General features: G+C 71.3%; 56 protein-coding genes and 1 pseudogene (1 of these 57 running past the window's edge). 34 read left to right on the top strand and 23 right to left on the bottom strand.

The window, feature by feature from the left end; translation table 11 throughout:
- A protein-coding gene (gene mscL / locus AC0KXF_RS13670; RefSeq protein WP_473109701.1) for a large conductance mechanosensitive channel protein MscL crosses the window boundary here: on the top strand, positions 1 to 394 show its 3' portion. 53 nt of this gene lie to the left of the window's left edge; only the last 394 of its 447 coding nucleotides appear in the window; its start codon lies beyond the left edge, outside the window; the stop codon is at positions 392 to 394.
- A 27-nt stretch (positions 395 to 421) separates the two neighbouring features.
- Here the strand turns inward: mscL and AC0KXF_RS13665 are convergent, their stop codons facing one another.
- The 3 genes from AC0KXF_RS13665 to AC0KXF_RS13655 all read right to left on the bottom strand — a co-directional run bounded on the left by AC0KXF_RS13665 (position 422) and on the right by AC0KXF_RS13655 (position 3,763).
- Entirely contained in the window at positions 422 to 1,879 is a 1,458-nt protein-coding gene (locus AC0KXF_RS13665; protein ID WP_473109700.1) for a M20/M25/M40 family metallo-hydrolase, read from the bottom strand.
- A 186-nt stretch (positions 1,880 to 2,065) separates the two neighbouring features.
- Entirely contained in the window at positions 2,066 to 2,719 is a 654-nt protein-coding gene (locus tag AC0KXF_RS13660) for an SOS response-associated peptidase family protein (RefSeq protein ID WP_473109699.1), read from the bottom strand.
- Positions 2,720 to 2,770: 51 nt separating this feature from the next.
- Complete coding sequence (locus AC0KXF_RS13655) at positions 2,771 to 3,763, bottom strand: NADP-dependent oxidoreductase (protein ID WP_473109698.1); 993 nt, start codon at positions 3,761 to 3,763, stop codon at positions 2,771 to 2,773.
- Between the two features lie 238 nt (positions 3,764 to 4,001).
- Here AC0KXF_RS13655 and AC0KXF_RS13650 point away from each other — a divergent pair, with 238 nt between their 5' ends.
- Positions 4,002 to 4,472 carry a YdeI/OmpD-associated family protein gene (locus AC0KXF_RS13650; protein WP_473109697.1) on the top strand — a complete coding sequence of 157 codons (471 nt, stop codon included), beginning with the start codon at positions 4,002 to 4,004 and terminating at the stop codon, positions 4,470 to 4,472.
- Between the two features lie 100 nt (positions 4,473 to 4,572).
- On the opposite strand, the gene AC0KXF_RS13645 is transcribed toward AC0KXF_RS13650, so the two are convergent.
- The 3 genes from AC0KXF_RS13645 to AC0KXF_RS13635 form a co-directional block, all read right to left on the bottom strand.
- Positions 4,573 to 5,649, bottom strand: coding sequence for a YihY/virulence factor BrkB family protein (locus AC0KXF_RS13645; RefSeq protein ID WP_473109696.1), 1,077 nt, complete (start codon positions 5,647 to 5,649; stop codon positions 4,573 to 4,575).
- A 93-nt stretch (positions 5,650 to 5,742) separates the two neighbouring features.
- On the bottom strand, positions 5,743 to 5,961 hold the full coding sequence (locus AC0KXF_RS13640) for a hypothetical protein (protein ID WP_473109695.1): 219 nt from the start codon (positions 5,959 to 5,961) through the stop codon (positions 5,743 to 5,745).
- Positions 5,962 to 6,039: 78 nt separating this feature from the next.
- Positions 6,040 to 6,570: a lipocalin family protein gene (locus AC0KXF_RS13635; RefSeq protein WP_473109694.1), complete on the bottom strand. Its 531-nt coding sequence runs from the start codon at positions 6,568 to 6,570 to the stop codon at positions 6,040 to 6,042.
- 123 nt (positions 6,571 to 6,693) lie between these two features.
- Between AC0KXF_RS13635 and AC0KXF_RS13630 the strand changes: the two genes are divergently transcribed.
- Positions 6,694 to 8,991 (top strand): excinuclease ABC subunit UvrA, encoded by a 2,298-nt coding sequence (locus AC0KXF_RS13630; protein ID WP_473109693.1) that lies wholly within the window; start codon positions 6,694 to 6,696, stop codon positions 8,989 to 8,991.
- Between the two features lie 149 nt (positions 8,992 to 9,140).
- Here AC0KXF_RS13630 and AC0KXF_RS13625 read toward each other — a convergent pair whose 3' ends face one another.
- On the bottom strand, positions 9,141 to 9,605 hold the full coding sequence (locus tag AC0KXF_RS13625; RefSeq protein ID WP_473109692.1) for a MarR family winged helix-turn-helix transcriptional regulator: 465 nt from the start codon (positions 9,603 to 9,605) through the stop codon (positions 9,141 to 9,143).
- Positions 9,606 to 9,656: 51 nt separating this feature from the next.
- Here AC0KXF_RS13625 and AC0KXF_RS13620 point away from each other — a divergent pair, with 51 nt between their 5' ends.
- Positions 9,657 to 9,932: a hypothetical protein gene (locus tag AC0KXF_RS13620; protein WP_473109691.1), complete on the top strand. Its 276-nt coding sequence runs from the start codon at positions 9,657 to 9,659 to the stop codon at positions 9,930 to 9,932.
- A gap of 110 nt (positions 9,933 to 10,042) precedes the next feature.
- Positions 10,043 to 10,204, top strand: coding sequence for a hypothetical protein (locus AC0KXF_RS13615; protein WP_473109690.1), 162 nt, complete (start codon positions 10,043 to 10,045; stop codon positions 10,202 to 10,204).
- Between the two features lie 41 nt (positions 10,205 to 10,245).
- Here the strand turns inward: AC0KXF_RS13615 and AC0KXF_RS13610 are convergent, their stop codons facing one another.
- From AC0KXF_RS13610 to AC0KXF_RS13600, 3 genes are all read right to left on the bottom strand, one after another.
- Positions 10,246 to 10,803: a DUF6328 family protein gene (locus AC0KXF_RS13610; RefSeq protein WP_473109689.1), complete on the bottom strand. Its 558-nt coding sequence runs from the start codon at positions 10,801 to 10,803 to the stop codon at positions 10,246 to 10,248.
- A 3-nt stretch (positions 10,804 to 10,806) separates the two neighbouring features.
- Positions 10,807 to 11,046 carry a hypothetical protein gene (locus tag AC0KXF_RS13605; protein ID WP_473110104.1) on the bottom strand — a complete coding sequence of 80 codons (240 nt, stop codon included), beginning with the start codon at positions 11,044 to 11,046 and terminating at the stop codon, positions 10,807 to 10,809.
- A gap of 167 nt (positions 11,047 to 11,213) precedes the next feature.
- A complete protein-coding gene (locus AC0KXF_RS13600; protein WP_473109687.1) occupies positions 11,214 to 12,011 on the bottom strand; it encodes a glycerophosphodiester phosphodiesterase family protein in 798 nt (265 codons plus the stop codon).
- Positions 12,012 to 12,189: 178 nt separating this feature from the next.
- On the opposite strand from AC0KXF_RS13600, the gene AC0KXF_RS13595 reads away from it, so the two are divergent.
- The gene (locus AC0KXF_RS13595) at positions 12,190 to 12,756 is read left to right on the top strand and encodes a hypothetical protein (RefSeq protein ID WP_473109686.1); all 567 of its coding nucleotides are present in this window, start codon (positions 12,190 to 12,192) and stop codon (positions 12,754 to 12,756) included.
- A 39-nt stretch (positions 12,757 to 12,795) separates the two neighbouring features.
- Here the strand turns inward: AC0KXF_RS13595 and AC0KXF_RS13590 are convergent, their stop codons facing one another.
- A complete protein-coding gene (locus tag AC0KXF_RS13590; protein WP_473109685.1) occupies positions 12,796 to 13,062 on the bottom strand; it encodes a DUF7218 family protein in 267 nt (88 codons plus the stop codon).
- A 257-nt stretch (positions 13,063 to 13,319) separates the two neighbouring features.
- Here AC0KXF_RS13590 and AC0KXF_RS13585 point away from each other — a divergent pair, with 257 nt between their 5' ends.
- On the top strand, positions 13,320 to 13,991 hold the full coding sequence (locus AC0KXF_RS13585; RefSeq protein ID WP_473109684.1) for a DUF6766 family protein: 672 nt from the start codon (positions 13,320 to 13,322) through the stop codon (positions 13,989 to 13,991).
- 46 nt (positions 13,992 to 14,037) lie between these two features.
- On the opposite strand, the gene AC0KXF_RS13580 is transcribed toward AC0KXF_RS13585, so the two are convergent.
- The 3 genes from AC0KXF_RS13580 to AC0KXF_RS13570 all read right to left on the bottom strand — a co-directional run bounded on the left by AC0KXF_RS13580 (position 14,038) and on the right by AC0KXF_RS13570 (position 16,874).
- Complete coding sequence (locus AC0KXF_RS13580; RefSeq protein ID WP_473109683.1) at positions 14,038 to 15,558, bottom strand: FAD-dependent oxidoreductase; 1,521 nt, start codon at positions 15,556 to 15,558, stop codon at positions 14,038 to 14,040.
- Between the two features lie 123 nt (positions 15,559 to 15,681).
- Positions 15,682 to 16,695, bottom strand: a complete 1,014-nt coding sequence (locus tag AC0KXF_RS13575; RefSeq protein ID WP_473109682.1) for a cation efflux transmembrane domain-containing protein — start codon at positions 16,693 to 16,695, stop codon at positions 15,682 to 15,684.
- Positions 16,692 to 16,874 carry a hypothetical protein gene (locus AC0KXF_RS13570; RefSeq protein ID WP_473109681.1) on the bottom strand — a complete coding sequence of 61 codons (183 nt, stop codon included), beginning with the start codon at positions 16,872 to 16,874 and terminating at the stop codon, positions 16,692 to 16,694. The genes AC0KXF_RS13575 and AC0KXF_RS13570 overlap by 4 nt, the downstream gene beginning before the upstream one ends.
- 247 nt (positions 16,875 to 17,121) lie before the next feature.
- Between AC0KXF_RS13570 and AC0KXF_RS13565 the strand changes: the two genes are divergently transcribed.
- The gene (locus tag AC0KXF_RS13565; protein WP_473109680.1) at positions 17,122 to 17,268 is read left to right on the top strand and encodes a hypothetical protein; all 147 of its coding nucleotides are present in this window, start codon (positions 17,122 to 17,124) and stop codon (positions 17,266 to 17,268) included.
- Between the two features lie 3 nt (positions 17,269 to 17,271).
- Positions 17,272 to 18,213, top strand: a complete 942-nt coding sequence (locus tag AC0KXF_RS13560; protein WP_473109679.1) for a sigma-70 family RNA polymerase sigma factor — start codon at positions 17,272 to 17,274, stop codon at positions 18,211 to 18,213.
- Here AC0KXF_RS13560 and AC0KXF_RS13555 read toward each other — a convergent pair.
- Positions 18,172 to 19,143, bottom strand: a complete 972-nt coding sequence (locus AC0KXF_RS13555; protein ID WP_473109678.1) for a glycosyltransferase family 9 protein — start codon at positions 19,141 to 19,143, stop codon at positions 18,172 to 18,174. The two genes, AC0KXF_RS13560 and AC0KXF_RS13555, sit on opposite strands and share 42 nt — an antisense overlap.
- A gap of 86 nt (positions 19,144 to 19,229) precedes the next feature.
- Between AC0KXF_RS13555 and AC0KXF_RS13550 the strand changes: the two genes are divergently transcribed.
- The 7 genes from AC0KXF_RS13550 to AC0KXF_RS13520 are packed head-to-tail and all read left to right on the top strand — an operon-like array spanning position 19,230 to position 25,847.
- A complete protein-coding gene (locus AC0KXF_RS13550; protein ID WP_473109677.1) occupies positions 19,230 to 19,778 on the top strand; it encodes a D-glycero-alpha-D-manno-heptose-1,7-bisphosphate 7-phosphatase in 549 nt (182 codons plus the stop codon).
- Complete coding sequence (locus AC0KXF_RS13545) at positions 19,775 to 20,833, top strand: glycosyltransferase family 9 protein (protein WP_473109676.1); 1,059 nt, start codon at positions 19,775 to 19,777, stop codon at positions 20,831 to 20,833. Before AC0KXF_RS13550 ends, AC0KXF_RS13545 begins: the two co-directional genes overlap by 4 nt.
- The gene (locus AC0KXF_RS13540) at positions 20,830 to 21,870 is read left to right on the top strand and encodes a glycosyltransferase (protein ID WP_473109675.1); all 1,041 of its coding nucleotides are present in this window, start codon (positions 20,830 to 20,832) and stop codon (positions 21,868 to 21,870) included. Before AC0KXF_RS13545 ends, AC0KXF_RS13540 begins: the two co-directional genes overlap by 4 nt.
- Positions 21,867 to 23,114 (top strand): glycosyltransferase, encoded by a 1,248-nt coding sequence (locus AC0KXF_RS13535; RefSeq protein WP_473109674.1) that lies wholly within the window; start codon positions 21,867 to 21,869, stop codon positions 23,112 to 23,114. The genes AC0KXF_RS13540 and AC0KXF_RS13535 overlap by 4 nt, the downstream gene beginning before the upstream one ends.
- A complete protein-coding gene (locus AC0KXF_RS13530) occupies positions 23,111 to 23,746 on the top strand; it encodes a D-sedoheptulose-7-phosphate isomerase (RefSeq protein ID WP_473109673.1) in 636 nt (211 codons plus the stop codon). The genes AC0KXF_RS13535 and AC0KXF_RS13530 overlap by 4 nt, the downstream gene beginning before the upstream one ends.
- Positions 23,743 to 25,098, top strand: coding sequence for a PfkB family carbohydrate kinase (locus AC0KXF_RS13525; RefSeq protein WP_473109672.1), 1,356 nt, complete (start codon positions 23,743 to 23,745; stop codon positions 25,096 to 25,098). The genes AC0KXF_RS13530 and AC0KXF_RS13525 overlap by 4 nt, the downstream gene beginning before the upstream one ends.
- Before the next feature lie 38 nt (positions 25,099 to 25,136).
- Positions 25,137 to 25,847: an SDR family oxidoreductase gene (locus AC0KXF_RS13520; protein ID WP_473109671.1), complete on the top strand. Its 711-nt coding sequence runs from the start codon at positions 25,137 to 25,139 to the stop codon at positions 25,845 to 25,847.
- A gap of 11 nt (positions 25,848 to 25,858) precedes the next feature.
- Here the strand turns inward: AC0KXF_RS13520 and AC0KXF_RS13515 are convergent, their stop codons facing one another.
- Positions 25,859 to 27,076, bottom strand: a complete 1,218-nt coding sequence (locus tag AC0KXF_RS13515; protein WP_473109670.1) for a glycosyltransferase family 9 protein — start codon at positions 27,074 to 27,076, stop codon at positions 25,859 to 25,861.
- A gap of 119 nt (positions 27,077 to 27,195) precedes the next feature.
- Between AC0KXF_RS13515 and AC0KXF_RS13510 the strand changes: the two genes are divergently transcribed.
- Together AC0KXF_RS13510 and AC0KXF_RS13505 are read left to right on the top strand one after the other, a co-directional pair.
- The gene (locus AC0KXF_RS13510) at positions 27,196 to 28,197 is read left to right on the top strand and encodes a bifunctional heptose 7-phosphate kinase/heptose 1-phosphate adenyltransferase (RefSeq protein WP_473109669.1); all 1,002 of its coding nucleotides are present in this window, start codon (positions 27,196 to 27,198) and stop codon (positions 28,195 to 28,197) included.
- Positions 28,194 to 29,099: a glycosyltransferase family 2 protein gene (locus tag AC0KXF_RS13505; RefSeq protein ID WP_473109668.1), complete on the top strand. Its 906-nt coding sequence runs from the start codon at positions 28,194 to 28,196 to the stop codon at positions 29,097 to 29,099. The genes AC0KXF_RS13510 and AC0KXF_RS13505 overlap by 4 nt, the downstream gene beginning before the upstream one ends.
- Here the strand turns inward: AC0KXF_RS13505 and AC0KXF_RS13500 are convergent.
- Both AC0KXF_RS13500 and AC0KXF_RS13495 read right to left on the bottom strand, forming a co-directional pair.
- Complete coding sequence (locus AC0KXF_RS13500) at positions 29,083 to 30,132, bottom strand: DNA topoisomerase IB (RefSeq protein ID WP_473109667.1); 1,050 nt, start codon at positions 30,130 to 30,132, stop codon at positions 29,083 to 29,085. The genes AC0KXF_RS13505 and AC0KXF_RS13500 overlap by 17 nt on opposite strands.
- A 68-nt stretch (positions 30,133 to 30,200) precedes the next feature.
- The gene (locus tag AC0KXF_RS13495) at positions 30,201 to 30,686 is read right to left on the bottom strand and encodes a YciE/YciF ferroxidase family protein (RefSeq protein WP_473109666.1); all 486 of its coding nucleotides are present in this window, start codon (positions 30,684 to 30,686) and stop codon (positions 30,201 to 30,203) included.
- Positions 30,687 to 30,901: 215 nt separating this feature from the next.
- Here AC0KXF_RS13495 and AC0KXF_RS13490 point away from each other — a divergent pair, with 215 nt between their 5' ends.
- From AC0KXF_RS13490 to AC0KXF_RS13475, 4 genes and pseudogenes are all read left to right on the top strand, one after another.
- A complete protein-coding gene (locus tag AC0KXF_RS13490; protein ID WP_473109665.1) occupies positions 30,902 to 32,023 on the top strand; it encodes a type III polyketide synthase in 1,122 nt (373 codons plus the stop codon).
- Complete coding sequence (locus tag AC0KXF_RS13485) at positions 32,020 to 32,730, top strand: methyltransferase domain-containing protein (RefSeq protein WP_473109664.1); 711 nt, start codon at positions 32,020 to 32,022, stop codon at positions 32,728 to 32,730. Before AC0KXF_RS13490 ends, AC0KXF_RS13485 begins: the two co-directional genes overlap by 4 nt.
- Positions 32,727 to 34,010 (top strand): FAD-dependent oxidoreductase, encoded by a 1,284-nt coding sequence (locus AC0KXF_RS13480; protein ID WP_473109663.1) that lies wholly within the window; start codon positions 32,727 to 32,729, stop codon positions 34,008 to 34,010. Before AC0KXF_RS13485 ends, AC0KXF_RS13480 begins: the two co-directional genes overlap by 4 nt.
- A gap of 87 nt (positions 34,011 to 34,097) precedes the next feature.
- A pseudogene (locus AC0KXF_RS13475) lies at positions 34,098 to 34,622 on the top strand (VanZ family protein); the annotation flags it as partial.
- 291 nt (positions 34,623 to 34,913) lie between these two features.
- Here AC0KXF_RS13475 and AC0KXF_RS13470 read toward each other — a convergent pair.
- The gene (locus AC0KXF_RS13470; RefSeq protein ID WP_473109662.1) at positions 34,914 to 36,005 is read right to left on the bottom strand and encodes a sensor histidine kinase; all 1,092 of its coding nucleotides are present in this window, start codon (positions 36,003 to 36,005) and stop codon (positions 34,914 to 34,916) included.
- On the bottom strand, positions 35,992 to 36,657 hold the full coding sequence (locus AC0KXF_RS13465) for a response regulator transcription factor (protein WP_473109661.1): 666 nt from the start codon (positions 36,655 to 36,657) through the stop codon (positions 35,992 to 35,994). The genes AC0KXF_RS13470 and AC0KXF_RS13465 overlap by 14 nt, the downstream gene beginning before the upstream one ends.
- Positions 36,658 to 36,745: 88 nt before the next feature.
- Between AC0KXF_RS13465 and AC0KXF_RS13460 the strand changes: the two genes are divergently transcribed.
- Complete coding sequence (locus AC0KXF_RS13460) at positions 36,746 to 37,459, top strand: M15 family metallopeptidase (protein ID WP_473109660.1); 714 nt, start codon at positions 36,746 to 36,748, stop codon at positions 37,457 to 37,459.
- A 21-nt stretch (positions 37,460 to 37,480) separates the two neighbouring features.
- Here AC0KXF_RS13460 and AC0KXF_RS13455 read toward each other — a convergent pair whose 3' ends face one another.
- Positions 37,481 to 37,810 (bottom strand): DUF7882 family protein, encoded by a 330-nt coding sequence (locus AC0KXF_RS13455; protein WP_473109659.1) that lies wholly within the window; start codon positions 37,808 to 37,810, stop codon positions 37,481 to 37,483.
- Positions 37,811 to 37,972: 162 nt separating this feature from the next.
- Between AC0KXF_RS13455 and AC0KXF_RS13450 the strand changes: the two genes are divergently transcribed.
- The 11 genes from AC0KXF_RS13450 to AC0KXF_RS13400 all read left to right on the top strand — a co-directional run bounded on the left by AC0KXF_RS13450 (position 37,973) and on the right by AC0KXF_RS13400 (position 48,409).
- Positions 37,973 to 38,953 carry an AraC family transcriptional regulator gene (locus AC0KXF_RS13450; protein ID WP_473109658.1) on the top strand — a complete coding sequence of 327 codons (981 nt, stop codon included), beginning with the start codon at positions 37,973 to 37,975 and terminating at the stop codon, positions 38,951 to 38,953.
- 114 nt (positions 38,954 to 39,067) lie between these two features.
- Positions 39,068 to 40,246, top strand: a complete 1,179-nt coding sequence (locus tag AC0KXF_RS13445) for a zinc-dependent alcohol dehydrogenase (protein WP_473109657.1) — start codon at positions 39,068 to 39,070, stop codon at positions 40,244 to 40,246.
- A 75-nt stretch (positions 40,247 to 40,321) separates the two neighbouring features.
- Complete coding sequence (locus tag AC0KXF_RS13440) at positions 40,322 to 41,230, top strand: SDR family oxidoreductase (RefSeq protein WP_473109656.1); 909 nt, start codon at positions 40,322 to 40,324, stop codon at positions 41,228 to 41,230.
- A 37-nt stretch (positions 41,231 to 41,267) separates the two neighbouring features.
- Complete coding sequence (locus AC0KXF_RS13435; RefSeq protein WP_473109655.1) at positions 41,268 to 43,265, top strand: NAD-dependent epimerase/dehydratase family protein; 1,998 nt, start codon at positions 41,268 to 41,270, stop codon at positions 43,263 to 43,265.
- 132 nt (positions 43,266 to 43,397) lie between these two features.
- Positions 43,398 to 44,498: an iron-containing redox enzyme family protein gene (locus AC0KXF_RS13430; RefSeq protein ID WP_473109654.1), complete on the top strand. Its 1,101-nt coding sequence runs from the start codon at positions 43,398 to 43,400 to the stop codon at positions 44,496 to 44,498.
- Complete coding sequence (locus AC0KXF_RS13425; protein WP_473109653.1) at positions 44,495 to 44,698, top strand: CDGSH iron-sulfur domain-containing protein; 204 nt, start codon at positions 44,495 to 44,497, stop codon at positions 44,696 to 44,698. The genes AC0KXF_RS13430 and AC0KXF_RS13425 overlap by 4 nt, the downstream gene beginning before the upstream one ends.
- Complete coding sequence (locus AC0KXF_RS13420; protein ID WP_473109652.1) at positions 44,698 to 45,690, top strand: glycosyltransferase family 2 protein; 993 nt, start codon at positions 44,698 to 44,700, stop codon at positions 45,688 to 45,690. Before AC0KXF_RS13425 ends, AC0KXF_RS13420 begins: the two co-directional genes overlap by 1 nt.
- Positions 45,691 to 45,725: 35 nt before the next feature.
- The gene (locus tag AC0KXF_RS13415) at positions 45,726 to 46,562 is read left to right on the top strand and encodes an alpha/beta fold hydrolase (RefSeq protein WP_473109651.1); all 837 of its coding nucleotides are present in this window, start codon (positions 45,726 to 45,728) and stop codon (positions 46,560 to 46,562) included.
- A gap of 75 nt (positions 46,563 to 46,637) precedes the next feature.
- Positions 46,638 to 47,006 carry a hypothetical protein gene (locus AC0KXF_RS13410; protein WP_473109650.1) on the top strand — a complete coding sequence of 123 codons (369 nt, stop codon included), beginning with the start codon at positions 46,638 to 46,640 and terminating at the stop codon, positions 47,004 to 47,006.
- Positions 47,003 to 47,200, top strand: a complete 198-nt coding sequence (locus AC0KXF_RS13405; protein WP_473109649.1) for a hypothetical protein — start codon at positions 47,003 to 47,005, stop codon at positions 47,198 to 47,200. Before AC0KXF_RS13410 ends, AC0KXF_RS13405 begins: the two co-directional genes overlap by 4 nt.
- A 249-nt stretch (positions 47,201 to 47,449) precedes the next feature.
- The gene (locus AC0KXF_RS13400) at positions 47,450 to 48,409 is read left to right on the top strand and encodes a DUF4031 domain-containing protein (RefSeq protein ID WP_473109648.1); all 960 of its coding nucleotides are present in this window, start codon (positions 47,450 to 47,452) and stop codon (positions 48,407 to 48,409) included.
- 46 nt (positions 48,410 to 48,455) lie between these two features.
- On the opposite strand, the gene AC0KXF_RS13395 is transcribed toward AC0KXF_RS13400, so the two are convergent.
- Positions 48,456 to 50,249 carry an ABC transporter ATP-binding protein gene (locus AC0KXF_RS13395; RefSeq protein ID WP_473109647.1) on the bottom strand — a complete coding sequence of 598 codons (1,794 nt, stop codon included), beginning with the start codon at positions 50,247 to 50,249 and terminating at the stop codon, positions 48,456 to 48,458.
- Positions 50,246 to 52,978 carry an ABC transporter ATP-binding protein/permease gene (locus AC0KXF_RS13390; protein WP_473109646.1) on the bottom strand — a complete coding sequence of 911 codons (2,733 nt, stop codon included), beginning with the start codon at positions 52,976 to 52,978 and terminating at the stop codon, positions 50,246 to 50,248. Before AC0KXF_RS13390 ends, AC0KXF_RS13395 begins: the two co-directional genes overlap by 4 nt.
- Positions 52,979 to 53,327: the final 349 nt, after the last annotated feature.

The following is a 53,327-nucleotide window of genomic DNA, read 5'->3' as shown; positions in this document are numbered from 1 at the left end:
CGTCGCCGTGGTGATCGGGGCCGCGTTCAACACGGTCGTCGAGCGAGTCGTCGATTCCCTCATCAACCCCGTCATCGGCGTGGTGTTCAAGGCGGACTCGCTCGACACCGCCATGCAGGTCGCGCTTCCCGGCGGCGGCACGATCGCCTTCGGCGCCCTGATCGGCGCGCTCATCAACTTCGTGATCGTCGCCGCAGTGGTCTACTTCGTATTCGTGGTGCCGATGAACAAGTGGCGCAAGCCCGAGCCCGAGGAGGAGCCGGAGACCTCGGCCGAGGCGGAGCTGCTCTCCGAGATCCGCGACCTGCTGCGCGCAGAGGCGGCGGCGAGCGGCCGGATCCCCGATATGAACCGCACCGAGCACCCGAACCAGGCGCCGCCGCACAAGCACTGAGCCCTGCTCTAGCTGACGAGCGTTCCTCTACCCCTCGCGCCGGTCGAGGCGCGCGAGGAACAGCGCCTCGGTCAGCAGCGACTTGCGGAACGATTCGATGTGCAGCGACTCGTTCGGGCTGTGGGCGCGGCCGTCGGGATCCTCGACGCCCGTGACCAGGATTTGAGCCGCCGGGAACTCCTCGACGAGCTCGGCGATGAACGGGATCGACCCGCCCACGCCCATGTCGACCGGCTCGCGCTCCCAAGCGTCGGCCATGGCGCCGCGCACCTCGGCCACGGCCCAGCCGCTCGTGTCCACGAGGAACGCCTGGCCGAGGTCGCCGCTCTCGAACTCGATCCTCGCGCCGTACGGCGCATTCGCGCGCAGGTGCTTCTGGATCGCCGCGAACGCCGCCTCGGGATCCTGCCCGGGCGCGATACGGGCGCTGACGCGCACGCGCACACTGGGGATCAGGGTGTTCGAGGCGTTGGCGACGTCGGGGGCGTCGATGCCCGTGATCGTGATCGCGGGCTGCGCCCAGACGCGGCTCAGGATCTCGCCGCGGCCGATCGGGCTCACGCCGTCGAGCAGGCCCGACTCCTCGCGAAGCCGCGCCTCGTCGTACTCGGGGGTGTCGATGTCGGCGCTCGTGAGCCCCTCCACCGCCACTGACCCGTCCTCGTTCCAGAGGGTGTCGAGCAGACGCACGGTCGCGAGCATCGCATCCGGCACCGCGCCGCCGTGCATGCCGGAGTGGAGCGCGTGGTCGAGCGTCTGCACCCGCATGTTGAAGGCGACCGCGCCGCGCAGCGCGACCGTGAGCGCCGGGGTCTCGGTATCCCAGTTGCTCGAGTCGGCTACGATGATCGCGTCGGCCGCGAGCAGATCCCGGTTCTCGCGCAGGAAGTTGCCGAACGACTGCGACGCCCACTCCTCCTCGCCCTCGATGAAGAGCGCGATGCCGAGTTCGAGTTCGCGCCCCTCGGCCTCGGTGGCCGCGGCGAGCGCGCGGATCGCACCGATGTGGGCCATCACCCCGGCCTTGTCGTCGGCCGCGCCTCGCCCGTAGAGGCGGCCGTTGCGCTCGGTCGGCTCGAACGGCGGAGTGCTCCAGTCCTCGTCGCGCCCGGGAGGCTGCACGTCGTGGTGGGCGTAGAGCAGCACCGTGGGCCGGCCGTTGCGGGGTTCCCTCCGGGCCACGACTGCCGGCTGGCCGAGCTCGGGATCGGCGCCATCCGTGCCCTCGCCGCCGGCGACGGGCGCGCGGCGGATGTCGACCACGTCGAAGAGCCCGGTCTCCCGCAGCAGCCCGGCGATGGACTCGGCGCTCGCGGCGACGTGCACCGGATCGAACGCCGGCCAGGACACCGACGGGATGCGCACGAGTCGCTGCAGATCCTCCATCGTGCTCGCGAACTGCTCCTCGACCGCCGCCCGCAGCGGCGCCTCGTCAGATGCGCCGTCTGCGGCGCGTCCGTGCCGCGCCGTCGCCCGTTCCGTCATGTCTGCCTCCACTTCGGGGTGCGGGGCCGATCGGGCCCCGCTTCGCCTGCCCGGGCGCCGGATGCGGCCCCGAGCTCCGGATCCAGCCTATCGGCGTCCCGGTTCTCGAACGCGGAGTCCCGAATCGCTGCCTCGAACCGGGAGGAACCAGCAATTCGGGACTCCGCGTTCGACAGAGGGCAGGACTCAGAAGAGGGTGGGCAGGGGATCCACGACCCCCGCATCGCTGAGGGGTTCGATCTCGAGTGCGAGCCGCTCCGACCCCCTCACCGCCTCCTCGATGAGCCGGGCGTCGCCCGGGCGCTCGGGATCGAGCCACTCGTCGTGCAGCTCGCGGGCCAGGAGCAGCGGCATGCGCGGGTGGGTTCCTGCCGCCGCGCCCACGGCGTCGCGGGTGACGAGCGAGTAGCTCATGAGCACGCCGCCCGGCTGCGGCACCGGAGTCACGATGGCGGCGATCCCGAACAGCTCATCGCCCGGCAGTCCGAACGGCACGCCGCGCTCCACGTACCAGTGCGCGGGCACGATCGCACGCCGCTGGAACGGGGCGCGCCACTTGCTCAGCAGCGTGTCGTCGCGGGAGTTGAAGGCGCTGTAGGGCGCCGGCTCCGCGCCGTCGTGCAGCCACCACCAGCCGAGCTCGACCGCTCGCTCCCCGTGCCCGCGATGGATGATGGGATTGAGGTTGCGCGCCAATCGCCCCGTGATGCGGGCTCGGCCGCGGTGCTCCCGCGCCCAGGCTTCGAGCAGCCGACGGCTGTCGGGCTCGTGCATGGGCGGCAGATCGAAGGTGAGCCCGAGGCCGCGGGGGCCGCCGCCGAATCCGTAGCTCGAGCACATGCCTCAACTGTAGCGGCGACGCGCCCGGCGAGAACGGAGAGCCCCGGGCCCTCAGCGCTCCTGAGCGGCCTCGTCCATCACGAGCACGAGCTTGCCGGCCGTGCGGTTGGTCTCGCCGGCCTCTTGCGCTCGTGCAGCCTCGGCGAGCGGGAAGGTGCCGGCGATCGTTGCCCGCAGCGCACCGGATTCCGCGAGGTCGGCGATCGCCTGCATGCCCCCGTGATCGGCCTCGACGAGGATCAGCTTCGCCCGCACGCCGAGGCGCTCGGCCTCCTCCCACAGGCCGGGCGCGGGCGACGGCAGCGTCGACACGAGGATGCCGCCGGGCCGCAGCGTGCGGAGCGAGCGCAGCTGGTAGTCGCCGCCGATCGTGTCGAGCGCGACGTCGACGTCCCGCACGGCCTCGGCGAAGTCGACCTCGCGGTAGTCGATCGCCTCGTCGACGCCCAGCTCTCGGAGGAAGCCGTGCTTCGCCGCACTGGCGGTGCCGATCACGTACGCCCCGCGGGCCTTCGCGATCTGTACGGCGAGGTGCCCCACGCCGCCGGCCGCGGCGTGGATGAGCACGCGGTCGCCGGGGCCGAGCGCGGCGGTGTCGACGAGCGCCTGCCACGCGGTGAGGGCGGCCAGCGGCAGCGCGCCGGCCTGCACGTGGTCGATCGACTCGGGCTTGCGCACGAAGGCGCGGGTCGGGCCGACCACGTACTCGGCGTGCGACCCGACGCCGTGCGGGTACGGCAGCATGCCGAACACCTCATCGCCGGGTTCGAACAGCGTCGATCCGAGGCCCACGGCCTCGACGACGCCCGAGACGTCCCAGCCGAGCGGCACGGTGGGCTCCCGGAACCAGGACTCGCCGGCGCGGTGCTTCCAGTCCGTCGGGTTCACCCCGGCCGCGCGCACCCGCACGAGGATCTGGCCGACGCGCGGCTTCGGTCTCGGGAGGCGCACCTCGTGCAGCTCCTCGGGCCCGCCGAAGCGGTCCTGGCCGATGGCGAGCATGTCGGGCCGCTCGGCGGCCGGTTCTCCGCGGGTATCACTCATAGCTCCCCACTCTGCCACCGTCAGGACTCGCGGGCAATGGCGCGGGTTCGGGATCGGGTGCGGGAGAGCAACGCGCGGGTGGGAGCGCCTGCATCCGCCCGATCCCCGGCGTCGCTCCCCCGCCGGGGCTGCGAGGGGGCGTCGAGATAAGGATTTCGCACGCGGGATCGCAATCCCGCGTGCGAAACTCCTATCTCGACGGGGCTTCGGATCCTGCGCCCCGGCGTAGCATGAGGGCATGACGCTGCAGATCGAGACCGTGCTCGAACCCCAGGGCCCCGCCACCGCGATCGAGCTCACCGAGTCTCAGGTCGAGCAGCTCGGCGGCGGCAAGCGCGCCGCCGTGCTCGTGACCATCGGCGGCCGCACCTCCCGTCTACGCCTCGCGTCCATGGGCGGGAAGTACCTCATCGGCCTGTCGAAGGCTGCTCGCGCCGAACTGTGCGTCGAGATCGGCGAAGCCGTCACGGCCGCGATCGCGCTCGACGCGGCAGAGCGCACAGTCGAGGTGCCCGACGACCTCGCCGCCACCCTCGACGCCGAGCCCGGGCTGCGCGCGGCGTTCGACGCGCTCGCGCCTTCCCGCCGGAAGGAGCACGCACGGTCCGTCGCCGACGCGAAGCGCCCTGAGACCCGGGAGCGCCGCATCGCAGGCGTGATCGAGCAACTGCACGCCGCGGGCTCCTCATCTGCACCTGGCCCCGGTTAGCAGAGGTTCAGCGCGCCGGATTGGATCCTTGCGCCGGGTCGGGCTCGCCGACCGGGCCGGATTCGCTCTCGGCGGACGGATCCTGGTCCCGCCCCGGAACCTACCCCTGATCTTGACCCGGATCCGGATCCTGCCCCGCTTTCTCCCGCTCCTCGCGCTCGGCCTCGCGCGCGGCGCGCAGCTCCCGCGTTGCCGCGTGCAGCGCATCCTCGGCCCGCTGCCGACGCCGCTGGGCGAGCGTGCTGGCGCCGAACTTCGCGCGCACCCGGTCACGGGCCTCCTCGGTTCCGGTGAGGATATAGCTGCTGGCGATGAGGATCACCTGCGCCGAGAGGTTGAACCAGAGCAGCAACGCGATGAGCGCCGCGAACGTGCCGAGCAGCGGATTCGCCGTGGCGCCGCGCACGAAGAGCCCCGACAGCTCCTGCAGCACGGTGAGCCCGAGACCGCCGATCACGCCGCCGGCCCAGAGCACGCGGGCTGGGGCGCGCACCCCCGACAGCAATCGGAACACCGCCACGATCGCGACCGTGTCGATCACGAAGACGACCAGCACGCCGAAGATGCGGGTGAGCACGTCAGAGGCGGTGCCGCCGTCGGAGATGCCGAGCCAGGAGACCACCGCGCCGATCCCGACCGACGCGACCACGCTCAGCACGGCAGCGACGACGAGCAGCCCGCCGAAGACGATCCCGACCAGCAGGTTGCGCAGCAGCACCCACAGGAAGAACCCGTCGTCGTGCAGTTGGTCGCCGAGCACGCGCAGCGCGGTTCGCAGGCTCGCGATCGCGCTGATCGCGGCACCGACGAGGCCGAGGAGCGAGATGATGCCGGCGATGGTGAACCCCGCCTGCGCCTTGATATCCGTCGGGTCCACGATGTCGGTGAGCCCGGGCAGGAAGTTTTCGAGCGCGTCGGCGAGCGCGTTCATCGCGTCGGGATTGCCGCCCAGCCAGAGCGCGGCGAGCGAGAAGCCGAGCAGCACGGCCGCGAACACGCTGAACAGGGCGCGGTAGGTGATGCTGTCGGCGAGCATCGCGCCACGGTGCTCGGAGTAGAGCAGGTACGCGCGTACGAGCCGCAATCGGAGCGCCCACGCGATGGCGCGCTGCACCAGCCCCGCGATGCCGCTCTTGCCGGTGTCCGTCTTGCCGTGTTCCTCCGCCTGCTTGGTCATGGTTTCAGCCTAGCCAGCGCCGAGGGGCGGGCCAGGGCCTTCCGTCCGCGCACCCGGATGCGCTATAGGCGCGGGCGGAAGGCCGGCACGGCGCTACTCGTCGTCGCCCGCCCCGGGGCCGACCGTCTCGGGTTCGTCGTCGAGGGGGACCTCCCGCTGGTGCTCGGCCCAGTCGGCCTCGTTGACGGGCTCACTCGCGGTCGCGAGGGGTTCGGGATCGGGCGCGTCGTCGCCCGGGTCGGCCGGGGCGAGCTGGTCGAGCAGATCGGCCTCGGGAGTTTCGGCACTCGTCTCGAGGGGTTCGGGGTTCATCGGTGTTCCTCCTCGCATCTCGTCGGCGGTTCTGGTGGTTCGAGCGGCCGCTCGGGGTGCAGACACGGCCGCCCGACGCTATTCAGCGGTTCCGTGAGACAGCTGCTCGTCGGTGACGCGGGCCCCCGACTGCTGCGGACGGATCCAGTGCGTCAGATCATAACCCTGCTCGCGGGCCTCGGCCAGGAACTCGCGCTCCGTCTCAGCGTCGCCGTGCGGCTCCCGCGCAAGCAGCCAGAGGTGCTTGCGGTCGGGGGTGCCCACGAGCGCGTGCCGGTAACCCTCGTCGACGCGCAGCACCCAGTAGTCGGCGCGAGTGAACGGGATCCAGCGCAGACCCTCCGGCAGGAAGCTGACGCGCAATCGGCCCGCGTGCTCCTCGTCCGGTTCGGCCTGACCGAGGGCCCGCGTCGGCTCCCCCTCGGCGTCGATACAGCGATTGTCCACCTGCACCGTGCCGTCGTCTCGCAGCGAGTACTCGGCGGTGACGTCGCGCGCACCGTCGTCCTCGAATCTCAGCGGCAGCCTGCCGATCTCGTACCAGAGCCCGAGATAGCGCTGCAGATCCAGGTCCTCCACCGACCGCACCTGGCGATCCTGATCGCTCATGGGCACTCCCTTCGTCGAGTCATCGCCTCCAGTCTGGCGAGCGCAGCCCCCGCACGACAGGGCCTTGACAACGAAGCGCGCTGTCTCGGTCGCGGCAGGAACCGCGCCCCGTAGGATCGAGCCATGAACGGCATGGGGGATCCGGGCGAGTGCATCGGCGTCGTCGGCGCGGCGACCAACAACCTCCGAGACGTGAACCTCACGATTCCGAAGAAGGCGCTCACCGTGTTCACCGGCGTATCGGGGTCGGGCAAGTCGTCGCTCGTGCTCGACACCATCGCGGCCGAGGCGCAGCGCCTCGTCAACGACTCCTACCCGAGTTTCGTGCGCAACCGGCTGCCGCAGCTCGCGGCGCCCGAGGTGCAGTCGATGAGCGGGCTCACCTTCACCGCGCTGATCGACCAGCGCAGGTTCACCGGCAACGCGCGATCCACCGTCTCGACGGCCTCCGACGTGGCACCGCTGCTGCGCCTCGTGTTCTCGCGGATCGGAGAGCCGAACGCGGGCTACTCGCCCGCCTACTCGTTCAACGACCCGAGCGGCATGTGCCCGGCCTGCGAAGGTCTCGGCGCCGTGGTCGACATCGACGTCGAGGCGCTCATCGATCCGGAGAAGAACATCGACGAGGGCCCGGTGCGGTTCAGCCAGTTCCGGCCGGGCGTATACCGTTGGAAGCGGTTCGCCTACTGCGGCCTCTTCGACCGCAAGAAGCCGCTGAAGGACTACACGGCGGAGGAGATGGATCTCTTCCTCTACGCCGATCAGGTGAAGCTGCCGAATCCGGACCCCCGCTTCCCGAAGACCGCCCGCTTCGACGGCGTCGTCACACGCATGCGCGACGTGTACGTGAAGAACCGCCCGTCGAAGATCTCGAAGCCGGTGCGGGAGGAACTGGATCGCCTCACCGAGCAGCGGGTGTGCCCCGAATGCGGCGGGGCGCGGGTGAATGCCGCGGCCCGGGCGAGCCTCATCGACGGGCGGTCGATCGTCGACTGGACCGCGATGTCGGTCTCGGAGCTGCGGCGGCTGCTCGACGGCTTCGAGGACGCGCGGGTGGAGCCCGCGATCGCGGGAATCAAGCGCTCCCTCGACGCGCTGCTCTCGGTCGGCCTCGGCTACCTGTCGCTCGACCGGGAGTCGTCGACGCTGTCGGGCGGCGAGGCGCAACGGGTGAAGATCGTGCGCCACCTCGGCAGCGCGCTCACCGATGTCACGTACGTGTTCGACGAGCCCTCGACCGGATTGCACCCGGCCGACGTGCAGCGGCTCAACCAGCTGCTCATCAGGTTGCGCGACGCCGGCAACACCGTCCTAGTTGTCGAACACCATCCGCAGGTGATCAGAGTGGCGGATCATGTGGTCGACATGGGACCGAGAGCCGGGTCGCACGGTGGTCTCGTGCAGTTCGAGGGCACCCCCGCGCAGTTGCGTGAGAGCGGCACGCTGACGGGGCGGCTGCTCGCGCGGCCTCTACGGCTGACGCACGCGCCGCGCGCGGCCCGGGGCGAGGTGCTGGTGTCCGGTGCGCGCACCCACAACCTGACGGGGTTCGACGTCTCCGTACCGCTCGGGGTGCTCACGGCCGTGACCGGTGTGGCGGGATCGGGGAAGAGCTCGTTCGCGACCGAGGAACTGCCGCGACAGCATCCGAAATTCACGGTGGTCGGTCAGGATCCGCTGCGCGGCGGCGTCCGTTCGACGCCGTTGAGCGTGCTGGGTGTAGCCGACGACGTGCGAGCCGCGTTCGCGGAGGCGTCGGGGCTCGAGCCGGCGTGGTTCAGCTTCAACTCGAAGGGGGCGTGCCCAGGCTGCCGGGGCAAGGGGTACATCACCACGGAGCTGGCGTTCCTCGACGACGTGGCGACCCCCTGCGAGGTCTGCGGCGGCGAACGTTTCAACGAGCGGGCGCTCTCGGTGCGGATCGATGGCCGCACGGTCGCCGACGTGCTGCGGATGACCGCCGAGAGGGTCGCGCAACTCTTCGCGGTGCACGATGCGATCGCCGCGAAGATGCGCTGGCTCGACCGGGTGGGGCTCGGCTACATCTCGGTGGGGCAATCGCTCGACACCCTCTCGGGAGGCGAGAAGCAGCGGTTGCTGCTCGCGAAACACCTGAGCGGGGTGATCGATCTCTCCTCAGAGCGGATCGTGCTCGACGAGCCGACCACGGGCCTCCACCCGAGCGACGTCGACCGGATCAACGCGCTGTTCGCCGAGCTGGTCGAGGGAGGAGCGACGCTCGTGGTGGTCGAGCACAACCTGCGCGTCGTGGCCGAGGCGGATCACGTGGTCGACATCGGGCCGGGAGCCGGCGCCGACGGCGGACGGCTGGTCTTCACGGGGCCGCCGGCCGCCCTCGCCGAGAACCCTGACTCGCTCACGGGGGCTGCGCTGCGGGTCGCCTCCGGCGCAGCTCGCTGAGGACCGGCCCTGCCCCAGCCACCGCAACCTCCCCAGCCTCCGCAGTCTCCCCGGCCTGCCTTCCCGCACCGATCGACCTTCACGCACACCGATCCACCGCACTCGGTGTGCGCGAGCGTCGATCGGTGCTGGAGGAGTCGTGCCCCCGCTCAATCGCTCCGGCCGTCTCGCGGGCCTCGATCGACGGCATCGATCACGGCGACGAGTTCGTCGCGGAGCGCCATGAGGCGCTCGAGCGGCACGCCGAGGCGCTCGACCACGGCAGGGGGCACCGAGAGCGCCCGCTCGCGAAGGGCGCTGCCCGCCTCCGTCGGCACGAGCGAGAAGGTTCGCTCGTCACCGTCCACGGGCAGGCGCTCGATGAGCCCGGACTGCTCCAGTCGCTTGATGATCGGCGAGAGCGTCGCCGGGTCGAGCCGCAGCATCTCGGCGAGCTCCCTGAAGCGGAGAGGGGCATCTCCCCACAGCGCCAGCATCACGAGGTACTGAGGGTGAGTGAGTCCGAGCGGTTCGAGAATAGGCCGGTAGACGCCGATGACGCTGCGGCTGGCGACCGCGAGCGCGAAGCACACCTGTCGATCGAGTTCGAGCAGGTCTTCCGGCTGAGCTTCCACTCCAACATCGTATCTCGTTTGCCCACGAACGAACGTGCTAGCATTTCGTTCGTGGGCGAACGAAAACGCGAGAAGCGTCACCTCTGGCACAAAACCCCCTACGACGGCGTGCCCGGCGTCTACGCGGCGATTCAGCGATTCCTCTACCAGTTCGAGGGGCCTGCACAGTTGGGCGACCGCGACGAGCCGCCGTACGTGATGCCGGCAGACCCGAAATGCCCGATCTGCGGCGAGTCGATGAAGGAGCATCGCATCGACCGCGGAGGCCCGGGTAAGCCGACCCACATGAAGTGCCCCTCCCCCGCTCCCGGCGCCGCAGCCGAGTAGTCGGCCCCTCTCGCCCGCCCCGGTTTCGCACGGCTCGGGCTCTCTTCGCGAAGAATGTCGGAGGCACGGCGTACGCTCGCCCCAGACACTTCGAACCGGAAGGAGACGGGATGAGGATCCGAGAGGAAGTGGTGTTCGACAGCAGCACCGCGGTCACCGCCCAAGAACTCGTGATCGACGCGATCCGCGAGCTCGAGCAGCAGCGCGAGCGCGGCGAGATCGAGCACACCGCCTATTTCATGAAGAAGCGCTCGCTCGTCAAGATGCTGTGAACCGGGTGGGCCTCGCTCACGCTCGGGCAGCGGTCGGAGTCTTAGGCCGAGCCTGAGCCCGAGCGCACGTCGGCGCCCGAGCCCGAGCGCACGTCGGCGCCCGAGCCCGAGCTCGAACCCGAGCCGGCACCGCCGAGCGGCACGAGCAGCCAGAGCGCGCAGCTCAGCAGCAGCGCGGCGACGAGGGCGACCACGCCGGCCGTACGGCTCACCGTGAAGTCGAAGATCAGGCTCGTCACACCGGCGATGAGCAGCGCGACGACCGCGAGATTGGCCATGAGCAGGCGATTACCGACGCGCACGATGCGGGTCTTCTGCCGCTTACCGAAGAATCGCCGATGCACCACCACCAGCGAGAGCCCGAACAGCGTCGAGGTCCCCGCGAGTGCGACGAGTACCAGATACAGCACCAGCTGGTACTCGTCGAGCTCGGTGAAGCGGCGCTGAAAGGCGACGGCCAGCAGAAAACCGCCGAGGATCTGCGTGCAGGTCTGCGTGACGCGCACCTCCTGCAGGATCTCGTTCCAATTGCGATCGGCGCGCTCGTTCGCGCTTTCGTCTCTGCCGTCGTCAGCAGCTTCCTCCCGCCGCTCGTCCACGGATCAGGCCTCCGACTCCTCGATGTCCTCGTGCCCTCGACGCGCCGGCGAAGACGACACGTCCTCGCCCAACTCGTCGAGCGCGGCACGGGGATCCGGCTCCGTCGTCTCGACGGCCTGCTCGTCTTCGGGCTCGACGGCGGGCTCGGCCTCATCGCGGTGCTCGGTGACGACCAGTTCGTCGTCTTCGTCCTTCTCCTCGTTCTGCTCCCAGATCTGCGCCACGTCGTCCTCCTCTGTCATCGAACGGCAAGCTCGGCGATCGCCGGGCCGGGTCGCGGCCCGACCGCCCGTGAGGTCGGATCCGAGCCGCGACGCTTCCACACTAGAAGCGCAAGCGCCGCGCGTCATCGGGGTTGACCCGTGTGCCCGGGTGGAGGTAAATGGAGCCCCACCGGGGTGACGGAACGTCACTCGAGCGCCGCGATGGCGAGATCGGTGCGGTCGGTGACGATGCCATCCACGCCGCGACGCACAAGCGAGACCATGCGGTTCGGGTCGTTGACGGTCCAGACGTGCACCTCGACACCCGCGCGATGCGCCGCATCGATGAGAGAGCGGGTGAGCACCCGGATCGGCCCCTGCCGCACGGGGATCTGCAGTGCGTCAACACCCGCGAGCGCACGGGCCTGGAGTCGCGCGGAACGGGCCGCGAGAGCGGCGAGCAAGCGGATGATGCCGCGCTGCCCCGCCGAGGTGGCCGGGCGCCCGCCCGCAATCACTGCGGAGCGCAGCGCGCGAACGCGAGTAGCGTCCGAGAAACTGGTCACGAGCGTGCGGCGTGCGTGCGGGGCGATGATCCGCCCCGCCGCGTCGGCCGCTCCCGCGACCTTCACGTCGATGTTGAAGCGCGAGCGCGGAAACTCCTCGAGGGCGCCGGCCAGCGTCATCAGACCCCCGCGCTCGGCCATGATCGCCGACAATTCCCTCAGCGGTAGATCCGCGATCCGGCGCGGCTCGCCGATCACGCGCGCAAGGTCCGCGTCGTGGAAGAGCACGACCTCGCCGTCCGCGGTCATCCGGCAGTCGGATTCGAGATAGCGTGCCCCGGCGGCGAGCGCGGCGGCGAACGCCGTCCGGGTGTTCTCGGCCACGCCCTCCGCGGCGAGTTCCGGGGGAACGAAGCCGCGGTGCGCCAGCACACGGGGAGGGCCGGCCCGTTCCCCCGAGTTCCCCTCCCCGAAGTAGGGGTGCTGTTCACCGGGCACGGGCGACCCGGTTCTCGAGGGATGGCCAGCCGATCCGGAACATGCCCTCAGTATGCCAGCGCTAGCCCAAACCCCGGGGTTTGTCGACCCCTGAACTTGCCGTGGTCCCGGGTGTTAGCTTCGGCCATAGAGCACGGCGAAGGCTTCGCCGTGCCCAGGACTGCGAGAGGAGCCGACGATGGATGCGAACGAACATCCGCAGCACGAATCCGATCCTGACCGGCAGCTCGATCCCGACGACAAGGAGCGGCAGCTCGAGGAGCGCCCCGATCCTCCGCATCCGGCGTCCCGCTTCGACGCGGGCACCGGGCAGGGAACGGTGAGGGGACCTTCACACGCTGAGCAATTCCAGGATCGGCCTATCCTCGACGGGTCGACCCAGTCCCCCGAAGCCGAGGCATCGGTGCCGAATCCCTATCGCGGGCAGAGCGACCCCGCCACGGTGGGCCGCCAGCCCGCACTGAACAGCACGAAGACGGATCGATGGCTGATCTCGTCGACCGTGGCGGCCGTGGTGGTCACGGTCGTGCTGCTACTGCTCGCCCGCTTCGACCCCGTCTGGAGCGGGGTCGGGATCGTCGCGGCGGTCGTCGGTTTGGTCGCGATGCTCGTGGTGCGTCTGAGCGGGGCGCGCCGCACGGCCAGCCTGCGCCTGATGGCGGCGCTGATGGTGTTCACCTGGGCCGTACCGCTCGCCGTGATCATCTCGATCATGATCGGGCGGTCGGATCGCATCTGGGGGTGATGCTCGAGACGCGGGACCGGCCGAGCGCAGTGCCCCGCGTCAGTGGTTGCGGAGCTTGTCGATGAGCTCGGATTTGCGCAGCTTCGAGTAGCCGGTGAGGCCCAGTTCCTTCGCTCGCTGCCTCAGCTCGTCGACAGTGCGATCCTCGTAATCCTCGGCGTTGCCGCCGCGGCGCCCGACCTTCGAGCGGCCCTCCTTGGCCGCGGCGTTCGAGATGCGCGCCGCCTTCTCCTCGGAGTTGCCCTCCTTGCGCAGGCGGTCGTAGAGCTCGGGATCCTTCAACTGCGGTGTCTTCGACTTCGGCACGGTGCTCACATCCTTTCCGTTCGCGTCGACACTACGCGGCCGGAGGGCCTTCCCGCACTCCCTCGACAGCGGTCGACCCAGCGGGTATCCTCCTTGCCCATCCCCTGGCACAACCGAGACCCTCTCCGCAAGGGCCTGTTCCTCGCAACGAGGGCGGCCATACGATCACGATATGAAAACGATGTTCTGGTTGTGGATGGGGTTGGTGCTGGTGGGCCTGCTCGCGATGTTCGCGATCGTGGTGACGGGGCGTTGACATGAGGATCAAGGATCACGCTCTCTCGCTCGTCTTCGCGGCGGCGTTCGTACTCGTGCTGGTGGCCCAGTCCTTCGCAGGGCTCTCCGTCTACAACCAGGAGCAGGCCAGCCACGGCGGGACGCCGAGCGGCTGGCTCGAGTTCGTCACCTCCTCTGATTTCGCAGTCGACTTGGCCGAGAACTGGCAGTCGGAGTTCCTGCAATTCCTGCTGTTCATCATGGCTACGGTCTGGCTGGTGCAGCGGGGCTCGCCGGAGTCGAAGAAGTCGGGCGACGAGGGGCTGGGCAGCGACGAGGATCAGCTCGTGGGGGCCTACGCGAGGCCCGACTCCCCCAAGTGGGCCCGGGTCGGCGGATGGCGAAGGAGGCTCTACAGCAACTCGCTCGCGCTCACGATGGGGGCGATCTTCGTCGCCTCGTGGGCGCTGCAGGGCGCCGCGGGCGCCGTGGTCTACAGCTCCGAGCAGGAGCAGCACGGGCTGCCGCCGGTCTCGTTCGGCGAGTACCTGCTGAGCGCGGATTTCTGGAATCGCACGCTCCAGAACTGGCAGTCCGAGTTGCTCGCGGTGGGGTGCATGGTGGCGTTCTCGATCTTCCTGCGGCAGCGCGGCTCCTCCGAGTCGAAACCGGTGGGTGTGCCGCACCGACTGTCCGCCATCGAGTCGGAGTAGCGTCATCCTGCGGCTCGCTGGCGCTCGCGCAGGATGACGACGACCGTCAGGTCTCCGGGCGATCGAGATCGCGCACTGCCGGCCCCTCCAGCAGCTCGCCCTCAGCCGTGAACCTGGATCCGTGCAGCGGACAGTCCCAGGAGCGCTCCGCCGCGTTCCAGTTGAGGATGCCCCCGAGGTGGGTGCAGACACCGGAGACCCGGCAGAGCCGCCCGTCGACCCGGGCGACGCCGACGGGGGAAGGGCCATCGCGCACTACCATCCCCTCTCCCTCGCCAGGCAGCATCGCCTCATCGATCGTCTCCTTCTGCGCCGAGGCCCACCCCGAGACGAGTCGCCCCGCCACCCCGGCGTTCACCCCGAGCGCGTCACGCACCTCGGGCAGTCGCATGGAGTGCCGGCGCAGCTCGAGCGCCCACTCGAGATGGCCTCCGAGCACGTCGGCCGCGATCGTGAGCGCCGCGGCGACGGCGTTGGTCATACCCCACTTGTTGTAACCGGTGGCCGTGTAGATGCGTCCTCCACCGCGCGGCAGCGGGCCGGCGAACGGCACCCGGGAATGCGTGCGATAGTCCTGTGCGGCCCACCAGCAGTCCCGGTCATGCACACCGAAGTTCTGCTCGGTCCAGGCGTCGATGTCGCGCAGCGCCTCTCCGGTGTCCTTCGCGCGCCCGGTCACGTGCGCGCCGCCGCCCACCACCAGCAGGTCTTCCCCGTCCCGACCGACCGCGGTGCGCAGCGATCGATCCGGCGCGCCCGCTGAGACGTACATGCCGCGCGGGAGGGCTGGGCTTCCCGGCGCCGCCCCGCGGTATGCGGCGACGAAGGATCGCGAGGGCTCGAGCTTCGCGAAGAAGAGGCCGCGATCCAGCACCGGCACCCCGCTCGCGAGCACGCAGATCCCGGTCGGGATCTCTCCCAGGGTGGACCGCACCCGGAGCCCGGATTCGTCCTGCTCGACGTCGACCACTCGGCAGCGCTCGACGAGACGACCCCCGCGATCCCGCAGCTCTCGGGCGAGCGCCGCCAGCACCGTCATCGGCTGCAACTGCGCTTGATCCTCGAGCATCAGGGCCCCGGCGGTGTCGAAGGGCAGGCCGGTATCGCGGGTCTCCAACGCGGGCACGCCGGCGAGCGCCGCAGCATCGAGTTCACGCTCGAGCGCATCCCGCTGCTGCCCATCGACGGCGTAGGTATAGGCCGGGCGCCGCTCGGCCTCGACACCCCAGGCCTCGAGCTGGCGCAGCATCCACGCCTGTCCCTCACGATTCGCCTCGGCATAGGCCTGCAGGGCCGCATCGCCGGCGTGCGCACGCAGCTCCGAGAAGACCGTACCCTGGAGCAGGCTGAGCTTGCCCGTGGTGTTGCCGGTGGTGACGGAACCGGCGCGCCGCGCCTCGAGCACGGTCACCCGCTGCCCGGCACGGGCCAACAGCACCGCCGTGGTGAGTCCGGTCAGCCCCGCGCCCACGACCACCGCATCGCACGCCTCCTCCGAGAACTCGTCGGAGTCGATGCTCGGCCCGGTCAGGCGCCAGAGCGAAGTCGTCTGCCACTGCTGCGTCATGCAGCCGACTGTAGGCGCACGCTGCGGCGGTGACGACCCCGTTGACAACCCCGTGTCGAACCGCAAGCCGGTGGAGCGGGCGGGCTCCCCTCGGCAGGCGCAGGGAGCGGAACGGAAACAGGTTCAGGGAGCGGGATCCCGATCCTCGAGACGGTCCGCGTAGTCGGGGATCGGATCGGCCGGCACCACCACCACGTCCTGCACCTTCCAGTCGAGTCCGGCCACCCCCTCGCTGAGCTCGGCCAATCGCTCCATGCTCACCTCGCGCGCGACGGGCCGCACGAAGACCTCGACGTGGAACACCTGCCCCTGGTCGCGCAGCCTGATGCCCGACTCGGCGATCCAGCTCTGCCTGCGCAGGTAGGCGAGGATCACATCGCCCAGCGGGTGCGACCGTTCGCCGTCGTAACTGCGCGCGCGGCGATCCATCAGGTCCTGCACCGCAGCCGAGCAGTTGCTCAGCCCGTCGCGCACGATCCCCACGGCGATGAAGATCGCGGCCGCGCCGTCGAGCCACCACAGCCCGGCGCCGATCCCGAGCACTCCCGCGATGGATGCGACATTGGTCTGCCAGTCGGCCTTCGCCATGTCGGCGTCGGCGTAGAGCAGCTTGCTGTGGAGCACCGGGGCGAGGCGCGCCTTCGCCGGCCCGTACAGCCAGACCGGACCGATCACGATCACGGCCATGACCGCCACCATGATCCATCCCTGCCAGACCGAGTGCCCCAGTATCTCCACGTCGCCGATCTCGGTGCGCTCCCCGGAGAAGACGCCGGAGAGGAGCCCGCTGCCGGCATCGATCGCGAGATGCAGCCCCACCCCCAGCAGGGCGGCCCCGGCGAGCAGGTGCCCGACCCCCATCGCCCGGTGCCAGCCGTACGGGTGCTCGCGATCGGGCCGACGGCGCACGAACGGGAGCGCGACCAGGAACGAGATCTGCGGCAGCAGCGACAGCATGTCCTCGAACCACGCCGTCTGCATCGCCTGCGAATCGCCCATCACGAAGGCCACGATCGTGATGGTGCAGATCGTGTAGCAGATCGTGAAGATCTGCCAGCGCACGGCGCTCCGCAGGGCCTTGCGCTGCTCGCGCGGCAGGTTCTCGCGCTTATCCTGCCGGTAACCGGCCCTCTTCATAGGCGGGTGCTTCGCAGCTGCGCGACATCGGGTCCGGCTGCCGCGCCCGCCACCGGTTCGCCGGCGTCGCCCGGGCTTCCGGGCACGGCGGGTTCCGCTCCGAGAGGCGGCTCCGCGGTCATGCCGAGCAGTTCGGCGAGCGGAAGCAGGGGAAGCAGTTGCAGGGTGTCGTTTCTCACTGACCGGTACCTCCTGTGCAAATGAAAGGCCTCGTCGTTCTCGCTCGCGCTTCGGAAAGACGACCTGGATCACATCGTGACCTCTGGCCGCCCAGCAGCCCAGGCCTTGACAGATCGGGCGGCCCGTCGTATGCGCGCTCTAGCCCATCACCCCTGGAAGCGCAAGCCCTCGTGGGCCTTCCTGCACCGCGGTTACGGTCGGGAATCGCAGGGTAGTACTCGCCCTGGATGAGAGAGGAGCGCAGTCATGAGCACGAATGATCCGAAGACGTCGCGACCTGGCGAACCCGGCACGACGCGGGGCGACACTCGTGAACTGCGCACGGGCACGGTGCAGACAGGGCCTCCGACCGACGTTTCTCCGGCCGCAGCCGCCCCCGGAGAGGAGGGGTAGGGTATGCGGACAGCGCTGGTCGACTACGCCGTCTCCTCGGGGTCGAGCGCCCCGGCACGCAAGGCGGCAGCGCCACTGGAGCCGGGCCCCGAGCGGGCCCACGAGGCAGAGCGCGGAGACCCGCCTGAGCCGAAGCGGAATCCGGATCCCCGGGCCCGGGAGCGGATCGCGCGCGACGCTCGCGCCGCAGGCGCCCTCGCGACGGCCGCGGATCTCTCGGGCGAGCGCAGACACGCTCTGAAGCAGCGGGTGATCGTGGAGTACCTGGGCCTCGCCGATGCGATCGCCCGGCGTTTTCAGGGGTCGGGCGTCGAGCCGAACGAGCTGCGCCAGGTCGCCTATCTCGGGCTCACGAAGGCGATCCAGCGGTTCGACGCCGACAGCGGGAGCGGAATCGCGGCCTTCGCCGTGCCGACCGTCTCGGGCGAGATCAAGCGCTACCTGCGCGACGCGACGTGGGCGGTACGCCCTCCGCGCGCGCTCCAGGAGCTGTCGCTCGAGCTGCGCGCACGCGTGCCCGCACTCACGCAGCGCTTGGGGCGCGAACCGACCGTGGACGAGCTCGCGACGGAGGTGCGCCGCACACCGGCGCGGGTTGCCGAGGCGCTCCGCTGCATGGGCGGGCGCCAAGCGCTCTCGCTCGATGCCCCCGTCGGCTCCGGTGACGGCGATGACGACCTCTCCGGCGTGTCGCTCGGAGACGCGCTTCCGGCGTACCCCGAGGACATGGAGGAGCGGGTCGACCTCTCGGTCACGCTCAGGTCGGCGCTGCGCGCGATCCCGCTCAACGAGCGCCGTGCTGTGCACCTGCGCTACTTCGGTGATATGACGCAGGTCGAGATCGCGGCAGAGATCGGAGTGAGCCAGATGCAGGTCTCGCGGCTCCTCCGACGCGGGCTCGCATCACTGCGACGGGAGCTCTCCGCGTGCGGAGTGCAGGAGTGAGCGGGCCGCGGCGACGACCTCATCGGCGGTGACGGCGAGGAGCGCGGGATCGGGCTGCTCCGCGAACGCTTCACCGCGACGCAGAGCCGCGTCGGTGAGTACGCGGTGGGGTCCGTCCGCGGGCGGACCCCACTCCTCGGGAGGGGCCGGTCCGAAGAGCACGACCGAGGGCGTGCCGTAGGCGGAGGCGAGGTGGGCGGCTCCCGTGTCGACCGTGACGAGCACGCTCGCCCGGGCGACGACCGCGGCGAACTCCGCGAGATCCGCCCTCCCCGCGAGCACATCCTCCTCGGGCACTCCCCCGGCCCTCGCCACCGCTCGTGCGCGCTCCCGATCCTTCGCACCGCCCGTCACCACCACGCGCAGCCCGTCTTCCGCGAGCGCCCTCGCCACCCGCGCGAACCGGTCCACCGGCCACTGCCGCGAACCGTAGAAGGCCCCGACATGCACGATCGCGGCCCCGCCCACGAGCGGGGGTGCCTCGGGAACGGCGATGGAGAGGTCGTCGGTGTCGGCGGGGAGGCCGTAGGCGGATACGAGCCGCGTCCAGCGCTCCCGCTCGTGCAGACCGTCGATCCAGGGCACGCCGTCGGGGCGCTCCGGGGTGCTGTGCGCGATCGTGAGCCGCGCCCCCAGCTCATCGACGCGGCCCCGACTCTCGGGGCCGCTCCCGTGCAGGTTGACGGCGACATCGATGTCGCCCGGGGCGAAGGGCAGCGGCTCGTCGAGACCGGGTGTCGGTAGCAGCTCGTCGACGGCGTCGACCAGTTGCACGATCGGCGCGAGCCAGCCCGGCGAGGCGAGCATGATGCGGTGCTCGGGGAAACCGCGGCGCAAACCCTTCAGCGCCGGCACCGCGACGAGCAGATCGCCGAGTTTGAGGGCGCGCAGCGCGAGCAGCTTCGGTGAGTCGTCTGCAGTGTGTCGCATAGGGATCCCATTACCACAGAGCACGGCTTCTAAACAAGGCCGAGGAGGTCGTGTTTACTGCTTCTCCTCCGGGGAACCGGAAGGGTATGAGCAGCAGCGACGCCCCCATCTCCGCGGTCCTCTTCGACCGCGACGGCACCCTGATCGAGGACGTGCCGTACAACGGCGACCCCGATCGGGTCCACTCGCTGCCCACCGTCGCGGACACGCTCGACGGGCTCCGCGAACTCGGGATCGCGGTGGGCGTCATCAGCAACCAGTCCGGGATCGGGCGCGGCCTCCTCACCTCCGAGCAGGTACGCGAGGTCGACCGGCGGGTGAACGCGCTGCTCGGCCCCTTCGACGTCTGGCGCATCTGCCCGCACGCCCCCGACGACGGCTGCGGGTGCCGCAAACCCCTGCCCGGCATGATCCTCTCGGCTGCCGAGCAGCTGGGCCTCGAGCCGGCGCGGATCCTGATGATCGGCGATATCGGGGCCGACGTGGAGGCCGCCCGGGCCGCCGGCGCGCACGCCGTACTCGTGCCGCGACCGGAGACGCTGCCGGAGGAGGTCGCCGCCGCACCCCTCGTCGCGCGCACGGTGCGGGAGGCGGTGGGTTGGTTCATTCCCGCACTCGCGGAGGCGCGCCCGTGACGCCCCGGGTGCTCGTGGCGAGGCTCGACAGCCTCGGTGACGTGCTGCTCACGGGGCCGGCGGTGCGCGCGGTGGCCGAGCGGGCCGACGTGGTGATGCTGTGCGGGCCGAGGGGCGAACCGGCCGCCCGGCTGCTCCCGGGCGTCTCGGAGGTCGTGGTGTGGGATGCGCCCTGGATCTCGGATCCCGCGCCGGCGGTCGACGAGGATCACCTCGGAGCGCTCGTCTCGCGGGTGCGCGCCGCACGGGTCGCGGAGGCCGTGATCCTCACCTCCTTCCACCAGTCGCCGCTGCCCCTCGCGATGCTGCTGCGCGTCGCGGGAATTTCGCGGATCTCCGGCGCCTCGGTCGACTACCCGGGATCCCTGCTCGACGTGCGATTGCGGCCCGGAGAGGATCTCCCGGAGGACATTCCCGAGCCCGAACGGGCGCTCGCCATCGCGGAGGCCGCGGGCTTCCCCGGTCCCGACGACGGTCGGCTGCGGGTCGGCACCCTGCCGGATGTCTCCGAGCTCACCGGCCACGACCCCTACGTCGTGCTGCACCCCGGCGCCGCCGTGCCCGCGAGGCAGTGGCCGGTCGAGGGATTCGCGCGCGCGGCCCGCCTGCTGGCGGCGCAAGGGCGCCGGGTCCTGCTCACGGGAGGCCCCGACGAGCGTGCGCTCACCGGCTTCATCGCCCGCGAGGAGCCGACGGCCGTCGATCTCGCGGGCGGCTGCACGCTGCCGCAGCTCGCGGGTGTACTCGCGGGCGCGAGCGCGGTGGTGGTCGGCAACACCGGGCCCGCCCACCTGGCCGCCGCGGTCGGCACGCCGATCGTGAGCCTCTTCTCCCCCGTCGTCCCGGCCGTGCGCTGGCGCCCGTACGGCGTGCCGCACCGTCTGCTCGGCGATCAGAACGCGCCCTGCCGTGGCACGCGAGCACGCATCTGCCCGGTACCGGGCCACCCGTGCCTCGCGGGCGTCTCCGCCGAGAGCGTGGTGGAGGCCGTGCTCGAGCTCGAAGCGGGGCGCCACGACGAAGAAGCCACCGACACGAGAGGAGCACGCCGATGAAGATTCTGGTCTGGCACGTCCACGGAGGGTGGATGGACGGTTTCCTGCGCGGCAGCCACGAGTACCTGATCCCTGCAGCACCTGGGGATTCTCTGCCCGAGCTGCCCCCGGGAGCGCGTCCGATCGACCCGGCGGATTTGCGCGAGCAGCCGGTCGACCTCGTGGTGCTGCAGCGCACCGAGGAGCTGGAGCTCGCCGAGCGCCTGCTCGGCCGCCGCCCAGGACGCGACGTGCCCGCCGTCTTCGTCGAGCACAACACGCCCAAGCGACTTCCCGTGACCGAGCGTCACCCCCTCGCCGAGCAGCGCGAGATCCCGGTCGTGCACGTGACGCACTTCAACCGGCTCGCGTGGGACTGCGGCGAGGCCCCCGTACACGTCATCGAGCACGGCGTGCCCGATCCCGGACCGCTCTACAGCGGCGATCTCGCCTCGCTCGGCGTCGTCATCAACGAGCCGGTGCGGCGGTGGCGGGTCACCGGCACCGACCTGCTCCCGGCCTTTGCGGAGGCGGCGACGCTCGACTGCTTCGGCATCGACGTCGATCTGCTGCCCCCCGCGCTCGGCCTCGCGCCGGACCGGCTGCGGCCGATCGGGGATCTGCCGACCGCGCAGATGCATGCCGAGCTCGCGCGGAGGCGCGCGTACGTGCACCCCCTGCGCTGGACCTCGCTCGGACTGTCGCTGCTCGAGGCCATGCATCTTGGCATGCCGGTGCTCGCGCTCGCGACGACCGAGGCGCCGCGAGCGGTGCCCGCCGACGCGGGAGCCGTCTCCGCCGATCCAGCCGAACTCGTCGCGACCGCGAGGCTCCTGCTGGAGGATCCCGATGAGGCGCGCCGCCGCGGCCGCGCGGCCCGCGAGTATGCGCTCGCCCACTACGGCCTCGAGCGCTTCCTGCGCGACTGGGACGCGATGATCTCCGATCATCTCGAGGCGCACACAGCTCGTCGCTCCCGCGCATCCGCGGGGGCGGCGGACCGATCGACCGGCGCCGCGAACCGCGCGGAGCACGGAATGGAAGGAGCACTCCGATGAGAATCTCCATGGTCTCGGAACACGCCAGCCCGCTCGCTCCCCCCGGCAGCGTCGACTCCGGCGGGCAGAACGTGCACGTCGCGGCGCTGTCGCGCGCCCTCGCCGCGCGCGGCCACACCGTGACGGTGTACACGCGACGCGACGACGCCGCGCTCCCCACCCGCGTCGCGCTCTGCCCGGGCGTCGACGTCGTGCATGTCACCGCCGGGCCCGCGCACCGCGTGCCGAAGGACGAGCTGCTCCCGTACATGGGAGTGCTCGCCGAGGAGCTCGCGGCGTCGTGGCGCTACGATCCGCCGGACGTGGTGCACAGCCACTTCTGGATGTCGGGCATCGCGGCGCTCGAGGGCGCGCGGCTGCTGCCCGAGCACCAGCGCCCGGCGGTCGCGCACACCTTCCACGCGCTCGGCTCGGTCAAGCGGCGCCACCAGGGCGCCTCGGACACGAGCCCGGCCGAGCGGGCCGATCTCGAACCGCGGGTGGGCCAGCAGGCGGACGCCGTCATCGCGACGTGCGACGACGAGGTCGACGAGCTGCGCGCCCTGGGGGTGCCGTCGCACCGCATCGAGGTCGCTCCGTGCGGCGTCGATCCCGTGGAGTTCGACACCCGCGGGCCGGTCGAGCCGCGCGGCGCGACTCATCGGCTGCTGACGGTCGGGCGGATCGTGCCTCGAAAGGGGATGGATCTCGCCGTGCGCGCGATCCCGCTGCTGCGCGAGCTGGGCTTCGACGACGTCGAACTCGAGATCGTCGGATCGGGCGATGCGGTCGGCGGTCGAGACGCGGAACTCGAGCGGCTCGCCGCGCTCGCGGAGGAGCTGGGGGTGGCGGATCGCACCCATCTGCGCGGACAGGTGGCTCGAGACCGGATGCCGGCCCTGCTGCGCTCGGCCGACGCGGTGATCTGCGCGCCCTGGTACGAACCGTTCGGCATCGTGCCGCTCGAGAGCATGGCGTGCGGCACCCCCGTCATCGCGGCGGCGGTCGGAGGGCTGCGCGACAGCGTGGTCGACGGGATCACCGGCCTGCACGTGCCCCCTCGCGATCCCGCCGCGATCGCCGAGGCCGCGGCGCGCCTGCTCGGGGACGAACCGTTCCGCCGGGCGCTCGGCGCAGCCGGGAGGGGCCGCATCGAGGCCGGCTACACGTGGGCGAGCGTCGCCCAGCAGACGGAACACATCTATCAGCGGCTGCTCACCCGCGAGCGTCAGCAGCCCGGACAACTCCTGGAGATGGCGCAATGACGATCACGACGACCACTCGACCCCGGAAGAACCGCCGACACGACCCGGCGAGCGGGGAGCGGGTCACCGCTCATCTCGAGGGCCTCCGCGCCACGCTCGCCTGCGCGATGCGTCACGCCTCGCACCTCGAGGAGTGGGGGGACGATCTCGCGACTCGCCTGCGATCCGGGGCGCGGTTGCTGGTCGCCGGCAACGGCGGATCGGCGGCGGAGGCCCAGCACCTCGCCGCCGAGCTCGTCGGCAGGTACCGCGGGGACCGCGAGGCCTACTCCGCGATCGCGCTGAACGCCGAGACTTCGAGCCTCACCGCGATCGGCAACGACTACGGCTTCGCCGAGGTCTTCGCCCGCCAGGTGCGCGCTCACGCCCGCGCGGGCGACGTGGTGCTGCTCATCTCGACGAGCGGAGCGAGCCGCAACCTCATCGAGGCCGCTCGCGCGGCCCGCGCGCTCGGGGCGACCACCTGGGCGCTCACGGGCGAGGGCCCCAACCCGCTGACGACGGTGTGCGACGACGCGATCTGCATCGACGGAGCTTCGCCGCACGTGCAGGAGAGTCAGCTGGCCGCGATCCACGCCGTCTGCGAGGTATTCGACGAGCGCGTCGCCGATTCCGCGAGGAGCGGATCATGAGGATCACGGTGGTCGGAGACGTACTGCTCGACGAGGACGTCGAGGGGCGGATCGAGCGGCTCTGCCCCGACGCGCCCGTGCCCGTCGTCGAGGTCTCGGGCCGCCGGTTCCGCGCGGGCGGGGCGGGGCTCGTCGCCGCGATGCTGCAGGGCGACGGTCACGAGGTCAGCCTGGTCACGGCGCTCGGCGACGACGAGGCGGCTGCGCGGATCCGCGAGCGTCTGCCCGGCGTAGCGGTGATCGCCTGCGACTCCGGCGCCCCCACTCCGGTGAAGCGCCGCGTGCGCACCGCCGACCAGGCGGTGTGCCGCATCGACGAGGGCTGCGAGCCTCCCCCGGTCCCTCGCGTGACCGACCGACTGCTCTCGGCGGTGGCCGACTCCGAGGCGATCATCGTCTCGGATTACGGCCGACGTCTCACCGAGCATACGGAGCTGCGCGAGGCGCTGCAGCGGCGCGGCGGCGCGGTGCCGCTCGTGTGGGATCCGCATCCGCGAGGGGCCGATCCCGTGCCCGCAGCGCAGCTCGTCACCCCGAACCTGCCCGAGGCGACGGCCGCGGCGGGGACCGCGCGAGGCCCGGAGCACGCGGCGGAGGCGGCCGCGCGGCTGCACGAGCGCTACGGCTGCGCCGCCGTGCTGGTGACCCTCGGCGAGCTCGGCGCGCTGCTGCACGAGCCGGGCGTCGAGCCGCTCGAGATCCCATCCGAGCCCGTCGCCGCCGCCGACACCTGCGGCGCGGGCGATCGCTTCATCGCGGCCGCGGCGGTCGCGCTCGCGCGGGGAGCGGACCGGCGCGCTGCCGCACGCGAGGCCGTCTCCGCCGCCCGCGACTACCTCGCGGCGGGTGGCGTCGCCTCGCTGCCGGAGCTCTCGGCGCCCTCCGAGGCCGAGGCTCCCCTCGACGCCTTCGCGCTCGCGCGGGCGGTGCACGAGCGCGGCGGCACCGTGGTCGCCTCGGGAGGGTGCTTCGATCTGCTGCACGCCGGTCACGTGCGCACGCTGGCCGCCGCCCGCGAGATGGGTGACTGCCTGATCGTGTGCGTGAACTCAGACGACTCGGTGCGGCGACTGAAGGGGCCCGAGCGCCCGCTCATCCGCGAGCAGGACCGCGTGGAGATGCTGCGCGCCCTGAGCTGCGTGGACGCCGTGCTCGTCTTCGACGAGGACGGACCCGAGCAGGCGCTCGACCGGCTGCGACCCGATATCTGGGTGAAGGGCGGGGACTACACCGTCGACGCCCTCCCCGAGGCGGGGCTGCTGCAGAGCTGGGGCGGTGCCGCGGTGACGGTGCCCTACCACCTCGGCAGATCCACCACCCGGCTCGCCGCCGCACTCGCGCGGGTGAGCTGAGCCCGCACGATCCGTTCGACTCGATGATTGGAGATTCCATGCACACCTCACTCTTCCCCCGCCACATCGGCTGCGTGGTCGTCACCGGCGGCGCCTCCGGACTGGGGGCCGCGGTAGCCGAGGCCGTCGCCGACGCCGGAGGCGAACCCGGGGTGATCGACCTCGACGTCGACGGGGTGGATGACCGCTTCGCCGCTCGTGCGGCGGATGTCTCCGATCGGCCCGCCCTTGAACGCGCAGTCGCCGAACTCGCGGAGCAGCTCGGCGGCATCGACGCGATCGTCACCGCCGCGGGGATCGACCGCTGCGGCAAGCTCGAGGATGTCGCCGCCGACGAGTGGGAGCGCGTGATCAACGTCAACCTGCTCGGAACAGTCGCCGCGGTACGGGCCGCGCTCCCCTACATCGCTCGTTCGCACGGCCGCGTGGTCACCGTCGCCTCGTCGCTCGCGCTGCGAGCGCTGCCCGATGCCACCGCCTACTGCGCCTCGAAGTTCGGCGTGCTGGGCTTCTCCCGCGCGCTCGCGGCCGAGACGAAGGGACGCCTCGGCGTCACGACGCTCGTGCCGGCCGGCATGCGCACGAGCTTCTTCGACGACCGCCCCGAACAGTACCGGCCGGCGTCGGATGCGCAGCTGAACGAGCCGTCGGACGTGGCTCGCGCCGTCATCTTCGCGCTGCAGCAGCCGCCCCACTGCGAGGTGCGCGAGCTCATGATCTGCCCGGAGGAGGAGCCGTCGTGGCCGTGATCCACGCGGGCTCACCACGCGGGATCGCTGGGGCCCGCGGGATCATCGCCTGTCCCGGGCTCGCCGTGCGCCCCCGCGAGCAGCTCGCGCACGTCGGCGAGCACGGCCTCGACCGGCACGTCGTCGACGAAGGAGACGTCGTGCTCGCAGCGCTCCACGGCCACTCGCTCGGGTGTGCAGTCGATGCCGCAGACCGGGCATCGGGCGGTCCACGAGATCCGCGTGCGATGCCGCTGCCGAGGGAACGGGCCGGCGTTCAGCATGTTGCCGCACCAGAAGACCGAGGCGGTCCGGGTGCCGACGGCCTGAGCGAGGTGCCGCGGTCCGCTGTCGTTGCCGACCATCACGTCGGCCGCGCTCAGCAACCCCACCAGTTCGGGCATCGGCAGGCGCCCCGATGCGTCCTCGACCAGCCCGGTCGCGGCCGCGTCGAAACCCAGGGCGTCGACGATGCGTCCGCACAACCGCCGTTCGTCATCGGCGCTGCCGATCAGCACGACTCTCACCCCTTCCCGAGCGAGCTCCGTGGCGAGCTCCGCGAAGTGCGAGACCGGCCAGCGCCTGCGAGGATCCGTCGCTCCCGGATGCATCGCGACCATCGGTCTCCGATCCTCACCCCTGAAGCTCTCGCCGAGCTCGCGCTCGATCTCCGTGACGCGCACGCGCGGCTCGAGCTCCACGGGGGCGGCCCCCACGAGCCCCGCGACCTCGAGCCACCGCATCACCTCGTGCTGCGAGTAGACGTAGTCGATGCTGCGGTCGAGCTGCGCGGCGTCGGGCGTACGCGTGCCGATCGTGCAGCGGGCGCCGACTTCGAGCAGGAATGCGTTCGAGAAGCGGCCACCCCCGTGCATCTGCGCGGCGAGGTCGTAGCCGACGAGCCGTTGCTGCTCGAGGAACGCTGCGATGCCGGGCCCGTCGCCGCGTTCGCTCGGGTCGGCGCCCACTCCCGGCACGACCGGCAACGGCGCCACCCGGTGCGGGGCGCCCTCGCGGCGCTGCAGCAGGTCCGCGGCGAGCCGGGTGCCGAGCAGGGTCACCTCGGCATCGGGGTAGGCGGCGGAGAGGGCGCGGATCGCGGGGAGCGTGAACAGCAGATCGCCCAGGCCGCCCGCGCGCAGCACCGCGATGCGACGCACCCCGTCCATGCGGGCGCCCAGCGGGGCGACCGCGAGCGCGTCCGCCCCCGTCGTCGCGCCGCGGTCGTCTTCTCGTTGTCTCCAGCGCATCGTGTCGCTCCTCTCCAACGGCCTCGGCGCCGGGCGCCGCAAGATCCTCTCCTCTCCTCATGCCCGCGAGCGGAGGACCGCAAACGTGAAAGTCCGAAGCCCGAAGGGAGGCCACGGTCATGAGTCCTGAAGAGTGCATCGAGCGGGTGCGCGCTGCCCGTCCGCGCGTGACCGTGATCGGCGACTACCTGCTCGACGGGTGGTGGAACGGCAGCGCGGAGCGCGTCGCGAGGGAGGCCCCCGCACCGGTGGTGCACCTCATCGACCGCACGGTGGCACCCGGCGGTTCGGCGAACACCGCGCTCAACCTCGCGGCCCTCGGCGCGCGAGCGAGAGCGGTCGGGGTCGTCGGCGCCGACGACGCGGCCGCGGAGCTGCGCGCGCAGCTCTCGGCGGCGGGCGTCGACGTGGCCGGCCTCGCAGGCGTCGCGGGTGCGAGCACCACGACCAAGGTGCGCGTGACGGTCGACGACCACGTGCTGCTGCGCCTCGATCAGGATCGCGACGAGGCATGGCCGCTCGAGGTCAGGGAGGCGTTCTGCGAGCGCGCGGAACGGGCGGTGAAGAACAGCGACGCGCTGCTCGTCTGCGACTACGGGTCGACGCTGCTCGACGACTTCGTGGTGGAGCGGCTCGCTCGCATGCCCCGCCCCGGGCTCATCGTGGTCGACGCGCACCGGCCCGGGCGCTGGCGCGATCTGCGTCCCGACATCGTCACCCCCAACGCAGCCGAGGCGGAGACGCTGCCGGGCGTCTCGCTCGGCTCGGGCGATGAGCGGGCGCAGCGCGCGATCGCCGCCACCGAGACCCTGCTCGAAACCACCGGCGCGGCGACGGTCGCCGCCACGCTCGACCGCACCGGCACGGTGCTGCTCCGGCGCGACGGCGATCCCGTGCGCACCCATGCCGAGCCCGCCCCCGAGCGGCACGCCTCCGGGGCCGGCGATGTCTTCGCCGCGGCCATCACCACCGCCCGCGCCGCCGGTGCTTCTCTGGAGGACGCCGCGACGTTCGCGCAGGGGGCGGCGAGCGTGGCCGTGCAGCGCGCGGGTACCTGCGTCTGCTCCATCGAGGAGCTCGGCGAGTGGTTCTCGCGCGAAGCGGAAGCGGTACGGCGATGAATCCCGGCACTCGTCGAGGCGCCGCGCGATGGGCTGATCCGGCACCGGTTCCGCAGCCGCGCATCGACGTACTCATCCCCACCGCCGGTCGCACTGCGGAGCTCGCGGTGACCCTCGCCGGGCTCGCCGCGCAGCAGGATCCGCCCTTCGCCGTGATCATCAGCGACCAGTCCGAGGAGGGGGTCGACCGCGCGCCCGCGGTGTGCGCCATGATGCGCGTGCTGGAGGCCGAGGGCCGGTCCGTCGAGCTTCGCCGGCATCTGCCGCGGCGGGGCATGGCCGAGCAGCGGCAGTTCCTGCTCGACCGCGCCTCGGCCGACCGCGTGCTCTTCCTTGACGACGACGTCTGGCTCGAACCGGGCGCACTCGGGCGTCTCGACGCCGCGATGAGCGAGGCCGAGTGCGGGCTCGTCGGGTACGCCGTGCAGGGCCTCTCGCACCTCGGCGACGTGAGACCCGAGGAGACGGAGCGGTTCGAACCCTGGCCGCACGGGCAGGTCTCCCCCGAGCGCGTCAGGCCGTGGCTCGACGCCTTCGAACGGTGGCCGCTGCACAACGCCGCCAACCCCGCGCACCTGGCACGGCAGCAGCGGCTGCGCGACGACGACCGACTGCTCTATCGGATCGCCTGGATCGGCGCGTGCGTGCTGTTCGACCGGCGAGCACTCGTCGAGGCGGGCGGCTTCGAGTTCTGGCGGCGGCTGCCGCCTCAGCACGCGGGCGAGGACCGGGTCGCGCAGTGGCGCGTCATGGAGCGGGCCGGCGGTGCCGGCGTGCTGCCGAGCGGCGCCGTGCATCTCGAGGCCCCGACCACCGTGACCGACCGCCGCGTCGAGGTGAGCGACATCGTCTTCCCCCGACCCGGTGACGCGGGAGGGCAGGGGGCTATCGGCGACTCGTAGAGGTCGTGCTCATCTCGGCGAGCAGGGCGAGCGTGCCCTGCTCGCCGGGGTCGAGAAAGCGGCGGGATCGCCGCCCGGCGAGCGAGCGCTGCACGCGCTCGAGCACCTCGGGCCGGTCGGCGGCCTCCATGACCCGCGGATCGACGTACGAGGAGCGGGTGACGGCGGGGGTGTTGCCGAGTCTTGCCGCCGCCTCGCGGACGGCAGCCCGCAGTGCATCCGTGCGCGCCCTCGACGACGTCAGCTGCTCGTCCGAGAGGTCGAGCAGTGCCGAGGCGACGACCACGGTGCCGCCCCAGGTACGGAAGTCCTTGGCCGTGAACTCCTCGCCCATGTGCCGCTTCACGTAGGCGTTGACGTGGCGGCTGCGCAGTCGCTGCACCACTCCGTCCTCATCGAAGAAGCGGAACACCTCGGGTCCGGGCAGCTCCTCGAGCTGCGCGATCAGGCGGGCGACGCGCGCATCCCTGATGCGCCCGCGCTGCCGCTTGCCGCTCTTGCCGACGAAGTCGAAGCCGACCGAGGTGGTCGTGGCATCGAGGTGCTTCGCCCGCAGGGTGGTCACCCCGTAGCTGCGGTGCTGCTCGGCGTACCGCGCGCTCCCGACGCGGAAGAGCTGCCGGTCGATGAGCCGCACCGCGCAGGCGGTGACGCGGTCGCGATTCAGTCGGCGGCGGCGCAGATCGCGATCGACGGCTGCCCGCAGCGCGGGCAGCGCGGCGCCGAAACGCTCGAGCCTCGCGAACTTGCGCCGATCCTGCCGGCGTCTGAAGGCCGGATGGTAGATCGTCTGCGTGCGCCCGGCGGCGTCGACTCCGCGCGCCTGCACCTTGGCCCTCGGGGAGCGCGCGATCTCGACGTCGTTCCACGCCGGCGGCACCGCGAGCGCATCCAGGCGCTCGATCTCGGAGCGCTTCGTGATCCTGCGCCCGTTCAGGCGGTAGATGAAACCGTCGCCCGCCGGTTCCCGGGAGATGGGGAGCCGCCGCGCCGCGCCGGCACCCCGGCGCTCCCTCTCGCTCCGAGCGGCCATCCCTCCCCCGATCTTCGTCTCCCGCTCCCCCTCTGTGCCCGGTCCGGCCGGTTTTCAATCCTCGGCCGTCACACCCCGGCGAGCTCGCGCAGCCGCGTGAGCAGTTCCTCGCTCGTGTGCGTCTCCTGGTCGAGGTTGTCCGAGAGCAGCTTCGCGGCTTCCGCAGCACCTTCGGCCTCGGTCGCGGTGATGAGCGACTGGTAGACCGAGATCTCGTAGTGCTCGTTGCCGAGCGCACACGACAGGGTCACCTGGTCAAGTAGCGCGCGGTCGGAGCGCTCGATGAGGCCGTGCGCCTGGCGCGAGATCCCCTTCGTCGCGGGCGACCCCGCGGTGGATTCGGGGAATTCGAGCAGCCCGAAGACCTTGCGCAGGTTCTCGATCTGCTCGCGCGTCTCGTCGGAGTGGTGGCGGAACAGCTTCTGAATATCCTTCGACGGCGCCGCCTCGGCCAGATCGCCCAGGGCCGCGAGCGAGTCCTGCTCCATGGTCATGGCGGTGCGCAGTTGAAAGCGCAGCAGGTCGGTCGGGGTTTCAAGGCTTCGCTGTGACATGGGCTTCTCCTTCGAGTGTTTCCTCACGGTTCTCCAGAGCTTCCGGGCGGTCCGTGATGACGCCGACCGGTCTCTCGGTGATTGTAGGAACGGCCGGGGCTCCCGGCACAGGGGCTTGCGCGAGCTCGCCCCGACCCGCTATCGCGGGGGCCGCTCTCGGAGATCCGACGTGTCAACCCCTCCCGCCGGAGCCGCGCATCGGCTTGTATGGGACCATGTCCACGAAGATCCTCTCCCTCGGCACCGCCGTGCCCGCCGCCCGGCTCGACCAGTCCAGGGCCCGCGACTTCTTCGCGGCCCAGCCCGGGGTGAATCGCCTCACTGCCCGCCTCATCGGGGCCGCCTTCGACCAGTCCGCCATCGAGCACCGGTACTCGGTGATCGGCCAGATCGGGTCCGGGGGCACGCTGTTCTCGGAGGACGGAGAGCTGCTGCAGGCGCCGAGCACGGGCGAGCGCAACGCCGTCTACCGCAGGGAGGCCCCACCGCTCACGGAGGCGGCCGCCCGCGACGCGCTCGAGCGATCCGGGTTCGATGCCGCCGAGGTCACCCACGTCGTCACCGCGTCGTGCACGGGCTTCTTCGCGCCCGGTCCCGACTACCTGTTGGTCAGGCGGCTCGACATCCCCACGACCGCCGAGCGCACCCACATCGGCTTTATGGGGTGCGCCGCCGCGTTCCCCGCGCTGCGAACGGCGAAGGCGATCGCTGATGCGCGGCCCGGCGCCGTGGTGCTCGTCGTCTGCACGGAGCTCTGCTCGCTGCACATCCGCTCGTCGAGCGACCCCGAGCAGATCGTCGCATCGGCGGTGTTCGGCGACGGCGCGGGGGCGGCGGTCGTCTCGTCCGCCGATCCGAAACCGGGTCGCCCCTGGTTCGAGATGGGCGACTTCTCGACCGCGATCACGGCCGAGGGCGAGCAGGACATGGACTGGACCATCGGCGACCGCGGCTTCGAGATGCGGCTCACGGCCGAGGTGCCGCGCATCATCGGCCGAGAGATCGCGGGCGTCGTCGAGGGCATGCTCGGCGGGGCGGATCCGCTGAGCGAGGTCGACGCCTGGGCGGTGCACCCGGGCGGGCGCAGCGTGCTCGATCGTGTGCAGGGCGGGGTCGACCTGCCCGACGAGGCGATGGAGCACTCGCGCGCGGTGCTGCGCGACTTCGGCAACATGTCGAGCGCCACGATCCTGTTCATCCTGCGGCGCATCCTCGGGGACCCCACGCTCGCGAACGGGGCTCGCGTGGCCGGTCTCTGCTTCGGGCCGGGACTCACCGTCGAGACCGCGCGGCTCACGCTGCGCACGGGCGACGCCCGCAAGCCGGAGCGCGCATGAAACTGGCCTCCCGCGATGAACGGCTCACGGAGCTGATGGACGACCCCGCCTGCGATCCGGCGAAGCTGCGCCGCACACTGCAGCGGTTCTGGATCGTGAACCGCGCCGTCTCGCGCTGGGGGCGCGTGTACCGCTCGCACGTGCGACCCGCGCTCGCGGCCGCACCAGGCCCTGCCCGAATCCTTGACATCGGATGCGGTGGCGGAGACGTGCTGCGCAGGCTGCTGCGACTCGCGCATCGCGACGGCTTCGCGGTCGAGGGGGTGGGCATCGATCCGGATCCGCGAGCCCTCGAGGTGGCGCAGACCGGCGCGAGCGGAAGCGGCGTCGGCTACCGGCAGGCGAGCAGCGGCGAGCTGGTGGCCGCGGGCGAGCGCTTCGAGGTGGTCGTCTCCAACCACCTGCTGCACCACCTCAACGGCGACGATTTCGACGGCGTCATCGCCGACTCGGCGGCGCTCGCCACGCGGCTGAGCGTGCACTCCGACATCGCGAGGGATCCGCGCGCTTACGCAGCCTTCTCGGTGGGCGCCGCGCCGCTCGCCCCGGGCACCCTGCTGCGCGTCGACGGCCTGCGCAGCATCCGGCGCAGCTACACCCGCGACGAGCTGGCAGCGCGGCTCCCCGCGGGTTGGACGGCCGAGCAGCCGACCGCGTTCCGGCTGCTCGCGGTGCATCGCGATCTTTCGCCGGAGGGGCGTCGGTGAGCCCCGAGGTGCACGACGCGGTGGTGATCGGCGCCGGACCCGCCGGGCTGTGCGCCGCCGCCGAACTGCGCCGGCTCGGCATCGACACCGTGGTGCTCGAGCGGCGCCGCGATCCGAAACCCGGCACCCGCGCCATCGGCGTGCACCCGCCCGCGCTCGCCGCACTCGAGGCCTCGGGCGCGACCGAGCGCATGCTCGCGGAGGCCGCTCGCATCCCGCGCGGCATCGCCCGCTCCCGGAGCGGACGGGTGCTGGGCGAGGTGCGCTTCGATCGCCGCCGCACGCGCTTTCCGTTCGTCGCGGCGGTGCCGCAGGCGGTGACGGAGGCCGCGCTCGCGTTCGGAGCCCCGGCCCCGGTGCTCGGAGCGGAGGTGCGCCGGATCACCCGGCGGGCGGACGGCCTCAGCCTGCTGGTGAGCCTGGCCGGCGAAGGCGCCACGGGCGGCGAGGCTCACGACGATGTCCCGGTCGATGCCCCGGTCGAGCTCGCGGTCGACCTCGAGATGCGCGCCCGCGCCGTGATCATGGCGGTGGGCGCCTCGGGCCGGGACACACTGCTGCCGGGTTCGCGATCCCGCGAGCGCATCCACGCCGACCGCTACCTCATGACCGATCTCGCGCACGCCCCGGGGCAGCCGCAGGATCTCGCGATCATCACGCTCGACGCGCAGGGCGTCGTGGAATCGTTCCCCCTGCCGAACGGAGGGCGCAGGCTCGTCGCCTGGGGGAGCCTCGGCGGCGGACCGGGATCGGGAGCCGTCTGCCAGCTCGACCGTGCCAAGCCTGTCGACGCTGCCGAGCCCGTCGCCCCTGCCGAGCGCCTGCTCCGAGCGGTCGCCGATCGCACCGGGGAGACCGAGCTCGCGTCGCTCGTGGAGTCGGCGACCGCGTTCGGCATCCGACGGCTCCTGCTCCCCCGCATGCGCAGCGGCGCGCTCTTCGTGATCGGCGACGCCGCGCACGAGGTGAGCCCCATCGGAGGCCAGGGCATGAATCTCGGGCTGCTCGACGCCGCGACGCTCGCCCCCGCGCTCGCCGATTGGTTGCGGGAGGGCTCCGCCGAGACCGAGCGCCGCCTCGCCCGGTGGGAGCGCAACAGGCTCGCCTCGGCGCGCACCGCCGCGCGACTCGCCTCGCTCAACACGGGCATCGGTCGGGCCCGACCCCCGAGCGCGCACCGCGCGCTCGTCGCGACAGTCGGGGCGGTCGCACGCGGTCCCGTCGCGCGGCTCGCCGCCCGCGCATACGCGATGGGTTTCGACCGCGCCGCCTCGCGCTGAACGCTTGCACTCGTTCCCCGAGCCCGTCGAAGGGAACCCGGCACCCTGAGGAGCGCAGCGGCGCAGACGATCCACCGCATATCGCGGATGTATCGAAATTCGCGAACACGACCGCAACACGGCGTCGACTTGAGTGGGAGCATGTCAGAGATCTCCCTCTCCCGAACCCGCGCGCTGCCCGTGCCGGCCGCGGCGAGCGCGACGCCGCAGCGCCTGCCTCGAGCCGCAGCCCGCCCGACTCCCGCGCAGCGCGCGCTCCTCTGCGTGCTGCTCGCGGTGTACCTCGTACTGCTCGTCTGGGTCGTGGTGTGGAAGCTCGAGGTCCCCCACTCGGGAGCGGCCGGCACCCGACTGCTCAAACTCGTGCCCTTCGTCTCGACCGCGGAGTACGGATCCAGTGCCCCGCGCGAGGTTCTGGCGAACCTGCTGCTCTTCACGCCACTCGGCCTCTATCTGGGGCTGCTCACGCCCCGCGGAGCCTGGTCGAGGGTCGCCGTCGCGGGCGCCGCGACAAGCACCGCGCTCGAAGCAGCGCAGTACGCGCTCGCAGTCGGCAGCGCCGACACCACCGACGTGATCGTCAACACGGCCGGAGGACTCGCGGGACTCGCGCTGCTCGCCCTCGCGCGGCGCGCGTTGGGGAACCGCTCGACCGCGGTGATCACGCGGTGGGCCCTCGCCTGCACGCTCGTCGCGACCGTCGCCTGCGCAGCGTTCGCGGCGTCTCCCCTCCACTACGGCCAGCGCGACGTGCTCGTGCACTCCGATGCCTCGTCCACCGATCCCCCGCACGTCGACGGCCACACTGCCGACGCCCTCGCGTCCATCGCGAGTGAGGGATCCCGGGTTCCTCGGTTCTGCCGGGCCGCGGGTGGGATTCCCTTCAGCGGGCTCAGGGAGCGGTTACGCCGCCGCGGCGGGGAGCCGCACCGCGACGCGCAGGCCGCCCTCCGGCCGAGCCGCCAGCGCGAGCTCGCCGTCGTGCGCACGCACGATGCTCTTGACGATGGCGAGGCCCAGCCCGACGCCCGCGTGATCGCTGCGAATCCGCTCGCTGCCGCGCCTGAAGGGCTCGGTGAGCGTCGCGACCAGCTGAGAGCTGAGTCGCTCCCCCGTGTTCTCGACGGTCAGCGTCGCGAACCCGGGCCCCGCATCGGTGACGAGGCGCACGATGCCGCCCTCGGCGAGATTGTGCACGACGGCGTTGTGCAGCAGGTTGACCGTCGTCTGCAGCAGCAGCGCGTATGAGCCCTCGGCGAGGGCCGCCTCGCCGCCCACCTCGATCTCGACGCCGTGCTTCTCGGCGAGCGGCAGCAGCGTCTCGGCGGCCTCCTCGGCGATGAGCGAGAGGTCGACGGTCTCGCGCGCGAACGAGCGGCGGTCGGCGCGGCTGAGCAGCAGCAGCGCCTCGGTGAGGTCGATCGCACGGGAGTTCACGGAGCGCAGGCGCTCGAGCAGTTCGCGGTGGTCGTGATCCGGATCCCTGCGCGCCACATCGATCATCGTCTGGGTGACCGCCAGCGGGGTGCGCAGCTCATGCGAGGCGTTCGCGGCGAAGCGCTGCTGCTCGGCCACGTGCGCCTCGAGCTGCGCGAGCATCGAATCGAAACTGTCGGCGAGCTCCCTGAACTCGTCGCGCGGCCCCTCCATCTCGATGCGGTACGAGAGCGAGCCCTCGGCGGCCCTGCGGGTCGCCTCGGAGATGCGGCGCAGCGGCACGAGCATGCGACCCGCGAGCCACCAACCGCCCACCAGCCCGAAGACCAGCAGGAAGGCGAGCGCCCAGCCGGCCGCGGGCAGGAAGGCGCGGATCAGATCACCGCGTCCCGGAAAAAAGTAGCCTCCCGGGCCGTAGGTCGCGTTCGGGGGCACGTAGCGCAGCAGGAACATCCACACGACCGCGAGCAGCAGCGTTCCCGCGAGCATGAGGAACCCCGCGTAGCTGAGGGCGAGTTTGAGCCGCGCGCTGAGGCCGGGCCGCCTATGCGCCGGCATCGATCCGGTACCCCACGCCGGGCACTGTCGCGATGAGCCACGGCTCCCCGAGGCGCTTCCGCAGCGCCGAGACCGTGATGCGCACCGCATTGGTGAAGGGGTCGGCGTTCTCGTCCCACGCCTTCTCGAGCAGTTCCTCAGCGCTGATCACTCCGCCGTCGGCCGCCACGAGCACCTCCAGCACCGCGAACTGCTTGCGGGTGAGTGCGACGTAGCGGCCGTCGCGGAAGACCTCGCGGCGGAACGGATCGAGTGTCAGCCCCGCGATCTCGCGCACGGGCGGGCGGTTGTGAGCGCGCCGGCGGTCGAGGGCGCGCAGGCGCATCACGAGTTCCTGCAGCTCGAAGGGCTTCGTGAGGTAGTCGTCGGCGCCGAGCTCGAAGCCGGAGGCCTTGTCGTCGAGGCGATCGGCGGCGGTGAGCATGAGGATCGGCATGCCGCTGCCCGAGGCGACGATGCTCCTGGCGATCTCGTCGCCCGAGGGGCCCGGGATGTCGCGGTCGAGCACGGCGATGTCGTAGGCGTTGACGCTCAGCAGCTCGAGCGCGGTGTCACCGTCGCCGGCGATATCGGCGGCGATCGCCTCCAGCCGCAGGCCGTCGCGCACGGCCTCCGCGAGATAGGGCTCGTCCTCCACCACCAGCACACGCATGGCCTCCATGCTACGAGGAGCGGCATATCGCGGGCATATCGAAAACCGCGTACGTCCTCGCAACACCCGCCCCGGTTAACTGACGGGCATGCAACGCACCGACTCAGCACCCCAGGGCCACCGAGCGATCCAGGTCGCCGTTCTCGGTCTCATCCTCGCCGCCGCCGCCACGACCGGCGTCATCGTCTCCCAGGTCGGGGCTGCGTCTGCGCCCGCGGACGCCGCGTCGACACAGCCGCAGGAGCGGATCGGGATCCGCGCTCCCGGCTCCTCCGCCGGCGGCAGCGACTCGGCCCCGGCCTCCGCTCCCGATCAGGCGCCCGCCCTCACGGAGGCCGAAGGGCGCTCCGGAGGCTCGGACGGACGGCTCCCCGATGGGGTCACGGTGTTCGACGACGGCTACGACGGCATTGCAAACCTGCGACCCGAGCTGCTGCAGGCGCTGCGGGCCGCGGCCGCCGATGCTCGGAGCCAGGGCGTCGAGTTCATCGTCAACAGCGGCTGGCGCTCGGCCGAGCTGCAGGAGCAGATGCTGCGCGACGCCGTCTCGCAGTACGGCTCGCTCGAGGAGGCCTCTCGCTGGGTCGCGAGCCCGCAGACCTCGGCGCACGTCTCCGGCGATGCCGTCGACATCGACGGCGCTGACGCGCCGGCCTGGCTCTCCGCCTACGGCGCGAGCTATGGGCTCTGCCAGACCTATGCGAACGAGCCGTGGCACTACGAGCTGGTTCCCGACGCGACGAGCAGCGGCTGCCCGATCATGTACGCCGACCCGACCGAGGATCCCCGCCTGCAGCAGTAGCCCGGCGCATAGGGCAGGCACCTAGGCTCCCGCCTGCTCCTTCTTCGCGTAGGCCTCGGCCTCCTCCTCCGAGATGACCACGAGGCCGCGCGGCGTATGCGAGAGCGAGGTCAGCGCCCTGAGCCAGGTCGGGTTGAGCTGCGGAGGGCGGCTGCCCGAGAACCTGAACGCGATCGCGATGTGCGGCGACAGCCACACCGACACGCGGCCGCTGCCCGACTCCGCGCTCTTCGACCAGCTCAGGAAGAAGCACTCCTGCTTGCGCAGCTTCTGACCGATGACCGTCTTGAGGTGGGCGAGCACCCGATCCTCGAACTCATAGGTGTGACCCCCGTGCACCAGATACCCCATGTGCCCATCGTGGCAGCGTCAGCCCCCGCTTGCGGGAGGCCCGGCAGGAAACACGCACCGCTGACAGATCGCGCACAAACTGTTCGCGTTCTATCGAAGGCGGCCGCTCGCGCTAGGCTTCATGGCGCACGCACCGGCGTGCCCGACCCTGAAGGCCGAGACGTGTCAGCTTCCCCGCAGATTCAGCGCGCCCCCGAAATCCTGCAGTTCCGCTCGACGGAGGCGGTCGAGGTGGCCGAGATCTGGCGGCGGTTCGCACCCTCGTCCGAGCTGCTGCAGGTCGACGAGGCCCGCTGCGAGCTCGACTGGTTCTCGGTGTCGACACCCGGCTTCTCCGTGATCGAGTACGAGCTGGCGGCCGACGTGCGCTCGATGATCGAGCCGGAGGATCAGCTCTTCACCTGCCGCGTCACCACGAGCAGCGGCGGATCCGTGAGCGCGCGGCGCGCGTTGCGCTCCGATCTGCCGTGGGCGTCGGCCGGCGAGACCGTGCGGGCTCACTGGGAGGGCCGCGCGAACGTGCGCGCGCTCGTGTTCGACCGGGCGCGCGTCGAACGCCTCGCGCGGCAGATCTCGGGTGACGACACGCTGCGTGTGCGGGTGAAGGATCCGCAGGCCGTCGACGCGGCGGCAGGCCTGCAGTGGGACCGCGCGTTCGAATACCTCGCCTCATCGCTCATGCTCGCCGAGCACGCAGGGCACGCCTCACCCCTCTTGCTCGCGAGCCTCGAGCAGCATGCGCTGTGGACGGCGCTCGCGACGTTCTCGACGACCTTCTCGGATACGATGCGGCGGTCGCACCAGACCGTCGCGGCCCCGAAGACCGTGCGCCTCGCGCTCTCGTACATCGACGCGAACGCCCACCTCCCCATCACGGTCGACGACGTCGCGGTCGCGGCGCGCATCTCGACGCGCGGCCTGCAGTACGCCTTCAAACGCGCACTCGGGATGACGCCGCGCGAGTGCCTGCGGCGAGCGCGCCTCGCCGGGGCCCGCACCGACCTCGTCACAGCGACGTCCGGTGACACGCTCGCCGCGATCGCGCAGCGCTGGGGGTTCTCGAACGTGTCGCGCTTCACGGTGGCGTACCGCGCCGAGTTCGATGAGCACCCGGCGGAGGTGCTGCGGCGACGCACGCGCTGATCCGCGCGCAGACCTTACGGCAAGCGGGCTGTGATTTCCAGGCCCTTGTCGCCGCCGTCCGACGCCGGAAGCATTGAGCGCGAGGCATCACCCACCGCGGCGAAGGGAGCAGGCATGCGAGCCCTCACCTGGCAAGGCAAGCGCAAGGTCAGCGTCGAGACAGTGCCCGATCCCGCGCTGCGCGAGCCCGATGACGTGATCATCGAGGTCACCTCCACCGCGATCTGCGGCTCCGACTTGCACCTCTACGAGGTGCTGGGGCCGTTCATGGACGCCGGCGACATCATCGGGCACGAACCCATAGGCCGGGTGATCGAGGCCGGCCCCGATGCGGGCCTCACCGTCGGGGATCGCGTCGTGGTGCCCTTCACCATCTCGTGCGGATCGTGCTGGATGTGCGGGCGCGGCCTCACCACGCAGTGCGAGCGCACGCAGGTGCGGGAGTACGGCTCGGGGGCGGCGCTCTACGGCTACTCCCGCCTCTACGGATCCATACCGGGAGGCCAGGCCGAGTATCTGCGCGTGCCCTTCGCGGGCTTCAACCCGATCCGAGTCGGCCCCGACCTGCCCGATCACCGCTACCTCTTCCTGAGCGACATCCTGCCGACGGCGTGGCAGGGCGTGCAGTACGCCGGCGTCGGACCGGGCGACACGCTCACCGTGTACGGTCTCGGGCCGGTCGGTCAGTTCGCCGCCCGCATCGGCGTGCACCTCGGAGCGCAGGTCACCGCGATCGACCCCGTGCCCGAGCGCCGCGCGCTCGCGGAGCGCTACGGCGTGCAGACCTTCGATCTCACCGACGACGTGAACGAGCGGATCCGGGATCTCACGGCGGGCCGCGGCCCCGACGCCGTGATCGACGCGGTGGGGATGGAAGCGCACGGATCCCCCGCCGCGAAGCTCGCGCAGCAGACCGTGGGGCTGCTGCCCGATCCGGTCGGCCGCAAGCTCATGGAGACCGGAGGCGTCGACCGCGTGGCGGCGCTGCACGGCGCCATCGATCTCGTGCGCCGCGGCGGCACGGTCTCGCTGAGCGGCGTCTACGGCGGGCAGGCGAGCCCGATGCCCATGCTCACGCTGTTCGACAAGCAGATCCAGCTGCGCATGGGGCAGTGCAACGTGAAGGCGTGGGTCGAGGATCTGCTGCCCCTCGTCGAGGATCCCGACGATCCCCTCGGCACCGAAGACCTCGTCACGCACCGGCTGCCGCTCGACGATGCGCCCGACGCCTACGAGATGTTCCAGAAGAAGAGCGACGGCTGCATCAAGGTCGTGCTGGATCCGCGGCTCTGACGCGGTCACTCGACCGCGCACCCCCGCACACTCAACCCACTAGACCACCCACCCGCACCGACCGAAGGAGGCCCCGTGTCCGAGCACTCGAACACCGACCAGCTGACGTTCCAGAACCCGGTGACCCGGTTCCCCAGCATCTCCCCGCCCGAGCAGCATCAGCCCGAGCCCGGTCTCGACCAGAAGCTGATCCCGCAGACCGATCGCGGGCAGCACAGCTACCGCGGCACCGGACGGCTCGTGGGCCGCAAGGCCCTCATCACGGGGGCCGACTCGGGGATCGGCGCGGCGGTCGCGATCGCCTTCGCCCGCGAGGGCGCGGACGTCGCGCTCTCCTACCTGCCCTCCGAGGATCCCGACGCGGAGGAGATCAAGGAGATCATCGAGCAGAGCGGGCAGCGCGCAATCCTGCTGCCCGGCGACATCTCCGACCGCGAGTTCTGCGAGCAGCTCGTCGAGCAGGCGGTCGAGCAGCTCGGCGGCCTCGACGCACTCGTCAACAACGCGGGGCGGCAGATCGCCGTCGAGGACATCGCCGATCTGAGCGACGAGCAGTGGACGAACACCTACGAGACCAACATCCACGCGATGTACCGCATCGCGCGGGCCGCCGTGAAGCACATGCCAGCGGGGTCGACCATCGTCAACACCACCTCGATCCAGGCCTACAAGCCCTCGACGCACCTGCTCGACTACGCCTCGACCAAGGCCGCGATCAACAACTTCTCGAAGGGCCTCGCGCAGGCGCTCGCCCCGAAGGGCATCCGCGTGAACGCCGTGGCACCGGGCCCGATCTGGACTCCCCTGCAGGTCTCCGACGGGCAGCCCAAGGAGGCCCTGCCCGAGTTCGGCAAGGACACCCCGCTCGGCCGCGCCGGTCAGCCGACCGAGCTCGCGCCCGCCTACGTGTTCCTCACCTCGCCCGAGTCGAGCTACGTGATCGGCGAGACCCTCAACGTCAACGGCGGCACCCCGTCGCCGTGATGCCCCGATCCGACCCCGACTCCCAGGGAGGCCCCACATGCGCGTAGCCGTCGTCGGCGCGACCGGTAACACCGGCACCGCCGTGCTGAAAGCCCTCGCCGGCGCTCCCGAGGTGACCTCGGTGCTCGGCATCGCCAGGCGCATGCCTGATACCGAGATCGTCCCCTACTCCGGCTGCGAGTGGGCCTCGATCGACATCGCGGCCGCCACCTCCGCGGAGGAGGCCGAGCGCGAGCTCGAGGAGGCCTTCGCGGGTGCCGACGCGGTGATCCACCTGGCGTGGCTCATCCAGCCCAATTCCCAGCGCGATCTGCTGCGCCGCGTGAACGTCGACGGCACCGAGCGCGTGGCGCGCGCGGCCGCCGCGGCCGGGGTGCGGCAGCTCGTGGTCGCGTCGTCGGTCGGGGCCTACTCGCCGGATCCGGATCGCGATCCCGCCCTCGAGCGACGCGACGAGAGCTGGCCGGTGAAGGGGGTGCGCACCTCGCACTACAGCGTCGACAAGGCCGCGCAGGAGCGCGTGCTCGACGAGTTCGCCGCCGCGCACCCCGAGGTGACCGTCACCCGGCTGCGGCCCGCGCTCGTCTTCCAGGCCGATGCGGCCTCCGAGATTCAGCGCTACTTCCTGGGCGGCTGGATGCCCATGCAGCTGCTCGACAGCGCAAAACCGCCCGCACTCCCCCTGCCGCGCGGGCTGCGCGGGGTGCAGGCCGTGCACGCCGACGACCTCGCGCGGGCCTACGTCGCGGCGATCGCGCAGGGTGTCGGGGGCGCGTTCAACATCTGCGCCGACGACGTGCTCGCCCCGCAGGATCTCGCGGATATCCTCGACCACGGCCGCTACGTCGGGCTGCCGCCTCGGCTCGTGCGGGCCTTCCTGTTCGGAGGCCACAAGACCGGGCTCATCGCGGCCGACGAAGGGTGGATCGACATGGCGATGGCCGTGCCCGTCATGGACAACACCCGCGCCAAGGCCGAGCTCGACTGGCAGCCGCACCACACCGCTGCCGAGGCGCTGCGCAGCCTGCTGCAGGGCATGGCCGAGGGCCGGGGCGCCGGCTCGATCCCGCTGCGGCCCCGCGATCCCGAGGATACGAGGCTCCCCGCGAGCAGAGAGCGGGGAGGGAGCGGGGCGCACGCGGAGGCGGCCGCGGATCCTGATCAGGATCCCGCCGCCGGCTCTGCTCCTCACCCCACGTCCGCACCCTCCCCGACGCCCGCTCCCGCGATCCCGGATCGCATCTCCGAGGACCTGCTCGGTCTCTACCTCTCCGACCACCTCACCGGCGCGACAGCGGGCGCCGAGCGCATCGAGCGGATGGCGGCCTCGGCGATCGATACCCCGGTCTTCGCCCGGCTCTCGGAGGTCGCCGAGGAGATCCGCCTGGAGCGCGCCTTCCTGCAGCAGCTCATCGACGACCTCGGACTGCGCCGCCGCGGCTACCGGCAGGCCATCGCCTGGGCCGGCGAGCACCTCGGCAGGCTCAAGGGCAACGGCCGGCTGACTACCCGCTCGCCCCTCACGCTCGTGCTCGAAGCCGAGCTGATGCGCAGCGCCGTGATCGGCAAGCTGGGCGTCTGGCAGACGCTGCGCGAGCTCGCGGACGAGCTGGAGCTCGACCCGCAGCTCTTCGCCGATCTGGCCGAGCAGGCGCTCGCGCAGGCCGACCTCTTCGGCGAGGTGCACGAGTACGCCCGCGAACGCGCCTTCCACGAGGATCGCCAGACCTTCGGACCCGAACACACGAAAGCAGGTACCACGATGAACACGAACGATCCCGACCTCAGCACTGATCCCGAGGCGCGCTCCGGCGGCGAATCGGAAGCGGGGGCCGATCCCACCGGCGCATCAGCCCCACGCGACCCGAAAGCAGCCTCCGGGTCGGAGGCCAGCCCCGGTCCCGACGCCGAACGACCCGACGACGTGGCCGAGAAGCCCGGCACCTCGAACGTGTCGCCCGACCACGAGGACGAGCTCGTCGACGAGTGGGGCGAGGAGTCGTTCCCGGGCAGCGATCCGCCCGCGCACTACTAGTCACCGATGCGTCGGCCCCGCTCTCGTGGCGGGGCCGACGCATGTGAGCGCGCATAGCGGATCGGCGGCTCCCGGGCAAGGCCTGTGCGCCGTGGAGCAGAGCGGCCACTCTGGAGATACGAACGAACGGATATGACTGTGACGATTTCCACTATCTCCCCGACCGGGCCCTCCTCCCCCGTCCACCTCATCTCGCGCGGCCCGCTCAGCGCCGCCGTGTTGCTGCGCCTCAGCGGTTCGAGCGGCCTCGACGGCGCCCACTCCGGTGACGGCACGGAGGGCGCCGATTCTGCGAGCCTCGTCGCCGCTGCGCAGGAAGCTCTCGAGCGCGCGTCCGAGATCAGGACCGACGATGACGTGCAGCTCGCGCTCTTCTTCCTCTATGCCTCCTCGTACGGCTCGATCGGACGGTTCTCCCCCGATCTCGAGTGGGACATCGAGCTCATCGAGGCACGCCGCGTGCTCGAGGCGGCGTTCGAGCGGGAGCTGCGCGAGTTCATCACGGTGCCCGAGCTGCCCGAGCCCCGAGCCGACGACGTCGCGAAGACGCTCTTCGAGCTGACCGGCGCCGACTCCGGCCCGAGCCTGGCGAAGTACTTCGCGAAGCGCGCCACGCTCGCGCAGTCGAGGGAGTTCCTGATCCAGCGCTCCATCTACACGCTGCGCGAGGCCGATCCGCACTCCTGGGCGATCCCCCGCCTGCGTGGGCGCCCGAAGGCCGCGCTCGTCGAGATCCAGTCCGACGAGTACGGCGGCGGGCGGCCCGAGCGCGTGCACGCCGAGATCTTCGCCACCAGCATGCGCGCCGCGGGGCTCGACGATACGTACGCCGCCTACCTCGACCGGGTGCCGGCGATCACACTTGCGTCGCAGAACATGATGTCGATGTTCGGCCTCAACCGACGGCTCATCGGCGCGATCGTGGGGCACCTCGCCGCCTTCGAGATGACCTCGTCGATCCCGAACAAGTTCTACGGAGACGGCTTCAGGCGCCTCGGCTTCGGCATCGAGGTCACCGACTACTTCGACGAGCACGTCGAAGCCGACGCCGTGCACGAGCAGATCGCGGGGCGCGACCTCGCGGGTGCGCTCGCGGAGGACCGCCCCGAGCTGCTGCCCGACATCATGTTCGGCGCGGCCGCGTGCCTCGTCGTCGACGGCGAGGTCGCGGGGCACATGCGCGACAGCTGGTCGCGGGATGAGTCCTCGCTGCTGCCGGAGGGCGCACGATGAGCGAGGAGGACCGCGCCCGGATCACCGCCTGCCCCGACGGCCCGCTGCTCGTGCGGGGCGAGTTCGAACTGCTCGACACGGAGGGCGAGCACATCCCCCGCAAGCGGCGCACGGTCGCGCTCTGCCGCTGCGGCCTGTCGAGCATCAAGCCGTTCTGCGACGGCACGCACAAGCCGGCCGGCTTCCGCACGGACGACTGATGGCGGAGCGCGAACGAGCCGAATACGTGCTGCCCCTTCGCTGGAGCGACGATGCCGAGCTCGGCGAGCTGACCGCGTACCTGCGCGTACTCAGCGACTGGATCGACGTCACCGTCGTCGACGGCTCGGTCCCCGTGCTCTTCGCGGCGCATGCACGGGAGTGGGCGACCTCGGCGCCGCTCGTGCGACACCTGCCCGTCGCCGTGGCGAGGGGGAAGAACGGCAAGGTGCGCGGGGTGCTCACGGGGCTCGAGGCGGCGAGGCACGACGCCGTGATCCTCGCCGACGACGACGTGCGCTACGACCGGGATTCGCTCGCGTCGGTCGTCGGGGCGCTGCAGCGCGCCGACCTCGTGAGGCCGCAGAACTTCTTCGATCCTCGTCCCTGGCACGCTCGGTGGGACACCGGGCGCACGCTGCTGAATCGCGCCCTGGGATCCGACTACCCCGGCACCTACGGCGTGCGCAGAGCCCTGCTGCGCGCGGCCGGCGGGTACGACCCCGACGTGCTCTTCGAGAACCTGGAGATGGAGCGCACGGTGCGCGCCGCGGGCGGCATGATTCAGGATCGCCCTGACATCTACGTCGCGCGTCGCCCGCCGTCGACGCGCCACTTCCTCTCCCAGCGCGTGCGCCAGGCCTACGACAGCTGGGCGCAGCCCGGGCGGCTCGTAGCCGAGGCCGCGATCCTGCCGCTCGGGATCTGGGCGGCGCGGCGGCCCCTGCGCCTGGCAATACTGACGGGGCTCGTGCTGCTCCTGGCCGAGCAGGGTCGTCGCCGGGCCGGTGGATCCGCAGTCTTCCCGCCCTCGAGCACGCTGTGGGCGGTGCCGTGGGTGTGCGAGCGCGGGGTGACGGCCTGGGCGGCGATCCTGCTGCGCCTGCGGGGCGGCGTGAACTACGGCGACGGCCGCCTGATGCGCGCGGCGAACTCGACCCGCACGATCGCCCGGAGAATGCAACCCCCTGCGGATCCCTCGCCCGCTCCCTAGCGTGGAAACGGACGACACGAAAGGGAGGCGACACGATGACCGAGGTCACCGCGCATCACGGACTGTTCAAGGACACGAAACTGCACGTCGACGACGCCGGAGGGAACGGGCGCCCCGTCGTGCTGATCCACGGCTGGCCGCTCTCGGGAGACTCCTTCGCGCTGCAGATCCCCGCGCTCACCGAAGCCGGGTACCGCGCGATCACCTATGACCGCCGCGGCTTCAGCCGCAGCGACAAGCCGCTGACCGGCTACACCTACGACGCCCTGACCGAGGATCTGCGCACGCTGCTGACGGAGCTCGACCTGCACGACGTCACCCTCGTCGGCTTCTCCATGGGCGGCGGCGAGGTCGCCCGCTACTTCGCGAAGTACGGAACCGATCGGATCCGCAGCGCCGTCTTCGCATCCGCGGTGCCGCCGTACCTGCTCAAGACCGGCGACAACCCCGACGGCCCGCTCGAAAAGGCGCAGGCGGCGAAGATGACCGCCGAGCTCACCGCGAACGAGGACCGGTTCTACGACCAGTTCATCACCGAGTTCTTCTCCGTCGACGGAGTGCTGCAGGTCGGTGACGAGCAGCGCCTGCGCGCATTCGAGATCGCCAAGCAGTCGAGCAAGGCGGCAGCGCTCGCGTGCATGGCGGCGTTCGCGACCACGGACTTCCGAGACGACCTGGCGAGCGTCACCGTGCCGACGCTGGTGCTGCACGGCGACGGCGACGCGACGGTTCCGCTCGAGGGATCCGGGGCGCGCACGCACGCGGCGATCCCGACCAGCGAACTGGTTGTGCTCCGGGGCGCCCCGCACGGCGCCAACGTCAGCCACGCCGCCGAGTGGAATCAGGCGCTGCTCGACTTCCTCGAGCGGTGAACGCGCTCCCTTGCGTCTCAGGGACGCTTTGTCCAGGGGTGGTTCTGCGCGGGGAGCGCTGCGTAGCGTGGGGACATGGATGACCTGATCGAACTCGTATCCCCTGAACAACTGCCCGCGGAGACGGAGAGCGCCACGCGCTTTCTGCTCGAGAGCACCGTCGTCGAGGTGGAGCCCGAGGGCGCGCATTCGTGGTGGTTCCCGGAACTGGGCGTGAGCCTCGTGCAGCGGGACCTGAGGGCCGACGGCGCGTTCGTCGTCAGCGGCCACGGAGACGCGGGATCGTTCGCCGAAGCGCTCGCCGTGCTGCGGGAGATCGCTCAGAACCCGCCCGGGCTGGAGGGCGGGTCTGAGAGCGGAGCGGGATCGGGGTCGGATGCCGGACCGGGACGTGCCTCCGGGCCAGGCTCGTCCGCAGGCCAGGATGAAAGGAGCACCTCATGACTCGGTACGTGTGCGCGAAGTGCGGCGCCGAGGCGGTGACCATCTCGCCCGACGGCAACACGCTACCGGGTGACGACGAAACCGTCGTGGATCACGTGACGCACTGCTCGAACCGGGAGTGCGAGAAGGCCGACCCGAGCCGCGCGACTGCCGCGGACTTCATGCCGGCCGAGGAGTGGGCGAGCAAGGCGTAGGAGTTGCGCTCCTTCGAGCGAGATGCCCCTCCTCGATCCTCTCCTCGATCGAAATGACTCATGCCGCCCCATCCTGTGCCAGCAAGGGGCAACAGACGTCATCTCGATGCTGGGGCGGGGCGGCCACTCGTCGCGAGAGGGCGAAAACGGCTCGGGATCCGGGTCCTCACAGCCCTTTTCGACCCTTCGCTGAGGAGGGTGAGCCGGATTCCCCGCCAGCGCCCCGCAGCCGCGGGCTACCCTGAAGAGATGGCGATCCTCATCGACCCGCCCGCGTGGCCGGCGCACGGCACCCTCTGGAGCCATCTCGTCTCCGATGCCGGATACGACGAGTTGCACGCCTTCGCACGGCGGCTCGGGGTGCCCCGCCGCGGCTTCGACCTCGATCACTACGACGTCGCCGCGTCGCTGTACGAACGGGCGATCGCGCTTGGCGCTCGCCCAGTGAGCGGCAAGGACGTGGTGCACGCGCTGCTCGGTTCGGGGCTGCGGGTGCGGCAGGCGGAGCGCCCGGTCGTCACCCCGGTGCGTCGTCGGCAGTTCCTGATCGCGGAGTGGGCGGGCCTCGGCGCCCTGATCGGCGCGGACTCATCGCGGGTCTCTGCAGAAGATTGGCTGCGGCTCGGCGAGAACCTCGTCGCCCGCTGGAACGAGCCCCACCGCAGCTACCATGACGAGCGTCATCTCGAGGACGTGCTGCTCGCGCTCGATCACCTCGCCGTGCGCGGCGAGCGGGTCTCCCCCGTGACGCTGCTCGCGGCCTGGTTCCACGACGCGGTCTACTCGGGTGCGACCGGCGCTGAGTCGGGAGGTGACGAGCTCGCCTCGGCTCACCTCGCGACCGACTCGCTTTCGATACTCGGGATCGATCCTGCGCTGGTGAGCCAGGTTGGCGAGTTCATCGTTGCGACGACGCCGGCGCGGGAGGTTCGGGATCCGGGGCCGCCGCTCGCCCACCTGCTCGATGCGGACCTCTCGATCTTCGCCGCCTCGCCGCACCGCTACCAGCAATACACGGAGGCCGTGCGACTCGAGTACGCGCACGTGCCGGAGCCGGACTTCGCGTCGGGCAGATCCCGCATTCTCAGTACCTACCTGGACCAGCCCGCGATCTACCGCACCGGCACGGCGCAGCAGCTCTGGGAGCAGCGCGCGCGCCAGAACGTGCTCGCCGAGATCGAGCGGCTGCGCGCGGTCGCGGCCGAGTAGGTCGCAGGTGACGGCGCAGGCCGCCGATCCCGCAACCTAACCGGGCTCAGCGCCCGATGCGCCACCCCGCGGCGGCGTGCTGCTGGGCGTGGAACTCCGCGAAGCGCCCGCCGGCCGCGAGCAGCTCGTCGTAGGAGCCCTGCTCGACCACGCGCCCGTCGTCGAGGAACACGATACGGTCGGCAGCGCCGATGCTGCTCAGTCGGTGCGCCACGATCACGCGGGTGCGCGGGATCGGATCACCGTTGAGCGCCGCGGCCACGGCGGCCTCGTTCTCGGTATCGAGCGCACTTGTCGCTTCGTCGACTAGCAGCACGGGGGCTGGCTTCAGCAGCGCGCGAGCAATCGACACGCGCTGGCGCTCACCGCCCGAGAGAGCCGAGCCCGCCTCGCCCACCCGGCTCTCCCAGCCGTCGGGCAAGCGATCCACGATCCCGTCGACGCGCGCGAGCCGGGCCGCGGTCGCGGCGCGCTCTTCGTCGGCGCCCGGGTCGCCGACCAGCAGGTTCTCGCGCACGCTCGTGTCGAAGAGGTACGGCTGCTGGAAGACGAAGGTCGAGAGCGCGCGCCGCGCATCCGTGTCGAGCTGCGCGGCGTCGATCCCGGCGATCTCCACGGTTCCGGAGTCGGGCTGGTGCAGGCCCGCGATGAGGGTGAGGATCGTGCTCTTGCCCGATCCGGACGGCCCCACGATCGCGGTCGTGCTGCCCGGCTCGAATGCCAGGTCGAGGCCGTCGAGCACCGGCTCTGCTTGCTCGCCGTATCCGAACCGCACCCCGCGCAGCTCGATGCGCGGCGGCGCGATTCCCTGTGCCTGCTCGGAGGCACCGGCGACGCCGGCAGCGCTCTCGGGCGCGATCCCGGCCGCCGCCGCGGTGGTCGCGCCCGTCGGCACGACCGGGCCTTCGAGCACCGTGCGCACTCGGCGCAGCATCGCGAGCGAGCCCTCCATCCCGGCCGCAATGCCCGCGAGCGCCGTGAACGGCTCGAAGTACCGGGCGATGACCGCGATCAGCGCGACGGCCTCGGGGGCGCCGATGTCTCCGCGCACCGAGAGCCAGACCGTGACGCCCGCGAGGAGCACCAGGGCGAGCTGGCTCGCAAAGCTGAAGACGATCTGCCCGGGGATCTGCATCGCGAGCAGGCGCATCGTGGCGCCGTGCTGGGCGTCGAGTGCGGCGCCGACGTGGCTGCGCTCGGGCTCGACGCGGCGCGCAGCGCGCAGTGCCTGCTGCGTGCGGGCGAACTCGAGCACGCGCTCGGTGAGGGCGCTGTTCGCCTCATCGGCGGCGCGATCCGCGGCGCGGCTCAGGCGGCCCGCCAGCCAGAAGGCGCCGAGCAGTACGGGCACGCCGGCGAGGGCCGCGAGCCCGAGCGGCAACGAGATCGGCATGAGGGCGATGGCGATCGCGACCGGCAGCAGGATCGCGGCGAGCATCGGGGTCGCGAGGTACACGAAGAGGCCCACGAGCTCGGGGCCGATCGCCGCGATCGACTGACGCGCGGTCGCGGTGTTCTCGCCGTCGAACCAGGTGAGCCGAATGCGGTTCACCTGCTCCGCGAGGTCGCGCTGACCGCGCTGCAGCACCTCGAACCCGAGACCGAAGGCGATACGCGCGACGAGCCAGTCGACCGCCCAGCCGCTGACAACCGCCGCGACGAGCCAGCCGGTCCAGGGCCACGCGTCGGCGGGCTGCGAGCTGAACAGCGCTGCGACGAGCGGCACGAGCAGCACCGCGCTGAGCGCGCGCAGCACAACGCTCAGCAGCGTAAGCGCGAGGTGGGCCGCGATGCGGCCGCCGCTGCGCGGGGGCAACAGCGCGAGAACTGCGCGGATCATCGGGCGGCCTCCTGCTCGGTTGTGGTCATGGCGGCCGAGGGCTCCGGCTCTGCGGAGGCGGCGGCGCCGCCGCGCACTGCCGTGTTCTGCCCGGCGTCCCAGAGCTGCCGGTATCGGCCGCCGCGCCGGAGCAGCTCGGCGTGTGTTCCGCTCTCGGCGACCCTGCCGTGATCGAGCACGACAATGCGTTCGACGTCGGCGATGGTGTGCAGCCGGTGCGCGATCACGAGCACCGTGCGGTCGCGGGTGAGGCGGCCGAGGGCCTGCTGCACGAGGAACTCCGATTCGGGATCGGCGAAGGCCGTGGCCTCGTCGAGTACAAGCACCGGTGTATCGGCGAGGATCGCGCGGGCGATCGTGAGCCGCTGCCGCTCGCCTCCAGAGAGCGCCGCGTCGGGGCCGAGCCGCGTCTCGTAGCCATCGGGCATGCGCAGGATACGGTCATGGATGTTGGCCGCGCGAGCAGCCGTCTCCACCCGCTCGTCGCTCGCGTGGGGCACCGCGAGCGCGATGTTCTCGCGCACCGTGCCCTGCACGAGCTGCGTCTCCTGGAAGACGAAGCCCACCCTTGCGTAGAGTTCGTCGGCGTCGAGCTCTCGGATGTCGGTGCCGTCGATCCGGATCGCCCCCTCCCCCACGTCGTGGAAGCGGGCGAGCAGCGCGGCGAGCGTCGACTTGCCGGATCCCGAGGGGCCGACGAGCGCCGTCACCGTGCCCGGCTCGAGCGTCAGCGAGACGTCCTCGAGCACCGGGGCGCCGGGCCGGTACGCGAAGCCCACGCCCTCGAAGCGCACCTCGCCGCGCGGCTGCGCCGATCCCGAACCGCCGTCGCCCGCTGGGGCCGCGAGCTCCCGCTCCTCCAGCACGTTCTGCACGCGCCGAGCCGCGAGCAGCCCGTCTCGCAAGCCGGACAGACCGTAACCGATCCCGAGCAGGCGCGACCCGAACGTCGTGCCGAGCAGCAGAAACGGCAACAGGTCGAGGGGATCCATCGCGCCGCTCGTCACCCAGAGTGTGCCGAACACGCAGATGAGCAGCAGGAACGTCGACGGACGCGTCGCGAGATCCATGAACGTCTTGAGCCCGGTGAAGGGACGCTGCCAGCCGTCGAGGAACTCGACGTACTCGCCCAGACGCGCGCGGAACGTCGACGCCGCCGCACCCCCGAAGACGCGCACCACGGGCTGCCCCTCAAGGTAGGCGCCCGCCTCGGTCTGCATGCGCTCTGCCCACTTCAGCGCCTTCGGCGTCGTGTCATAGGAGCGCAGGATCATCAGGTACATCGTGAACGCGTACACCAGCACCGGCACAAACATGAGCAGCGCCATACGCCAGTCGACCGCGAACAGGTACATCAGCACCGCGATCGGCGCGACCGCGGCCGCCACCGCGTCGCCGACCGCGTGCGTGACCAGGTAGTGCAGCGCGAGCGTGTCGTCCTGCACCACCTGCTTCACCTGAGCCGAACCGCGGGCGCTGAACCAGCCGAGCGGCAGGCGTGAGAGCTTCGCAAGTAGACGACTGCGCAACTCGCGCTCGAAGCGGGCGTCGACGGCGTGCAGCCAGAGCACGAGCGCCGCCCCGAGCAACGCGCCCAGACCGACCAGCACCACCGTCCAGATGCCGATCGCCCAGAGCTCCTGCGGTGTCGAGCTGCCCGACAGCAGCCGGCGCGCGAGCTCGACCAGCAGGAAGAACGGCGCCAGCTCGATCAGCGAGACGATCGCCTGCAGCACACCCGTCGCGACGAAGACCGGCTTCAGCGGAGCGAGCAGTCGGGAGCCGGCCGAGGCGCGCCACTTGCCGCGCACGGGAGTGGGCTGGTTCACCGAGTTCGTCGTTTCGTTTGGCGAGCTGGCCGCCTGGTTCGCGGAGCTCCTCGCGTCGCCCGCTGAGCTTGTCGAAGTGGGCGAGGGATCCTTCACCGCCGTCCCTGCCCCTGCCGAGGCGCCGGGGATCGAAGCGGTGCCGCCTCCGTCTCCCCCGCGCTGCTTGCCCATCGCCTTGCCCTCGACCCAGTAGGCCTGGGAGTGGATCTCGCTGCGGGGGAAGCCGAAGTCGTCGCGCAGACGCGAGCGCAGCTGCTTGAGCGAGGCGCTCTCGGGCGTGGCCCAGACGTACCAGTTCGACCAGTCGCGCGCCTCGATCGCCTGCGCAAGTGACTGGGGGCCGGTGCGCGGCGTCCAGTGCGTGCGTAGTCGGGGGTGGCTCGGGATCGGGATCAGCCGGTCGTCGGGGTGGTGCTCTTCGAGATAGAGCTCGATGGGTACGTCGTGCGGCAGCGCAGAGATGACGCCGGCGAGGCCCGGGATCGCGGCCGCGTCGCCGACGAGCAGGTAACCGGCGGGGCGTTCCTCGGGCAGCTCGAACTTGGAGGATCCGAGGGTGTTCACCTGCAGGGTGTCGCCGGGCTCGCAGTTCTGCGCCCAGGCCGAGGCGGGGCCGGCGGGCTCGTGCAGCACGAAGTCGAGCGAGAAGCGGCCGGTCTCGGCGTCGCCGGAGCTGATGGTGTAGCCGCGCTGGTGCTCGGTCTCTTTGCCCTCGTGGTCTGGGAACCATCCGCGCAACCAAGCGGTGGGGGCAAGCTCGGCGTCGTCGAAGAAGGTGTCGGAGTGCAGGTGCACGCGGATGAAGCTCGGTGTGATCTCCTCCTTCGAGAGGACAGTCACGGTGTGGTCGCGTGCCTGCGTGGCGCGCATCATCACGCCCTGGATACCGCGTTTCGCCATCGGGCGCCCCCTGCACTCTGGATCGTCGGGTTGGTTCCCCGACCACCCAAACTACCATTCATCAGATGAAGTGGGCGAGTGCGGGTTTCCTCGGCGCTGGAGGTGACTGCGGGAAGCGCGTCAGCCTAGTGAAATCGCTCTGACCGAGCGATGCGGCGGCTCCGAGAAGGGCCCAGGTTCCCGACTCGAACCAAGAACAACTGACGAGCTCCGGGAAAATCTCTCCCCTGCCAAAATCTGGCCAGAAACCGCGTGTTTCTGCGGGTTTCATGGGGTCTGCTGCACGTATAGGTGACAGTTCCTAGTCACGCCGCCAGTGCGACGGTCGTGTTCATGATGGTCTCGAACT

Source organism: Leucobacter holotrichiae (genome assembly GCF_055791005.1).
The sequence above is the reverse complement of the archived record's forward strand: the minus strand, read 5'-3'. Positions and strand labels throughout refer to the sequence as shown.

What these genes read in the sequence shown, in the direction of transcription:
- AC0KXF_RS13635 (WP_473109694.1), bottom strand. Translation starts at nt 6,570, where the DNA reads ATGAGCGATCAGGATCGCCAGGTGCGGTCGGTGGAGGACCTGGATCTG.
- AC0KXF_RS13495 (WP_473109666.1), bottom strand. Translation starts at nt 30,686, where the DNA reads ATGTCACAGCGAAGCCTTGAAACCCCGACCGACCTGCTGCGCTTTCAA.
- AC0KXF_RS13640 (WP_473109695.1), bottom strand. Translation starts at nt 5,961, where the DNA reads ATGAACCCCGAACCCCTCGAGACGAGTGCCGAAACTCCCGAGGCCGAT.
- AC0KXF_RS13430 (WP_473109654.1), top strand. Translation starts at nt 43,398, where the DNA reads ATGACTGTGACGATTTCCACTATCTCCCCGACCGGGCCCTCCTCCCCC.
- AC0KXF_RS13530 (WP_473109673.1), top strand. Translation starts at nt 23,111, where the DNA reads ATGACGATCACGACGACCACTCGACCCCGGAAGAACCGCCGACACGAC.
- AC0KXF_RS13485 (WP_473109664.1), top strand. Translation starts at nt 32,020, where the DNA reads ATGAAACTGGCCTCCCGCGATGAACGGCTCACGGAGCTGATGGACGAC.
- AC0KXF_RS13470 (WP_473109662.1), bottom strand. Translation starts at nt 36,005, where the DNA reads ATGCCGGCGCATAGGCGGCCCGGCCTCAGCGCGCGGCTCAAACTCGCC.
- AC0KXF_RS13425 (WP_473109653.1), top strand. Translation starts at nt 44,495, where the DNA reads ATGAGCGAGGAGGACCGCGCCCGGATCACCGCCTGCCCCGACGGCCCG.
- AC0KXF_RS13510 (WP_473109669.1), top strand. Translation starts at nt 27,196, where the DNA reads ATGAGTCCTGAAGAGTGCATCGAGCGGGTGCGCGCTGCCCGTCCGCGC.
- AC0KXF_RS13465 (WP_473109661.1), bottom strand. Translation starts at nt 36,657, where the DNA reads ATGCGTGTGCTGGTGGTGGAGGACGAGCCCTATCTCGCGGAGGCCGTG.
- AC0KXF_RS13390 (WP_473109646.1), bottom strand. Translation starts at nt 52,978, where the DNA reads ATGGCGAAACGCGGTATCCAGGGCGTGATGATGCGCGCCACGCAGGCA.
- AC0KXF_RS13630 (WP_473109693.1), top strand. Translation starts at nt 6,694, where the DNA reads ATGAACGGCATGGGGGATCCGGGCGAGTGCATCGGCGTCGTCGGCGCG.
- AC0KXF_RS13580 (WP_473109683.1), bottom strand. Translation starts at nt 15,558, where the DNA reads ATGACGCAGCAGTGGCAGACGACTTCGCTCTGGCGCCTGACCGGGCCG.
- AC0KXF_RS13460 (WP_473109660.1), top strand. Translation starts at nt 36,746, where the DNA reads ATGCAACGCACCGACTCAGCACCCCAGGGCCACCGAGCGATCCAGGTC.
- AC0KXF_RS13525 (WP_473109672.1), top strand. Translation starts at nt 23,743, where the DNA reads ATGAGGATCACGGTGGTCGGAGACGTACTGCTCGACGAGGACGTCGAG.
- AC0KXF_RS13540 (WP_473109675.1), top strand. Translation starts at nt 20,830, where the DNA reads ATGAAGATTCTGGTCTGGCACGTCCACGGAGGGTGGATGGACGGTTTC.
- AC0KXF_RS13500 (WP_473109667.1), bottom strand. Translation starts at nt 30,132, where the DNA reads ATGGCCGCTCGGAGCGAGAGGGAGCGCCGGGGTGCCGGCGCGGCGCGG.
- AC0KXF_RS13645 (WP_473109696.1), bottom strand. Translation starts at nt 5,649, where the DNA reads ATGACCAAGCAGGCGGAGGAACACGGCAAGACGGACACCGGCAAGAGC.
- AC0KXF_RS13405 (WP_473109649.1), top strand. Translation starts at nt 47,003, where the DNA reads ATGACTCGGTACGTGTGCGCGAAGTGCGGCGCCGAGGCGGTGACCATC.
- AC0KXF_RS13555 (WP_473109678.1), bottom strand. Translation starts at nt 19,143, where the DNA reads ATGCGACACACTGCAGACGACTCACCGAAGCTGCTCGCGCTGCGCGCC.
- AC0KXF_RS13435 (WP_473109655.1), top strand. Translation starts at nt 41,268, where the DNA reads ATGCGCGTAGCCGTCGTCGGCGCGACCGGTAACACCGGCACCGCCGTG.
- AC0KXF_RS13535 (WP_473109674.1), top strand. Translation starts at nt 21,867, where the DNA reads ATGAGAATCTCCATGGTCTCGGAACACGCCAGCCCGCTCGCTCCCCCC.
- AC0KXF_RS13650 (WP_473109697.1), top strand. Translation starts at nt 4,002, where the DNA reads ATGACGCTGCAGATCGAGACCGTGCTCGAACCCCAGGGCCCCGCCACC.
- AC0KXF_RS13490 (WP_473109665.1), top strand. Translation starts at nt 30,902, where the DNA reads ATGTCCACGAAGATCCTCTCCCTCGGCACCGCCGTGCCCGCCGCCCGG.
- AC0KXF_RS13615 (WP_473109690.1), top strand. Translation starts at nt 10,043, where the DNA reads ATGAGGATCCGAGAGGAAGTGGTGTTCGACAGCAGCACCGCGGTCACC.
- AC0KXF_RS13560 (WP_473109679.1), top strand. Translation starts at nt 17,272, where the DNA reads ATGCGGACAGCGCTGGTCGACTACGCCGTCTCCTCGGGGTCGAGCGCC.
- AC0KXF_RS13575 (WP_473109682.1), bottom strand. Translation starts at nt 16,695, where the DNA reads ATGAAGAGGGCCGGTTACCGGCAGGATAAGCGCGAGAACCTGCCGCGC.
- AC0KXF_RS13595 (WP_473109686.1), top strand. Translation starts at nt 12,190, where the DNA reads ATGGATGCGAACGAACATCCGCAGCACGAATCCGATCCTGACCGGCAG.
- AC0KXF_RS13660 (WP_473109699.1), bottom strand. Translation starts at nt 2,719, where the DNA reads ATGTGCTCGAGCTACGGATTCGGCGGCGGCCCCCGCGGCCTCGGGCTC.
- AC0KXF_RS13415 (WP_473109651.1), top strand. Translation starts at nt 45,726, where the DNA reads ATGACCGAGGTCACCGCGCATCACGGACTGTTCAAGGACACGAAACTG.
- AC0KXF_RS13515 (WP_473109670.1), bottom strand. Translation starts at nt 27,076, where the DNA reads ATGCGCTGGAGACAACGAGAAGACGACCGCGGCGCGACGACGGGGGCG.
- AC0KXF_RS13585 (WP_473109684.1), top strand. Translation starts at nt 13,320, where the DNA reads ATGAGGATCAAGGATCACGCTCTCTCGCTCGTCTTCGCGGCGGCGTTC.
- AC0KXF_RS13665 (WP_473109700.1), bottom strand. Translation starts at nt 1,879, where the DNA reads ATGACGGAACGGGCGACGGCGCGGCACGGACGCGCCGCAGACGGCGCA.
- AC0KXF_RS13455 (WP_473109659.1), bottom strand. Translation starts at nt 37,810, where the DNA reads ATGGGGTATCTGGTGCACGGGGGTCACACCTATGAGTTCGAGGATCGG.
- AC0KXF_RS13655 (WP_473109698.1), bottom strand. Translation starts at nt 3,763, where the DNA reads ATGAGTGATACCCGCGGAGAACCGGCCGCCGAGCGGCCCGACATGCTC.
- AC0KXF_RS13445 (WP_473109657.1), top strand. Translation starts at nt 39,068, where the DNA reads ATGCGAGCCCTCACCTGGCAAGGCAAGCGCAAGGTCAGCGTCGAGACA.
- AC0KXF_RS13410 (WP_473109650.1), top strand. Translation starts at nt 46,638, where the DNA reads ATGGATGACCTGATCGAACTCGTATCCCCTGAACAACTGCCCGCGGAG.
- AC0KXF_RS13505 (WP_473109668.1), top strand. Translation starts at nt 28,194, where the DNA reads ATGAATCCCGGCACTCGTCGAGGCGCCGCGCGATGGGCTGATCCGGCA.
- AC0KXF_RS13605 (WP_473110104.1), bottom strand. Translation starts at nt 11,046, where the DNA reads ATGACAGAGGAGGACGACGTGGCGCAGATCTGGGAGCAGAACGAGGAG.
- AC0KXF_RS13520 (WP_473109671.1), top strand. Translation starts at nt 25,137, where the DNA reads ATGCACACCTCACTCTTCCCCCGCCACATCGGCTGCGTGGTCGTCACC.
- AC0KXF_RS13565 (WP_473109680.1), top strand. Translation starts at nt 17,122, where the DNA reads ATGAGCACGAATGATCCGAAGACGTCGCGACCTGGCGAACCCGGCACG.
- AC0KXF_RS13395 (WP_473109647.1), bottom strand. Translation starts at nt 50,249, where the DNA reads ATGATCCGCGCAGTTCTCGCGCTGTTGCCCCCGCGCAGCGGCGGCCGC.
- AC0KXF_RS13420 (WP_473109652.1), top strand. Translation starts at nt 44,698, where the DNA reads ATGGCGGAGCGCGAACGAGCCGAATACGTGCTGCCCCTTCGCTGGAGC.
- AC0KXF_RS13400 (WP_473109648.1), top strand. Translation starts at nt 47,450, where the DNA reads ATGGCGATCCTCATCGACCCGCCCGCGTGGCCGGCGCACGGCACCCTC.
- AC0KXF_RS13550 (WP_473109677.1), top strand. Translation starts at nt 19,230, where the DNA reads ATGAGCAGCAGCGACGCCCCCATCTCCGCGGTCCTCTTCGACCGCGAC.